Source organism: Bartonella rattimassiliensis 15908, from assembly GCF_000278215.1.
In the GTDB taxonomy this organism is placed as follows: Bacteria; Pseudomonadota; Alphaproteobacteria; order Rhizobiales; family Rhizobiaceae; genus Bartonella; species Bartonella rattimassiliensis.
This window is the reverse complement of sequence record NZ_JH725071.1, coordinates 6,450-48,180: the sequence shown is the minus strand read 5'-3', so window position 1 is coordinate 48,180 and position 41,731 is coordinate 6,450. Positions and strand designations below refer to the sequence as shown.

Genomic DNA, 41,731 nt, shown 5'->3' with positions numbered 1-41,731 from the left:
AGATATCCTCCTGGGGATTTTACAATTCCTCTAGCATATTTTTCACAAATAACTCCAATAGCGAGAGCAGTTTTTTTTAATTCCCATGTATTTTTTAGCCTTTTCGACAGCACTTTCTGAGATTTTCATCATTCTGGAGAGGGGGTACATAGAAGGTATCAAATCGCATTCTGTTTGGATCTCATAGTCAGCGAATATAGCGGTATTATGCAAAGCTTTAGCTAGCATTTCTGGTTTGATTTGAGGCCATGGATAGGCTTTTGAAGGTATTTTTTCTTCGTCTTTGCCTTTCTGGATATTTTCATAAGCTATTTTTGCGTAATTTTCGGTTGTTTCTGTGTTTTGATTGTTTTCGTAAAAGTTTGAAGGTTCCTTTTTGTTACAATTACAAATTATATTAGATGTATTATATTCTTTGTGTATCTTGTTTTCACAGCATTTGTATCTTGTTTTTGCTGTTTTATGCTTAAAAAATCTTTTCAAGATCAACTCAAAAAGACGGATTGCTTTGTGTAATTTTTCTACTGAAGCCTTGGCGGGTCTTCCAATAATATCGATAATTTTTTGCACTCTAGAAAACACCATAGTCATAAGCGGTGTAACCTCAATTAAAGCATAAGAAGATTTAATTTGCCTTACCAATCCTTTAAAGCACTTCAAAGCCTCTTCTTTCTTCTCATATGCTTCTAGTCGTGCTTCTAATATGGAATCTGCTATTTGCGTAAGTTCGTCGTATCGAGCAATCAGAATACGCAAGTCAATTCCACAAGCAGTTACGATATCTGCATCCTTATTGGAGATAGGGTAGCGTTTAAAATTGCCAGAATCCCGCATGACAATAAGCCCCTTATCATAAAGGACTGAAAGCAAAAAACTAACACGCGATTCACTTCGTCTAAGGTCATAACTCAATCGTCTATTGCCTTTGAACACGATAGGAACTCCGCCTTTTTCAAAAGATTCGTTTGAAGTTGTACTCAATAAATTAGAGAGAAGTTTTGCTTCAGTATCTTTAATCAAACCAGCCTGCCCTAATTTTTTAACCAGCCCAAATAATTGCCCCCGACTTACTGTTCCCATTTGAGCATTTTCAGCTAATTCTCTAAATTCTAGATGATGTGCACTTAATTTTCTTCCAAAAACTTTATTAACCATAATTTTTAGAACCTCTTCAATTAGAGGCAAAAAATATGAAAATCCCCCTTTTTCTACAAAATTTCTCTTGCAGAATGCATCTATATGAATTAAATTGGGAACCGATTAAACTATTCCCTCTGTGTTGTTATCGATGCAGGGGGTTTTTATTTTTTTGCCATTCTATTTCCCTCTCGTTTGAAATGAATCATGGCTTTATCCAATGAGTCAAAATTTAACTATACTGGAAAGAATAAAAATTTCAACATAGTTAAAATTAGGTTCCCGGCTTCCAGTTTTTTAATTCAATATAGCCATTTGTGGTAACCTAATTGCCATAGCTAGGATACAACAGGTTTCTACACCATATAAACAGATATCGCAGATGATCTTGTTTATCCATCCATCATCTACAGACATGATCATTATAATTTAGAATTCCTTTTGAAAAAAATACCCATTTTACAGGACTTTTACCTCATCTGACACTCGCTATTTATCCTAAATGGATTTAATAAGCTTCGTTTTGATTCTTTTGAAGAGAATTAATCAATAGCATATATTGCCATGGAGCTTACCCTTTATGTCCTACTCTCTTTGTTCTGATAATGAACACGTCTCTTTACACTCTCTGTTGGAATATTATCGGCAAAAAGCTAAATCTCCCCGTGAATTAGGAACATTATTTGAAAACCTGGTCATGGATTATTTGATGCATGATCCGCTTCAAAAGCAAGAATACGAAAAGGTTCAAACCTATTATGAATGGGCGAAAGAGCATGATGAAGATGGAACGGATATTGGCATTGATCTAGTGGCTACAATCCGTGATGAAGGGGGATATGCGGCTATTCAATGTAAATGCTATGACGCCTCTCACATAATTAAAAAAGAAGATATTGATAGTTTTATTGCTGCATCGGGCAAAAAGATCTTCACCCGTCGAATTCTGATTGATAGCACCGAAACAGACTGGAGTAATAATGTTGAACTGACTTGTGAGGGGCAAGAAATCCGACCTCAACGCATAAACCTTTTTGATTTGGAAAACAGTCAAATCGATTGGGGAGCTTATAAAGAACAAGGACAAGCCGTCCTTAAAGAGAAACCGAAAAGAAAGCTTTTAGATCATCAGAAAGAAGCCCTTGAGAAAGTCTGTGAAGGTTTAAAAGAAGCAGACCGTGGCAAGCTGATTATGGCATGTGGAACGGGCAAGACTTTCACAAGTCTTAAGATAGCAGAACGACTAGCAGGAAAAGGCAAGCGTGTGTTATTTCTGGTGCCCTCTCTTGCTCTTATCTCTCAAACAATCCGTGAATGGACAGAAGATACAAAAGTGCCTTTGCGTTCCTTTGCCGTGTGTTCCGATACACAAGTGGGTAAGCGTCGGAAGAATAATAAAAATGATGCTCTTGAATTTGATACCTCTGATCTTGCCTTGCCTGCAACAACTGATGCAAAAGAATTGGCTAGCAAAGCGGGTAAGGTTTCTCATGATCTGATGACCGTGGTCTTTTCAACTTACCATTCTATCCAAGTAATTTCGGATGCACAGAAAGAGTATGATTTACCCGAATTTGATCTGATCATCTGTGATGAAGCACACCGTACCACTGGGGTTTCATTGGGAACTGACAATAATGAATCTGATTTTATCAAGGTTCACGATAACAGCATCATTCAAGGCAAAAAACGTCTGTATATGACAGCAACCCCAAAAATCTTTACCGATGATGCCAAAAAGAAAGCCAATGAGATTAATGCCGTTCTGGCCTCTATGGATGATGAAGAGCTCTATGGAAAAGAGCTTTATATCTATACCTTCTCAAAAGCCGTTCAAAATGAATTGCTCGCACCTTATAAGATTATTGTTTTGGGTGTTAATGAAGAGGAAGTGAGTGCATCCATTCAACATCTGATGACCGATGAAAATTATGAACTTATTCTTGATGATAAAACCAAAATCATAGGTTGTTATCAAGCCCTTGCTAAAATAGATCTAAAAGTTGATTTAAGTGATGACCCCAATCCCATGCGGCGGGCTTTGGCTTTTTGCAAAGATATTAAAACTTCTGAACGTATCCGTGATACCTTCAATTCTGAAGAAATACAGGAAGAATTATTCAATCTTCATAAGGTCTATAAAGATACCCCGCCTCTTGACTGTACCTTTGATCATATTGATGGAACTCAAAGTGCTAAAACGCGTCATAAAGCCCTTGATTGGCTTAAAGAAGATGCGGGTGAAAATCACTGTCGTGTACTCACCAATGTAAGATGTCTGTCTGAAGGTGTTGATGTCCCCGCTCTTGATGCCATCATGTTTTTACACCCGCGGAAAAGTTATGTCGATGTGATACAGGCTGTAGGGCGTATCATGCGGCGTGCAAAAGGCAAGAAGAGAGGCTACATCATTTTACCCGTTGGGATCCCTGCTGGGGTTTCTGCTGAACAGGCTTTAAAATACAACAAAAGATACAGTGTTGTCTGGCAAGTGATCAATGCTTTGCTTGCTCATGATGAGAATTTTGAAATCACCCTTAACCAGATGATTTTAGGGCAAGACGTTAGTGATGTTTTGGAGATTAGCGCCTTAAAGAGCATGACCGCGGTTGAGGATAAACTTCATATCCATGAAAAATCAGAACATATGGGACTTGAGATTGGAAAAGCCGCTCATGAACCGCAGCATAGTTATAAAGGGCAAATGAGATTACCTTTTTATAAAGAGTTTCCCAATGCTCTGAAAACCCTTCTTGCGAAGAAATTTACTATTGCGGATTATTGGGAAAATTGGGCGGGTAATGTTGCTGAGATTGCTCAAAATCATATTGCTCATCTTCAAAACCTGCTTGCTGATGAAAACAGTGAAGCCTTTCATGCTTTTGATGCCTTCCATAAGGAATTAAAGAACAACTTAAACAGTGAAATCAAACAAGAGGAAGCCATTGAGATGTTAGCGCAACATCTTGTCACGCGTCCGGTGTTTGAAGCCTTGTTTGAGGGCAATGAATTTGTCCAGAACAATGCCATTTCGCAAGCCATGGAAAGGATCTTAACAGAACTTGATAAAACGAATATCGAGAAAGAATCCAAGGAATTACAAGAGTTTTATAACAGTGTAAGGCTTCGTGCCTCAGGGATTACCTCTCCTTTAGCAAGGCAAAATCTTATTATTACGCTTTATGAAAGTTTTTTTGCCAAGGCCTTTAAGAAGACCACGGATCGGCTTGGGATTGTTTATACGCCCGTTGAGGTTGTTGATTTTATCATTCATTCTGTTGATGATGTGTTGCGCAATGAATTTGGCAAAAGCTTGGGGTCACGGGGTGTTTCTATCCTTGATCCTTTCACGGGAACAGGAACTTTTATCACAAGGCTATTACAATCCAATCTCATCAAACCAGAGGATATGGAATATAAGTTCCGTTATGATATCCATGCCAATGAGATTGTCTTGCTTGCCTATTATATAGCAGCGATTAACATTGAATCGACGTATCATAGTTTGATGAAAGGAGAATATATTCCTTTCAAGCATATTGGTTTAACCGATACGTTTTTGATGCTTGAAGAGAAAAACCTGCTACAGGAATTGTTTAAAGAAAACAGTGAATATTTAGAACATCAGAAAAATTTAACTATCGAAGTTATCTTCGGCAACCCTCCTTATTCAACCGGTCAAAAAAGTGCTAATGATAATGCGAAGAATACTCCCTATCCGATATTAGATGATCGCATTCGTGAAACTTATGCTGCTAAATCTGAATCAATCAATATGCAAGCACTTTATGATAGCTATATACGAGCAATTCGCTGGGCGAGTGACCGTATAAAAGATTGTGGTGTTATTGCTTTTGTTACAAACGCAGGGTTTATTAATGCATGTTCTTTAAATGGTTTACGCAAATGCCTTGTTGAGGAATTTTCAAGCCTTTATATTTTTCATTTACGTGGTAATCAACGAACCTCTGGAGAACTTTCTCGTAAAGAAGGGGGAAAAATTTTTGGTTCTGGCTCTCGTGCCCCTATAGCTATCTCTATTCTTGTAAAAAATCCAGAATCTCAACAGCGTGGTAAGATATATTTTCGTGATATTGGAGACTATCTCAACAGAGAAAAAAAGCTTACGATAATTGAAAAACTTAGGAGTATTGATGGCATTACACGAAGCAAAAAAGGTTGGCAAATAATTATACCGGATAAGCATAATGATTGGCTTGGTCAACGTGATGACAATTTCAAGACATTCCTAGCTTTAGGTGATAAGAAACCTCATAGTAAAAAACTGTTTGAGATTTATTCTTGTGGTCTAAAAACCAATCGTGATGCTTGGGCATACAATGCAAGCAATGAAACTCTCGCGAAGAATATGAGTAATATGATTACTTTCTACAATAGTGAAGTGGAGCGTTTTAATGGTGTTTATACACATGATAACGGTAAAACACGTACTAAAACTATAGATAATTTTGTTAATGCCGATGAAAGCAAAATTAGTTGGAGTATTAATCTTAAGAAATATTTAACTAAAGGAAAGATTTTTGAATTTGAAGATACATGCCTTATTCAAAGTCTATATCGTCCTTTTACACAACAGTGGCTCTATTACAATCGTGCCTTTAATGAAATGGTTGCTCAAATTCCATGTATATTTCCGATGGGGAAAACGGTTGAAAATAAAGTGATACAAGTTACAGGTACGGGAGCAAATAAAGATTTTTCTGTACTTATGATTAAGACCGTATCTGATTTTCATGCAATAGATACTAGTCAATGTTTTCCAAGATATATCTATGAAGACATTACGGTTTCAAAAGATAAAAGTGAAAAACAATCCCATTTATTTACAGAAGCAAACACAACAGCTGGTTTACAGAAGCGTGATGCTATTACGGATGAAGGTCTAGATCATTTTAAAGCGGCTTATCCTAATGAAACTATCACGAAAGATGATTTATTCTATTACGTTTATGGGATTTTACATTCGGAAGATTATCGTGCTCGTTATGCTGATAACCTCTCTAAAGAATTGCCTCGTATTCCTTGCGTAAAGAGTGCTGATGATTTTTGGAAGTTTGTAACAGCAGGACGTGAATTGGGTCATCTGCACGTGAATTACGAAAGCATAGAACCTTATCCTGTGATCTTTAAAAAAGGTAATCCAAAACAGACTGATATCTCTAATCCTGAAAAGTTTTATTATGTGACTGAAATGAAATTTGCAAAAATTAAGAATAGTAAGGAAAAAGATAAATCTACAGTTTTTTATAACAGCAATATCACAATAACAGATATCCCTCTTGAAGCTTATGAGTATATCGTCAATGGTAAACCCGCTCTTGAATGGGTTATGGGGCGTCAATGCGTTAAGACTGATAAAAAGAGTGGTATTATCAATGATGCCAATCGCTATGCTGTTGAAACTGTTGGCAACCCTGCCTACCCTCTAGAGTTATTTCAAAGAGTTATTACCGTAAGTTTAGAAACCATGAAAATCGTGAAAAACCTTCCAAAATTAGAAATTAGAGAGACTGAATAACTTATAAAGCATGCTCACATAATGGGTATGATAATGCTTGTGTTGTAAAATCTGGTCGTGTCTATGAAAATGCAAAAATACGTAATGAAGCTTATGTTTTTAATGAAGCAAGGGTATCAGGAAATGCAGTAATTAGTGATAAAGCCAAGGTTTATGGTCGTGATACCCATGTTTATGGCAATGCTAAAGTATCAGGATCTTCTTATATATATGAGAGTGCTCATATTTTTGATAACGCTAGGGTTTATGGAAAAGCGGTATAAATAACGGGGTGGGGGCGCCTGCTTTTATGGGTATAGACGCATTATAAAATACATTGCTATAAATATATCATAAAAGGAAACCATGCCAGGCCAGGCCGTGACATGGCTCTCAATAGAGGTACAAACTATTCATACAAATGAATTTTATAATGAATACATATATACAAAGCGTATCATATTACAAGTGCTCTATTAGAGATAAACTTATCAAAAGAAACATAAATGATGCGTATTATTTTTACTCACTCATTTGATTATAGAGCCTATAAACGCTTTTGCTGCTATCAAAAACGTATCAATCATAATGTCCTCATTTTTGAGGCGGTCATTTGAAATTAAAACGCATCTTTAAAGAAAAAACCGTGTTCTTATGACACGGTTTTTCATAGCGTTTATAGTAACCCTTAATACGAAATGTATAATAATTCAACTTCTTTAAACGTATTAAAATATCAAATCCAAAATTTTTGTGAGTGAACTTCACATAATTTACATCTAAAATCAAAATGCTTGGTAGCTTTATCAAGATAATCAAAGCAAATGCTTGTTAACAAATATCTTTTAAAAAACGTTCTTTATTTTTTCCTCCTTGGAAATGGTCAGTGCTCGCTTTTTCATATCTTCTAACATTTATCTAGTCCCCTATTTCAATGAACAAATATAACAATTGCATTGATTAAGCAGAAACTATCCTCCAAAATTGTTATGGAGAAAACAGGGATTTCTCACGCTACTTATTTCAGGATTAAAAGAGCTTGCTCTAAAGAATTCGAGAAAAAAAGGATATTACACTGTTCGAATTAGAGAATGATTTTTATTGGACTATAGATCTATGCCAATAGCTTTGGCTTGCATCTTTTCATAGAGTTTTTGCATTACCTTTACATTGTTTTTACGCACGTCAATAATTGATTTTTCAATTGACGTTAAACGAGATTTATCTAAGTTTCCTAACCTTGCATAATGAGATGCCATTGCTTGGCGTGCTTCATCATAAGGCAATCCGCTTTTACGGTGCTTTGGTAGACTATGTCCTTTATTTATCACATCATATTTTTCATGATCAGAAACAATCATTACATGATATTTAATAACATCTATTTCCGCTAAAGCTGTTTTAAGGCTATTAATCATAGCTTTACTATTAGCATATCATGATAAATCATCATCAATAAAGTTGCGTTCCGTATCAAGAAGCAATAGTAAATTACTACTTTTACCAATATCACGAATATGATCACATAGATCACTTCGCACATCACGTAATTTTTTGAAAATTAGAGTTTTCTCAAAATCTTGTACGTATATATTTTGTTGTAAGAAAAGCGTTTGTAATTTATCAGAAATGATGACCTCCTATCACAATGCCTCTATCTAACCAATCTAGACCATATTCCTCATCAGCATTCTTTGTAGAAAATTCCATATCACGGATAAATTGCGCACCACGCCATTTTCTGAGACACAAAAGAGTATGTGCAGGTAGTTCAGCCATCGCTAACCATTCCCATGCTGCTTGACTGTCATTTGCTTTAGTAGCTGCTACTGATTCAGAAGCATAAATACTATTTTGAGAAAGCCCACCTGCTCGTAACTCTTCACGTTCAGCATCAGTCATATAACTCTTGGGTAATTTCTTTTTCATAAGGAAATTCCTTTCTGTAATCTGTCTTAAAATATTAATCTAACGATTAAAGCTGATCAATCAATTTCCTATCGGCTCTTTAAAAAGTATCTATTTTTATTTTTGGTAATTTTGATTATTTATATCAGAAAAAACGATCGTTTTCTATGATACAAAAATATATATTTATTTGACATTTTTTTTGAATAAATATATATCAGTTTAAATTTAAATTGACGTTTTTGCTGAACATGACAAAATTTTACGCATATTTACGAGTTTCTCGTGATGGACAAGACACAGAAAATCAAAAATTTGGATTGCTAAAATATGCTAACAAACATGGTTTTGCTCCACTTCATATTGAAGAAGAAATTGCAAGCAGAGGAAAAGATTGGCGCACGCGTAAGCTTGGTGCTTTAATTGAAAAAGCAGAACGAGGAGATGTATTATTAACTCCTGAATTTTCTCGTATAGCTGGTTCTTCTCTTGCTGTCCTAGAAATTCTCAAAGCCGCTAGTGAACGTGGTTTAATTTTTCACGTGACGAAACAAAATCTTATCATGGACGGTAGTTTACAAAGTGATATCATCGCAACTGTCTTAGGTATGGTAGCGCAGATTGAGAGACATTTAATTCAAACACGTACAAAAGAAGCGTTAAGTGTCGCTCGTCAACGAGGAATAAAACTAGGACGCCCAAAAGGAAGTACTGCTACGCAATTAAAGCTGGACAATCACATTGATGAAATTCAAGCATTTATAAATGTTGGTTTATCACAAAACCGTATTGCTAAGACATTAGGAGTTAGTGTGAACACCTTACGTTTATTTATTGAACGCAAAAACATAAAGCTTACAAAAATGAAGCCTATCATTACCATGCCAAGAACATAAGAGTATATTTTAGTACCTTACTATATAGTAAGGTATAATATTATACATTATAGTAACCCTTTTTAAGGACTTAGGCATTTAATATGCTGATACTTGTTCGCTCACGACAATTTAAACGTGACGTGCGCAAGGCGGAACAGCGCGGTAAAAATATGAATAAACTGCTAATTGAAGAAAAACCATTACCAAGACATTACTATGATCATCCACTAAAAGGCGATTGGGTAGGATGTCATGAGTCTGGTGAGTGCACAGAGAGTTTGAGAGGTAGTAGCCTCTCATTAAAAAACAAAGTTTGTAAGTAAAAAACTATGCTTATTGCCAATCTTCTGAAATTACTTTATTATGTAAAAATGTTTTAATCGTTTACGCAGCGATTAACAGGGAATGAAAGACCCAAAACTTGGAGCACATATTTATCCTGCTTTATGGATATCCCGGAATTCCGGGAGCTTTTGTTATGTCCAGGTGCTATAAGCACTAAAAGCAAAAGGCTGAGCCAAGTTTCAGCTCTTTCAACTCTCGGAATACCAATGCGAGGGCGCTCGCAACTGGAGGGGGTACAAAATGCAAACCAAAAACCCACATTTTAATGACATTTCTGTAGGTAAAAAATTCGTTTCAGAAGAAGCTTCATGGGAATTTCTCAAAAAGAATTAGGAAGACAATTAGGAATAACCTTTCAACAAATCCAAAAATATGAAAAAGGCTTAAATCGTGTGGGAGCTGGACGTTTACAAGAAATCGCTAATTTACTAGATGTTGATATCTCCTTTTTTGATACCGATATTTCCCCAAAAAGGAATATTGTATCCTCTTATAATGAAGGAATTTCCAGTAAAGAAGAATTATTCCTTTTAAAAGGTTTTAGACAACTCAAACCTAAAAAACAGAAAGCAATTTTGTGGTTGATTTCTGAATAAAATGAAAACTTTTTAAATTGTAGGACAACTGCTATCTTCTCTATTCAGAAGAAGATCATTTAATGATCTTAAATATTAATGTTTATTTTTTTATGATGTAATTTTTAATAAGACGATTTAGAAAAACACCGCCATCTTCATTGAGTTCATCTGTTAAGAACCAAAAAAGGTCTTTTACTTTTGGTTCAATTGCAAGCGTTAAACGTGCTGTTTTTAAACTACGTCGTCTACGTCCACCACCACATTTGAATTCTACACTATGACGTGTCGTAAATCCATTATTTTGACCTATCTTACCTAATGTTTGTGCATCTACTTTCTGTGCTTTTGTAAACGGTTTTAAACTTTCAAAATTTGGTAATGGAATTTTAACTCTTCCTATGCCCTCAATCCATTAAGGATTAATGGTTACTATAAGGTATAATATTATATTTTACTATAGAATATAGTACTATATAATAAAGTATAATATGGTATACACATGCCGGTATGTAAAAGCATTCAATTCATTATGTTCACAGTTGACATATAACTCTGTTGAGAGATTATTTTTAGAGTAATTGATTTTTACATTACTTTTACATATATTGGATAATTCTATAGTCAGAGGAGTTTTCTATGTCTTCATTAACTATTACAGCAAAAGGACAAATTACGTTAAAGAGAGATTTATTACAACACCTTGGTGTTAAACCAGGTCAACGGATAAGCTTTGATAAATTACCAAATGGCGAGCTTCGTATAAAAGCAGCACAACCTACAAACACAATTGAGAGCTTTATTGGACGATTTTCTGGAAAACTAAAAAAACCACTAACCATTGAAGAAATGAACGAAATTACGGCTTCTAGTTGGGCTGAAAAAAAATGAAGATTTCTGTAGATACAAATGTTCTTGCTCGTGCTGTTTTACAAGATGATAAAAAACAAGGTGAAGTAGCAAGTAAGATCTTAAGAGAAGCTTCTCTCATAGCTATTTCTTTGTCTTGTTTATGCGAACTTGTTTGGATACTTCGTCGAGGTGCAAAATTATCAAAAGAAGATGTAGCTGGAATGTTAAGAGATTTGCTAGCAACTAGTAATGTAGTGATGAATCGACCTGCTGTTGAAGCAGGGATTGCTATTCTAGAGGCTGGTGGTGATTTTGCAGATGGAATAATATCCTATGAGGGTAATTGGTTAGGTGGTGAAATCTTTGTTTCGTTTGATAAATTAGCAATTGACCTTTTAACGCAAAAAGGAAAATCGACAAAACTCCTTTCATAAAGAGTAAGTTAAGACTGTAAATATGATATTTTGCATATGTTGCGAGATTATATGCGCGATATCGTAAAAGAACAAAAAGAAAAAAGTGCACACGATTTATGATTTCGAAAACAAGTTCAATTAGGAATAAATTCTGCTAATGCAGGCGATATAATATCTTCTGAAGAAATCGAAGCAGAAGCAAAGGAATGGTACTTAAAAACAGAAAGTAAACCAGATAGATCAACTTTATGAAGCTAATTTGGACTAGAATAGCATATTTTGATCGTCAAAAGATACGTGAATATATAGCTTTATTGTTTTCAAAAGCTTTGTTTAAAAAGAGCGTTATGTATATTCATTTTCCTTATAGGTTTTGAAGGTTCCTAAAACTTTCAAAACCCTCTTAAATGTATACTATAGATTGTATTTACATGTTATATTTAACATAGGCTGTCTCTTTAAAACATTAACATATTGAAATATAATAACTTTTATTTCTAATTAAAAAAATAAAATAAGTAATAATAAAAGGAACCTTCAAAACCCTCTAAACTCATAATTATAATGATCTTGATAGCATTCCTTATGAGTTACAAACCATCTTTTGAAAGCTTTAAAGGATCATATGCTTTTCATAAAGCACGTTGTAATCATTCTCTAAATCATAAGGTTATCATTCAAAAAAACTGATAAAATTCATAAAAGGGATTTTAATAACGTCATCAGTTTTTAATTTCATACGCTTTTATTACTCACTTAAATGATCACTTTTGTCAGTTATCTTCTTGTGCTAGAATCCGTTTTATTTTCTCAGAAATGATGGCCTCCTATCACAACGCCTTTATCTAACCAATCGGGACCATATTTCTCATCAGCATTTTTAGTAGAAAATCCCATATCACGTATAAATTGCGCACCATTTTGAGATTTAAGAAATAAAAGGGTATGAGCAGGTAATTCAGCCATTGCTAACCATTCCCATGCTGCTTTGTCATCACCAGCGTGATCTGCTGCTACAGATTCAGAAGCATAAATACTATTTTGAGGGAGACCGCCTGCACGTAACTTTTCACGTTCAGCATCAGTCATATAACTTTTGGGTAATTTCTTTTGCATAGGAAATTCCTTTCTATAATCTGTCTTGAAATATTAGTCTAACGATTAAAGCTGATCAATCAATTTCCTATCGGCTCTTTAAAAAGTATCTATTTTTATTTTTGGTAATTTTGATTATTTATATCAAAAAAATGATCGTTTTACTTGATAAAAAGGAAAAATCATCATGGTTAAATACCTTACACATATTCTTTTTTTACTGCTTGTGAACTATCAAATATATCAATGATCATCATCTACTGTCGTGATAAGAGGTATTAACGTTTTATTTTTCTTAATTTTCATAACGCTAATCATTCCAGTGAAAATAATGAATGCAGACATCGTTAAAAAAGAGCTCATCAATCCCACAAGTGCAAAAAGTCCAGCAATAAAGCCAGACACTGCTTCAGCAGAATTTGCCAAAGTTGAAAAAGTTCCAAAGCTCTTACCAAAATCTTCACGACGAGAATATAATTGAATGGCTGAAACTAAACTAATATCCACAAATGCACCAATCAATCCTGAAACAAAAGCTAACCCTAAAATTAGTTTTAAATAAAATATTGAAGTTAAAGGCATAAAAAACAAAATAACTCCATAAAGAAGCCAAAATACCATAAGCTTACAAGGATGTAATATTTAATATAATTTTACTATATAATAAACCGCCTGTAATAGTTCCAACAGCCATGAGAGAAAAAATATAACTCACAAGGCTTTCCTCTCCACCCGCAGAAAGAACAAAAGCTGGAATTAAAAATCTTAAAATTGCACCCGTAAAGAGAATAGCAACTGATGAGCCAACGAGTGTAATAAATAAATTTTTATGAAATTAAATGATTTATTCTCGCTTGAATCTAAATTCACGAAATTAAATCACACGATAATAGATATAAGATAGGTAAAAAAATCAAAAATGAGGACTGCCGATTTATTAGCGAAAAGAAGCAATAGGGAACAAACTAAAGGGCAAATTACAGATGCCGTTTCGTCTATAATTTGTGAAATGCTATTTGCCTTTGTAAGATTCTTTCTTGGAAAATATTCTGGGAATAGCCGCTTGAAAACTTGGTTGGAAAATACTTCTTCCTATTGTTGTACATATTGCTGCAAAAATAAGCACAGCAATATGCGCAGTCCCTGTTATATAGGTTATCAAAACGAATAATGAGGCTAACAATCTCACCAATTCACTTAAGATCATATTTTTCTTCAGAGAAAAATTATCCGCTAACCAACTGCCTATAGGTCCAAAAAAAGAAAAGGGATAAAGCGAAAAAAATACACAAGACCTATAAAAAGGAGTTACCTGTTAATTCTAAGACAAGAAAAATAAAAACAACTTCATAAGCATAGTCGCCAACTTTAGAAATAAAGAGAGAAGAAAAAAGAGCTAATGGACTCTTTTTTAAAAATAACTTCATATCAACCATCCGATATTAAACTTTTCGACAGTTAAAGTTCTACTCCCTTTAATAAAATTGGCGATATGAACTTCAAAAAAATATATCAATGAACAGGCTATTATTATACATACATAAGCTCTTTTTTAGCTATAAATCTACCTGTTTCATCCAGTTTTTTTGCAATAAATGCCTTTAAAATATGTTGATCTTCTTCTGGCATCAACCAAAACATAATATTAATATACCAATACCAGCCTAATTTAGTGAGTTGCCAAGAGTCATTATCTTCCACTATAAGATTATTCGATAAAAGAACATCTAATTTAGAAAAAATAGTGTTAGGCACTAAATTCATTTTTATTAAAGATTTTCTCACTAAACCATGATAAGGTAGCCGTAGAATGATAGGCTTTATCTCATCTAGAATTGGAGAGTGTTTGCTGACATTTGCTGGCATTTTTTCCCCTTGTTTTAGTCTTTATAAAACTTATGGTACAAACCGCTTTGAATTTATTGGCATTTTTAAAGTTTTCAGAACTTCCTTTAGTTCTGATTTTAACGAAGAACTTTTTTCTTCTTGGTTTGTTTTGTGCTTTTTTTCTAGGTCTAAAGAATTTACTTCTTGCTGGTCTGAATGTTTGACTAAAGCGAACAAAGACCATTCTAGATAGAGTTCTCCTCGCTTTTCTTTCTCAATCATGCCGCGCAGATATCCTCCTGGGGATTTTACAATTCCTCTAGCATATTTTTCACAAATAACTCCAATAGCGAGAGCAGTTTTTTTAATTCCCATGTATTTTTTAGCCTTTTCGACAGCACTTTCTGAGATTTTCATCATTCTGGAGAGGGGGTACATAGAAGGTATCAAATCGCATTCTGTTTGGATCTCATAGTCAGCGAATATAGCGGTATTATGCAAAGCTTTAGCTAGCATTTCTGGTTTGATTTGAGGCCATGGATAGGCTTTTGAAGGTATTTTTTCTTCGTCTTTGCCTTTCTGGATATTTTCATAAGCTATTTTTGCGTAATTTTCGGTTGTTTCTGTGTTTTGATTGTTTTCGTAAAAGTTTGAAGGTTCCTTTTTGTTACAATTACAAATTATATTAGATGTATTATATTCTTTGTGTATCTTGTTTTCACAGCATTTGTATCTTGTTTTTGCTGTTTTATGCTTAAAAAATCTTTTCAAGATCAACTCAAAAAGACGGATTGCTTTGTGTAATTTTTCTACTGAAGCCTTGGCGGGTCTTCCAATAATATCGATAATTTTTTGCACTCTAGAAAACACCATAGTCATAAGCGGTGTAACCTCAATTAAAGCATAAGAAGATTTAATTTGCCTTACCAATCCTTTAAAGCACTTCAAAGCCTCTTCTTTCTTCTCATATGCTTCTAGTCGTGCTTCTAATATGGAATCTGCTATTTGCGTAAGTTCGTCGTATCGAGCAATCAGAATACGCAAGTCAATTCCACAAGCAGTTACGATATCTGCATCCTTATTGGAGATAGGGTAGCGTTTAAAATTGCCAGAATCCCGCATGACAATAAGCCCCTTATCATAAAGGACTGAAAGCAAAAAACTAACACGCGATTCACTTCGTCTAAGGTCATAACTCAATCGTCTATTGCCTTTGAACACGATAGGAACTCCGCCTTTTTCAAAAGATTCGTTTGAAGTTGTACTCAATAAATTAGAGAGAAGTTTTGCTTCAGTATCTTTAATCAAACCAGCCTGCCCTAATTTTTTAACCAGCCCAAATAATTGCCCCCGACTTACTGTTCCCATTTGAGCATTTTCAGCTAATTCTCTAAATTCTAGATGATGTGCACTTAATTTTCTTCCAAAAACTTTATTAACCATAATTTTTAGAACCTCTTCAATTAGAGGCAAAAAATATGAAAATCCCCCTTTTTCTACAAAATTTCTCTTGCAGAATACATCGATATGAATTAAATTGGGAACCGTTATACATATTCCCTCTGTAGTGATGCAGGGGGTTTTATTTTTTTGCCATTCTATTTCCCTCTCGTTTAAAATGAATCATGACTTTATCCAATGAGTCAAGATTTAACTATACTAGAAAGAATAAAAATTTCAACATAGTTAAAATTAGGTCCCCGTTTTGCTATTCTTGAAATTAATATTATTTTTAAAAATAACCGAATTACGATTCAATAAAAAATCTGGATTTATGAAGTACCAGCTTCTATGGTTTTGTTTAGCAATAATACCAGCCTTTTCTAACTCTGCTATATCACGAAAAAGGTTGTTGGTGATAATGCCAGTTTCTTATCTTGAGATGCAAAAAACATTTTTAAAACAGCTTTATCCAAAACTATTGTATTCGTGTGGATTAATTTGTTCCGAAGTATCCAAGCCAAAACTAAAAAAACTTTTATTCCTGCTGCTTTGAGATCAAAAATGAGTGCGACATTAGTAATAATCTGCCCTTCTGAATCCTTAGTAGAAAGTACAAGATCATTCACGAAAGGACACTGATCGTACCTAACTGTTTGCTTTCTTTATTTAGTTGATATACTAACGATCATTTGTGGTAACTTAATTACCATATAATGTAAACCATCTTGTATTCGTTTGAAGGTCAAGTTGATTTTTTGTTTTACGAAAAAAAAATTCTAAACTTGTAATCAATGCATAAAAATTCAATGGATAATCAAAATGGATAAAATAAACTTGCGAAAGCAAAAATTTTCACCTCGTGAAAATCCTTTTCTCAAAAAATCTGAAATTTTTGCAGATAATAAGATTGTAAAAACATCCATTACACAACAAAAATTTATCAACTCTGAGACGAATAGAACAGAGGTAATACCTACAATTCATGTGACAGGGAAAACAAATGAAGAAAACTTCATAGAAATCTTTGCCGATGGAATCCAAACAGTTTTTAATTTATCTCGTACAGGTCATCGTGCTTTGGTAATTGTTTTAGAAGAACGCCAGTCTAATAAGCTAGAAAACAAAAACAACAATAGTATTACTCTAATTTGGTTTGATGGAGGCGTTAATGGGAAAAAACGCGATATGGTCGACAGGACTTTTCACAATGGCTTAAGAGAGCTCATACAAAAAGGAATTTTAAAACCAAAATTACCTAATCAATATTGGGTTAATCCAATTCTATTATTCAAAGGAGATAAAATTATTTTTATGAAAGAATATAAAATAGAACTATCTTCTACCAAATCAGATATTTCATCTGTAGAATATCAAACAGATCTTGAAGATTTTACAAAAATATGACTTGTATCATTTATCGTTCTATGTATACGGTGAGACCGAATTAACTATAATATTAGAGGGGGGATCAATGACAACAATACAGATAGGCAAAAAGGGATTGCTCCTTTTTCTTTTATGGCTTCGTGGTCCGTTAAGATTAATACTAAGCATTATTATGCTTATGTGTTTTGCAACATTAGTCGGATTTCCTATTGCAATACAATTTTCAACGGCAAGTTGGTCACCATCATTAATATACTTTATGATTCAGTTGTTTATTGCAAGTTTTGGCTCTTTCCTTCTCATGTTTTACTATGAGAAACTTATAAGATATTTACAATAACTGTTCACATATCCTCCCATTAACAACGCTAATTAAAAAAACAAAATTATAATCACTAAACCTGTCTTCTGATACAGCAAAGAAATTACTTTGCATCTTGAGCAAAACTATCAACACATCTGATATTTAAAGAGGGATAAAATGAAAAAATTGATTTTAGTAAGCATGGCTATATTAACTATAGGATTAAGCCTTACGGGTTGTGGTAAAAGCGAAGAAGAAAAACGTCGAGCACAACAAGAAGAACAAACTAAAAAGTTTTTTGGAACAAAATCGCCAGATACAGATCGTGGACATGAATTTTAAAAAAATATCCTACGACCATAAAATATGAGTTATCAATCTTGAAATAAAGAAGCTACTGTCTACTTCTTAAAAAGAAAACCATAGTTTCTTTATTTCTTATCTATTTCAGATTCTGCTCCCGAGATTGTATTTTCAGTAATATTACTTGTTCTAGCTTCGTCAGATTGAGATTTGTCATCACTAGAAAATTGGATATCGTTATATTCTGGTGGAGTAGGTGGAGCATTAAGACTAAGGTTTGCAGCGTCTTCCATTCCAGGAACACAAATAGCAGCCATAGTTCCTGCAATTTTTAAAGCCATATCAGCAACATCAGGAACATTTCTAATTTCAGCTTTAGGTTGACTTTGGGTACCAGGTCTACCTTGAAGTTGACCAGTGCTGGTGGAGCGGTTTTCCCCTCCAGCAACACGTGGATTTCCGCCCGATTGAGATTTATTAGTACTATCTTTAAAAGAATTCCCGGTCATTTGAGAGGCGTTTGTGCTATCACTTGCTCCCATCATAGATCCACCACCACCTATTCCACCACTTGCTCCTCCTCCTAAAACACTACCTGCTCCACCAGCAGCAGATGCTTCACCAGGAACAACTGATGCTCCTGCTCCACCACTTGCAGCCGCAACAGCTGCTCCTGCAGCAGCACCAGCCATTGCTCCAATAGCTGCACCACTACCACCACTTGATCCAGAAACTAAACCAGCAATAATTTCTGGAATAGTCTTTGTTAAATACGCACATAACAAAGAAAGTCCTAGCAATGTCCAATTCGATGCAGAAGAATAAACATATGCTTCTCTCCATGTCTCCATAGCATCAACAATCAAAGTCACTAAGAGTGTAATTACGAATAATTTTGCACCAACAGAGACAGCGTAGCGAAATGTTGTTATACTTATCTCTCGTGTCCATTGAGAAGCACCAAAACCCATAAATATAACAGATGCATTGATTACAATATACGATTCAACAAGCGTAACAGCTAGTAAAACAGCAATAAAACAAAAGCAGAAAAAAACAATAACAGACTGAACAGCAATCAACACAGCAGTTATAGGATTCAAAGTTGAAACATTGACCATAGCTTCCATGATATCAGAAGCTTCGCCCAAAACATCTGCGGGAAAAAGACCCCTGGCTCTTCCACTCGCATGAGCTGCAGCTGTACGGAAACTATTAACAATGGCTTCCCCCCATTCTTGAGAGTATTCCAAAAGAGCAGCAAAAAAACCTATCACAAGAATGAACTTAACCAATTCTCCTACAAAATCAGCAATATCAGATTGTTTAAACAAAAGAGGAATAAAGCTAATAATAAATTGAAGCGTAGCTAATAACCAAAAAAGACGAAAACCATAATAATGTAGTTTTGAATACCATTGATGAGATTGCTTTTGTATCAAATCCAATAAACCACTAAACGCCCTAGTTTTGTCTAAGCCTTCTGCAAAAGAACTATCTGTAAAAAATAAATATCCTAGCACAATCAAAAAAAATATTAAAAAAGTGTGTTTGTTGTTTTTTAACACTTGGTAATTTTCCATTTTTAAAATTCATGTCCACGATCTGTATCTGGCGATTTTGTTTCAAAAAACTTTTCAGCATCAGCTTCATATTTTGCTCTGCGCTCTATCTCATTGGCTGTGTAGTTTGCTTGTAAAGTGGTATTATTAGCAACAAGCTCCCGAAGTAGCTGCAACTGTTTTACTTGTTGTGCGGCAATTTCATTTCCAGCTTGAATCGCTTGCATACGCCCTTCAGCGCTTGCCGAACGATTAACAAGTTTTTGCATCAGTTTGTCTTCGTCATCAAAGCTACTCGTGTTAATTCCTGCTGCTTCAATGGCAATACGTGAATTAGAAAGACCTCTTTCTGACCATTTTCTATAGTCTTTTGTTGGACTTATTTTTCCAGAGTTTTCTAAATAGTTTTCATAACCAGGAAACATTTGTTCAAACCTACTATTTAGATTTCCCATATTATAAGAAATGCTCTGACTATCTTGATAAACTTGTTTCAATTTTTGTAAGGTACTCTGTAAACCATCAAATTGTGGACTCGAAAATGAAAGTCCCTGTTTTATCATATCCTTGTATTGTTGAAGCTGTGTTTGAAGTTGTTTAGCAGTGTTGAGTTGTGTATTTACAGCTTCAACATATCCGTTCATTTGGTTCCAAACAGTTGCACAATTTGTGCAAAAAATTGCAAAAGCATTCGTTGAATAAACTATAGAACCGCAATTTACTAAACAAAACACACCAATAACAGAAAAAGATTTAAGTTTCTTCAAGGTATTTTTCATAATGAACTCCCCTCATTTCAAGCCATTTTAAAGACCAACTTTCTCTATTTTCATTTATAAGTTTTTTGACTTTAGCAAGATCTTCTTTGCTAGAAATTGCTACAAAGGAAAGAGCAAGATCACCCAACCCCAATTCAAAAAGACGACGTCCAAGAATAGATTTATAATAATATTGCCTTTTCTTTTTTGCTGTTTTTATAATTTTAATTTCTTTATCATTTAAACCAATCATTCTATAAAGATCTATCGCCCCAGGTGCTCCCTCGGCTCCTTTTGTTTCTGCCTCCTCATTAGGAAGTAGAATTTTGGTAGGACATTGTTCCAACAAAACATCAAGAATACCAGAACGAACTGCATCGGAGAGACTTTGCGTTGCCATAATTACAAGGCAATTCTTTTTTCTTAATTCTTTTAACCATTCGCGGATTTTTTCACGAAACACAGGGTGGCCAAGCATAATCCATGCTTCATCAAGTGAAAGAATAGAGGGTTGTCCTTTTAAGCTTCTTTCAAATCGTCTAAATAAATACAATAAGACAGGCAAGCCATTCTTATCACCTAACTTCATAAGTTCATCAATTTCATAAACAATAAAATCATTATAATCTTCACATTGTTCTTGACCATCTAACAAATGTCCCATGGCGCCAGAAATTGTATAATGTGCAAGCGCTTGACGGATTGCCTCATCCTGAACCGTCGTAACAAAATTTCCAAGTGAGCGCATACCTTTAGGTGTTTGTCTCATTTGTTTCATTGCACGATGAATTTCCATTTTTTGTTTAGGAGACGGCGCTTGTCCAGTTTGCAATTCATAGCAAATAGCAATCCATTCTTGCGCCCACAAATTATCGGCTTCTGTATCAATTTCTGCAAGAGGCATAAGAGCACCAACAGCACTATCACTTTCCCCAATATCGTAATGACGACCATTTACAGCATGACACAACGTATATAATGAACGCCCTTTATCAAAAGCAGTAATATTAGTTGGTAAATGCTTGCCATTCTCATCTGTTTCTCTTGACCAATATCGACGTGCTTGTGCTAATAAAAAAGCTAAAAGTGTTGATTTTCCTGCTCCGGTTGGACCAAATACGAGTGTGTGGCCAACATCATCAACATGTAAATTAATCCGAAATGGCGTTGCTCCTGTTGTGACAACTTGAGCTAAAGCAGGAGAATTATCAGGATAAAGTGGACAAGGATTATATTGTAGACCCGGCCATACACTTGAGAGAGGCAACATATCAGACAAACTTTGAGTATTAATTAGTGGACGTCTAATATTTGGATAAGTTTGACCAGCAATTGATCCTAACCATGCTTCCATTGTATTGACTGTTTCAATGCGTGCTGCAAAACCTTTATGTTCAATTTCGCGTCTAACCAATCGTGCATTTTCTGCCAAAACCTCACGGTCTTCATGCATCAAAACAATTGTTGGTGAATAATAACCATAAGCAACAAGACCTGAACGAGCTTCGTTCATTGCTATTTCAGCTTGTTGAGCCATCAACAAAGCATCAGTATTAATTGTCCCTTTATTGGTTTTAAAAACCTGCGAAAAAAATCCCCTCACTTTTTGTTGCCATTTCAACCTATATTTATTTAACGCTGCAACAGCTTCATGCTGGTCCATAAATATAAAACGACTTGACCATCTATAATGTAAAGGTAAACCATCAAGAATATCTAATATTCCAGGATAACTAGCCATTGGAAAGCCATCGATTGAAATACATGCTATAAATCTATCTCCAAGTCGTGGAATATCTCCAGACCATAAATCAGTATAACCAAGCCATGAATCCAAATACATTGGACAATCTGGTATGCGAAGAGCAATCGCTTCGCCATTAATCGCATAATGTAAATAATTAACAAGTTGATCACTGTCGTAGACGTCATCACCATTTTTAATAGTGATTGTTTTCATCCTCTGCATTTTAAGCAGATCACCAAGACCAATATAAAAATCATCTATTTTCTTTTTGAATTCATCAAGCAAACGTTCAGCGGGTGTAGTTGACTCAATGGTATCATCATCATAAATAATTTCCCCTAATTTTGATGATTTCCGAGTAGGTGGTAGATATTGCATTAGCAAAGCATACTCTGTCTCATAATGCACTTCACTTTTCTTAAAATAGAACCGCCTTTCTGCATCAATCAATGCTGTAATAGGATCAGGGAAATGAGATAATTCTGGATCTGAATAACTTGGTGACTCTATGCGTATGGCATCTACCCATATAGCCCACCCAGAATGAAATCGAGAAAGGTACGTATTAACCAAACTTGTTATATAATTTCGTTCTGTGTCTGTTGCTGACATGGGATCATCCCCACGAATGAAAAAACCAGCCAACAAAGAACCATCTTTTCCCAAAATAATGCCGTCATCAATTAAAGCTGCAAAATTTAAAAGATCAGGAAGTCCTGCAAGCGTAGAGCGAAAATGTTTTAACTTAAGCATCAATATACCCTTGTTGACTTTGCAACACGGAATGGACGTGAAAAAGGAGGGTAATAGCTACGATATTTCAATTGACGAATATAAATTCGAGATAAAACGGGATCAAATTTTGCCATTCTCCGTAGAACATAAAGAGAAACAAACCAAATACAAATACCAATAGTTGCTGCTACAATATTCATTGCTGAAACGATAAGAATACCAGTTAAAAGCATTGATAACAGCATCAATTCTCGTTCGCCCCCCATAATTTGTTGAGGTCTGTGAAGAGAACGAAACAGTTGTGTATACCGTTTTTCTCCCATTAAATTCCTCCAACCAAAACGCTAGCAGGAACAACAGCACCAGAAAAAAGAGCACCTGTAAGAAGACTGCGTGCAAAAACAATTACACTGATAACCAAAACAAGATAAATAATACGCTTTGTAAATTCGCTAATTTCACCACCAAAAATCAATGTAGCTCCACCAGCAACAAGCCCCAATAAAGAAACAACAAAAGCAACGGGTCCAGAAATTGATTTGTCCAACTTCTTAAGAGGTCCCTCCCATGGTAGAGATGCTCCTCCACCAGCTCCTGCATCAGAAGCATGTGCTATATCTCCTAAAATAAGACAGAGCAGAAATGCTACTCCTACAATAAGAAAAAATATCACAATATGATTATATGAGTTATTTTTTGTCTGTATTGAAGGTAATTGCATATTTTGCTCCTTTTTAATGAATGAGATTTACTATATATTTATTGGTTGCATGGTCGTACCCACAAACTTCAATAATTTCTTTAACTGTTCGACCAGATGAAGTTTTTTCAATGCTTAGTACGACATCAATTGTTTCGGCTATCAACGATTGCATAGGAGCAGCATTTGCTTCTGATATTAGTTGTTGAATTCTTGTTAATCCTGCCGTTGCATCATTAGCATGAACTGTCGCTATCCCTCCTGGGTGTCCTGTATTCCAGCTTTTTAGTAATGCTAAAGCGGCGCCATCTCTCACTTCACCAACAATAATACGATCTGGAGCCATACGCATGGTCACTTTTAACAACCGTATCATATCAATATATTCTACAACTCGAAATATCACGGTGTTAGGTGCTGCACATTGAAGTTCTGCTGTATCTTCAATAATAACAAAACGCTCTTCTGGATATGTATCTGTCATTTCCTTTAAAATTGCGTTTGTTAAGGTAGTTTTTCCTGTTCCTGTTCCCCCAACAACAAGAATATTTTTGTGATTTTTCACCGCATCACTTAAAACTAACTTTTGATGTGGAGTAATAATTTTTTTTGCTACATAATCATCCAAAGTAAAAATTTGCGTCGCTTTTTTTCGGATTGTAAATGCTGGGGCTGAAACAATAGGTGGAATAACCGCTTCAAAGCGGCTTCCATTCATGGGTAATTCGCATTCAAGAATAGGACTTTCTTTGGTAATTTGAGTTCCAAGAGCTGTAGCTACTGTCCCCATAGCGGCTTCTGCCCTATGCGCTTCCATCACGCCGACAGCTTTTTTGGGTTCTCCCAAATGTTCAACCCACAAAGTGCCATCGGGATTTAACATAATTTCTATGACTGTAGGATCGTCTAGATAATCCCATACCTGCTGTCCAAATTCAAAACGCAGCTTCTCAATGAGACGTCTATCTTGCTCTGAACTGTGCCCATCTTTAAATGCTGTGACAGTCATTCTCCCATCCCCGCTTTTAAGAATATACCCCCGTTTACTCTGAATAATGAGAAGAATGTAAAACTTAAAGCTTTGTCTAAAATAACGCCTGCATTCTAATTTAAAGATTGAATTTAAACAACAAAAATCCCCACTGCAAATACCAAGTATCCACATTTCTGTTAATTAAAGTCTACAATTTTTGAAGAGAATGCCCTTTATCACCCGCGAATAAACTGTTAAAGGTCATTTTCAATTTCGTGATTTTTTCTTTCTCTATATGACATTGTATTAGGATTTTGAGAAATTTTTTGTTCTTTACTCTGCAAAAGATGAGATCTAACACGAGAAATCATAGCTCTATCATTTGAATTAATATTATGACCATTAAGCGTATTAGCTCTTTGACGAAGTTGATTAGCAGCCTCACGTTCTTCATAAACATATTGATCATCAAGCGCTGTTGTTGGATCATCAATAGCAAATTGATCTTGCACATTTGCAAGTGTTTGAAGTCGTTCTACCATCACTCTTGCTTCTATTTCGGCTATCTTCATTTTAGACATAAAAGTCTCTCTGGCTTTATCACTACCATACACTCTTTTATAATCATCCCAATCAGAAAAGTTTTTTTCTTCTTTCTTAAATTCTGGATAAATTACTCCACCACCAACATCTACTGCTGCATTATAAGCTTTGGTAATTCCAACATTGGTTCCTTTTTTTCCATTAGAAAGTAATTTTTCTTGCGTAGCATGATCATTGTCTGCAACAATCAAAATAATACGATCTGGATATTTTTCACGCATAACGTTGGCTACATTTTTTAAATTTCCAGAGTCAAAAGCAGCAACAACAGGCATATGAGTCATCTGCACAACAGCTGATGCTGTTGCATATCCTTCCGCAATAAGGATAGGTTTTTCTAAATCATTATTAAGGGTAGATAGTCCTGCACCACTAGAACCTACAACCGTAAAACACTCATGTTTTTTTCCATCTTTCATAAAAGATTTGAAAGTAGGATTAACCATCTGAAGCGTGCTTAAATGATTATTTTTATCCCGTAACGGAATAATTAAATCTCCCGCTAAAAATGTACGTATATTAGGATTGTTTTTTCTTATTTCTTTTGCTTCCTCAAGAGATTTTGCAACCATTACACCTTGTTTCTTAATTTCCTCCGGAAAATCATTGGGAACTTCTCTTAAGTCATCTGTTTGATTTATACCTTTAAGCTTACAATATGCATTATCTGGAGTTGCTATTTTACTAGCCTCCCATATTTGAGAAGCTAATCTTGCTGCATTATTTTGTTTTTCAGCAATCTCTTTTTCTAAAATTTTCTGCCTTTCTCTAACTTCTGTGATCAATCTTTTTTTTTCTTCTAAAGATAAAGAAGAAACAACTTTTTCTGGTTTCCAGTAAATTTTTTCACCACTGCGAAAATTTTGAATATATCCTCCACCTGGTGAGAGATAACCAATATAAGCCCCACTTTTTTGACCGCGTTTATCATTTTCAACGGAAACACGGTGCAATTTTCCATCCATAAGTGGATTCTCGACAATTAAACCAACAGAATGAAGTGCCTCCTTAAATTGTTGTTCAATTGATAAAACTGTGTTTAATTTTGTATTATCATGAGAAAAGCGAGCTAAATCTTTTTCGACTAAATTTGTACCAACAGGAACATACCAGGATTCTGCATCTTTATCCCACTTAGCTCCCAATTTTTTTGCTTCTTCTTTTTGATAATAAGGAACATTCAAAAAAATCTTTTCTGTATTATCCAATTTATGATCTTTGTTAACAAATACAGATGACTCTCTCTCAACATCAATAGCTTTAATATTTTCTAACCCGATTATAAAATTTTTTATTTTTTCTGCTTCAAAAGCAGCTCTAAAGATTTCCTTTGGATTATTTTGCATAACTTCAATCCATGAAGAAACATATGAAACATTATTGACTGGATCATAACCTATACTCAATTCCTCCCCAATCAAAAAAGAAGCAATAGTTGTTCTAAGCTTTTCTTTAGCATATCCTAAAGAACCTATAGGATATATTATATCACGATTAAGCCTTGAAGAATGTCCAGTCCAATGTCCAAGTTCATGTAATGCTGCTGCGTAAAAAGAATCTTTTGAATCAAACTGTTGTCGTTTTGGCAAACAAAGGGTATCAATATCACCACCACGATAAAAAGCATGGTTTCTATCACCACTATCAATTTTTGCACCTGATGAAGCTAAAAGTGTTTCTGCTCGTGCATATCTTATTTCCTCTGACAAAATAGGACGTGGTTCCAATGGAGGTAATCCATCAATTTGTTCACCATTAAAAACTTTAGCTAAAAATAAACGAGGTTCAGAAAGCGGTTTTAGTTTTTCGTGTTTGTTGCCATTTTCATCATAAACAGAAATCTTTTCATCATGTTTCCAATAAATAATATTTGTACTTTTCATTCCCTTTTTTATTCTACAATCCATTTCATTTGCTTGCTGATATGTAAGCCAACGTGGATCAGTATATTTTTGGCTTGCAAGCCAAAGATTATTAATGCCGCTATAACTTTTACCGGTTTTGGGATTATAAGGAGATCTCACATATCCAGGAAGCAACGGTTGTTGCCATGGTGCTATCCCTTGTTGGAGTTGTGTGATAAAATGATTTGTTACCGTTTTAGCATATTCAAAACTCATTACTCCCCCCTATATACCATTAGAGTTTTCAACTTCAGATGAATCTGTAGTACATGAATCCCAAGCATCTTCTTCTGAAAAAGCTGTTTCTAAAAATATCCCATAACTTTCAGCTTCTTCTAAACTCAATGGAATCTGTACTCCAGGTATAAAAGCATCATTTAAAGTTGAAGAAAGGATAGGAACAACGTCTATTCTTGTTTGTTTCATTATTAAAATCTCAATTCTGAAAAGTTAAAATGGGTTTAGCGGAACCCATTATATTCATAACAGGAACAGCCCCAAAATAGCGGCTATCAAAACTTACAGGATCAAAACTTGAGATAAACCAAGCATATCCTTCTAAAACGCGATATTCTCCATTCGGTATACCTAATACCCCCCTCTTTTTTTTGCTATTTTTCAATAAATGACCATTAACACTGATACCTTTTTCCGTTACGTGAACAATATCACCAGAAATAGCTACCAATGGTTTCAAAAAAGGTATAGCTCCACTAGAACAAGCTCCTGATTGAAGATACCCTTTTTCAATAAACATTTTAACGATAGGTACCTCCGGAGGACAAACTTCCATAAATTTTCCCCTTCGCATTTCTTTCTGAAAGTAATTTACTTTCCAAATTCCTATAGGAGCAGAGTGCGAATAATTAATTCTAAATCCTTGAGAGAAAGCAAACAAAACAAAACAGCCAATAGTAATAGAACATAAAGATATTATCACCATAACTCGCTTCATGAGACAACAAAGCCTTCTTTGTCTTGTTTGATTTCATTTCTCTGATGCAAGCGATCAGGAATAGGAGGAGAAATTTTTGATCTTTCTGAAAAAGTTTGATCTAAGAAATAAAGAATTTGAGTTCCCCGAATTACACTATTTCCAGCTACAAAAATAAGCATTTCTCCAGCTTCAACAATATTTCCTGAATTATCTTTTTTTGCTCCAGGCAAGCGCATAATTTCATCAGTCGTCATCAATGGACGACGTGTTTCTTCATAAGACGTTGAAACTTGTTCGAGCGCCATACCAAAGCGTTTTCCAGAAGTTGAAATCTTTTCACGAACAACCGTTGTTTCCCCCGCCATTTTACTCATCCACTCAGCTGTTTCGACTTTGTTAGGCGCATAAGCAATGCGAATATGACAATTCGAAATAATACTTTCATTTGTTGTGTAAGCTTTGTAGAGCTGCTGCACATCTTGTGTAATGATATAAGCTTTAAGACCATATCCAGCAATATAAGCAAGAGCTTTTTCAAAGATATCCAATTTTCCCAACGTTGGAAATTCGTCAAGCATTAAAAGTAAACGGTGTTTGTGTGCTGTTTTCGATCTCCCATCATCAAATTCCATACGATCTGAAAGAGAAAGCACCATCTGCGTTAATAATAATCGTGCTAAGGGTCTCATTCTATCTAAATTGCGGGGTGTTGTAATAAAATATAATGAAACCGGCGTTTCAGTATCCATCAAATCACTGATATAAAAATCACAATACTTTGTATTTTCACCCACAATAGGATCTCTATAAAGAGACAAAGCATTATTTGCTGTTGAAATAATAGACCCTAATTCACGAGCTGGTGTTCCAGCCATACGACGACCAACACCATTAATAACAAGTTTTGCTTCTTTATCTGCCTCTTTAAACAGAAGATCATCACTTTTTATGTCAAGATTTTCCATTTCGTGAAACAAAGCAGAAAGCGCTTTGGGATCATTATCTTCATCAAAGTCATCATTATCTTTAACGACAGAAGCAAAATCTCCCACTCCCGTTAACATGTGTGCACAATCCTGCAAACAAGGTATCCGTCCAATTTTCTCTGTTTTGTAGAGAGCATGAAGAATAACACCATTTAAAAGTTCAAAAGCAGCGGATCTGAAATGATCGCCTGCAATTCCTTTTCCGTCATCATCAATAACCATTAAAGCTATGTTTTGTGCATCTGCCACTTGATAACGTGTTCTGAAACGAATTTCCCCTAATGGGTTCCATGAACATCCAACGTTTGGTTCTGCTGGATCAAATCTTAAAATTTTATTTCCGGCATGTTTTTTACGCCATCCCGCAGTCATGGCATAATTTTCACCTTTTGTATCAAGAACAAAGAGACTATGTGGCCAACTTAAAAGAGTAGGAACAACTAAACCAACACCTTTACCAGAACGCGTAGGTGCTAAAGCGGCTATATGTTCTGGTCCATCATGACGTAAATAATGCAAAACTCCCGTTTTGGGATCAGAAAAGGCTCCACAATATACACCTTCTCCTTTTTGGTTATATGGTATAAGTCCCATTTCTTGAATTTCATTAAAAGTCGCAAAATGCGCTGTTCCATGAAGATCATCAGTACTTTTATTACTCCTTGACGCAAAACCCGCCCAAAGAGTAAAACCAATCAAACCAATTAATATGCCAATACAAAATAGAACAAATATTATGTTACACTGGCTAGGGGCATAATCATAAAATCTAAAAACCCAAGAAAACCAAGAAAATGATGAATAAATTCCCTTAAAATTAGACCCAAGAGAGGAACTATAATGCAAAATATGCGCTAAATACTGTGTGCAAAACTGATTAAGAACAACAAAATAAATCCCGAAAAAAAAGATATATCTTAATCGAGATGTTCTTTTGGGTATATGTGTAGAATGATTTTCCAATTTCCCCCCATTTAATTACAGCATTCGCTATACACATACAAAAAACAAATGTACAAGACTTATTCTTGTTTTATTAAAGAGAATGCCCTTTATCACGCGCAAGATCTATACCAATAGCTTTAGCTTGCATTTTTTCGTAAAGCTTACGCATTATCTTCATATTATTCATCCGCATATCAATGATTGATTTTTCAACTGATGTTAAACGAGCTTTGTCGAGATTTCTCAAACGCGTATAGTGAGATGCTATTGCTTGTCGTGCCTCGTCATAAGGCAAACCACCTTTCCGATTTTTGGATAAACTATAAGCCTCGTTTATCACCTCATATTGGACAGGATCACAAACAAGCACAACATGCTTTTTAACAACATCTATTTCAACCAATGCCGTTTTAAGGCTATTAGACATTGCCTTACTATTGGAATACCGCAACAAATCATTTTTTATTATGCCACGCTCTGTATCAAGAAGCGATGATAAATCCCCGCTCTTTCCAACGTTACGAATATGACTACACAAATCATTTCGTACATCACATAATTTCTTAGCGGCTAATGTATCATTGATTTTTTTCACATAGCCTTCTTCACGAGACAAAATCCGTTCTAATTCTTTAAAAATAATGACCTCCTATCATAACACCTTTGTCTAACCAGTCTGGACCATATTCCTCATCCGCATTCTTTGTAGAAAATCCCATATCACGAATAAATTGTGCTCCATTTTGAGATCTAAGAAATAAGAGCGTATGAGCTGGTAGATCAGCCATTGCTAACCATTCCCATGCTGCGTTGCCATCACCAGCATGATCTGCTGCTTCTGATTCAGCAAGGTAGATACAGTCTTGATCTAAACCGCCTACTCGCAATTCCTCGCGTTCAGCATCAGTCATATAACTCCTTGGTAATTCTTTTTTCATGGAAAACTCCTTTTTGTAGCGCTTATTCATGTTAATTTAATACTTGAATCTGATCAATCAAAGTGTCTCTAATTTTTTATAGAAAGCCGTTTTTTAATCCTAAAATAGGTAGCATGAGAAATCCCTGTTTTTTCCTTAACAATTTTGGAGGATAGGCTCTTCTTAATCAGTGCAATTGCCATCTCTGTCTTTGGATGAAACTTTCGACCAAATTTTATACCTGCTGCCATCGCAGCAGTCCGTCCATCATTGGTTCGTTCTAAAATACGTGCACGTTCAGCTTCTGCTACAGCAGCTAAAATTTGAATAACCATTTTCCCCATCGTTCCTTCAGTACTAAAACCATTTTCCAGAAAACGAATAAACACACCCTTCTTGTAACAACTATCAACAATAGAGATCATATCAGCAGTATTACGCCCAAGTCTGTCCATTTTTGTACAGAGAATAGTATCATCTCTTTCTGCTCGATAAAGCAACCGTTGCAACCCTTCACGTTTATCTGTAGAACCTGTACTTATATCAGTAAATACACGATCTTCGCGTACCCCAGCATTTTTAAGTTCAGTAATTTGAAGAGCTAATTTTTGTTGATTAGTTGATACTCTCGCATAACCTAGAAGTGCCATTTTTGTCTCATAAATCTTTTTAGATACAATTTTTATATCATAATATAAATATATGATTTATGATACATATTTTTTGCTATTTTGGAATATATCATATATTATAAGTTTTGAGACGTACTAACTTACTATTTGTCCTAAAATACAAACTTCTACCACAAGACGGATAAAAACAACTATTCTTAATGAGTTGAAATTGACAACATAACTAAGAGTAATTACATTTAATAGAGAGAGTGAAAAGGAAAGTCTACCATGAAGACTGTTCTTTCTCCGCTAATTTCAGAATTTGAGACCATGGAACAGGAAACGAGTTATACCACCTGGTTGCGTGAAAAGGTAAGAGTTAGCCTTGCAAATCCTCATCCTGCTATCTCACACGACGAAGTTATGGCTGAAATGGATAATATAATAGACCAAATCGAAGCAGAAAAAAAGAAGTCTTAATGTTATCTATTATTTGGTTAGCTTCTGCTCACAGTGATTTACATAAAATTTTAACTTACATTGCTTACGAAAGTCCACCTGCCGCACGACGAATGAAGAAACTTTTAGAAGATTCTGTAGTACATGCTCGCCGTGAATTTCCCATCTCAACCTGATTTAATAAAAAGTTCTTGCTTCTCAAAGGAAAGCCTTTAAAAAATTAATAAGGAAATGCAGCCATTGGATGTCCTCGCCAAGCAGGTAAAATGATATCTTTTGTCACCATTATATTGAAATTATAACCAGGACGAATAGTAATTGTTGGCTGAATATCTAGATTTTTACGAGTCATTTCAATACCAACTTCACCCCATTGTCTACCAAGCTCTGCCGCCAACGTTTCTTTTGCTGTTGCTAATTTACTTTCATCATTGTCTATCTTAGCTGTTTTTTGAGACATTTGTGAAGCTCCTGAAATAATAGAAAGCAGAAAAGCGTTCCCAAAAATTTTCAAATAATGATTATTCACCTTATCCTTAAATCCCGCATAACCAGATTGATCTGACCCCGGCATATTTCCAAGAGATAATGAAGAACCATCGGGATAAATAACTCTTGACCAAGCAATAAGTACGCGTTTTTGACCAGTAGACACCCTACTATCGTATGTTCCAATAAGTCTTGAACCTATAGGAATTAAAACATTTTGACCAGTAGCTGAATCGTAAACACTTTCTCTTACCTGAGCTATAATTTGCCCAGGTAAATCACTATTCACACCACTAATCATAACACCAGGAATAATTGTACCAGCCTTAATCTCAAGATTTGCCTTGATTGCTTCTTGACGCGTATTTTTTAAATAAACTGCTGCTTCTGGCGATTGTGATAAAAAAGCAATTTTTTGTGTTTGCATATTAGGGTCACGTCCTCCATTACCATTGTACAATGATGCATTAGACGCTACTCCACGACCAAATAAACTTTCAAGAGTTGCTTTTTGAGGATTATTATCCTGTATTTGAGATTGCGTTTTTGTTTTTGAATCCATTGTGAAAGAAATCATAGGTTCAGAATCCAAAGCAGCTTCCATTTTAGCAAAACGTCTTTCTTTAATACGCTTTAATAATCTTTTCTGTACTTCATCTTCTTCATCTACAACTTTGTCAATTGGGCTTTGTTCTAGTTTGCTTTCTTCTAATTGTTTGGTCTTAATTGGAATACCTACATTAGTTGATTTTGGTGGTAAAACCTCTGGTAATTTAGGTTCAACATAATCATTTCCTTCTGGACGTATCGGCAAAGGTGTTTCATCCACAAATAAGCGTTTTTGGTCTTCTAAATCAACACTGTTAGATTGCTGACGCAATATAAAAGTATAAGTAATACCAATAAGTGCGAATGAAAAAACACCTATCGCCCCTATCAAAGGTAGATTGTTTAATCGTCGTATATTACGTCCTTTGGATTTTATGGTAAAAAAATCCGGTGAATCAGAAGGATCAAGTTTTGGATTTTTTGTCACCCTTTTCCTCCATCATCTACACGAGCAGTAAAAGGAGCAGCCGGTACAGTTTTTCCAGTTGTTAAACGTACATAATAACGTGTTACTTCAGTTGAACCATATCGCGCTACCAATACTATGCCTTTATCCATTGGCATAACTTTGTAAGTTAAAATTATACCTGTGTTTTTATGTTTTTCTGGTTCATCTGTATAATTAACACCATAACCATTCCGTTGTAATAGATTGATCAACGGAGACGTAAATTTATCTTCTGTATCACTTGTTTTTACAATCAGTGTTGTTGTTGCGGGTGGTAAAGAATCTCTGAGATAATTAACAAAGTCGCTAGTAATTAAATTTGCATCATTCTCAGTAACATTTTGATCAACGTAATTTAAAGATGAACGATAGTTCACAGATGTGCAACCAACTGTCAACAAAAGAGGTAATAGCAATAAATATTTTAACATCTTAATTACCTCTAATAATTGTTACTCTCTGTTGAGAGCTTCCTACACCGGAAATAAGAGCAACTTTGCTAATAACTGTATCAACAACATACCTATTACCAATCATGCGATAGTTTATTAATCTCTCGCTAGGTTTTTTTAAAAAACCACCATCATCACCAATAGCAATTAAAGCTGGGGCTGTTCCTCTAATACCATCTCCAGGCAGTTCAATGTAAGTTTTAAAGCCGTCTGTATAAACGCGTCTTGGGTACCATTTAATTTTTGGATCACTAATCGTAATACGAAAGTTAAAATCAAGAGCCGCTAAGTTTTGTCCTGTTGGCAGCGTAGTACGGCTCCTATCTGTAGCCGCTTTATAGGCAGCCCAATCTTGATCTGTATCATCCGGATAAATAAAAGAAAGAATAGGAATTGAAGAACTTTGCGTGCTAGCTAGTTTAATCATGTAAGTTCTTCTATCAGTCGTAATAAAGAGATTTGTCGTTAAACCAGCATCCGTAGGCTTTACAACAATATAAGTTGTTTCTTCTGCTCCTGTTCCACTTACGCTAGGACTAATTTTCCACCGTACCGTATCACCGGCATGTAAAGAATTTACAGTTTCACCAACTTGCAATTGAATCGTACAGATTTCTAATGGTGTACAAACCAATGTAGGCAAAGTAGCCCCATAAAGATATTTAACACTACCATCCCCAGAATATATAGGTCTTTTGGGATTATTCTTCCATTGATTTGCTAATTTAATTCCCCATGCCTCCTTATCAGTAAGAGGTATTTTTTGAGGAGAAACAAATTTAACGTTGGGTGATACATCTGTTGCCATAGCTGCTGACATCTTTAAAACAACTAAACTCAAAAAAATAATTTTTTTAAACATAAAAACCCCGCTTTACTCATTTACTATGGTTGTTTTTAAAGTCTTGATGTCCAAGCAAATTGCTTAACATACAGTCCTATTGGATTTACCATTATTTGCTGTTCAGTTTTGGGTATTGCTAAAACAATTGTAGCTGTAGCTTGCCAAAGTTTAGTATCAATAAGGGCACCCGTCCGCGCTCTTCTGTTTTCAGTCCATTCGATTTGCCAAGTATCGCTAGAAACGGGAACAATTGCATTAACTTGAACTTCTACCGTCTCATCCGCAGCACGAGAATAAGGATCATTTTGTTTATGGTATTCAACAAGCATAGCATAAGCTGGTGATTGTGGTAAAGTCATTGAATATGTTTGATTTATAAGACTTTCTTCCGCTCTCATATCAACGTAAACTGTACGCGCTCCAATTAACCAATTGCGTAATGCAGCCCGAATATGCGTTGCGTTCGGTTGAGCTGCAACATTTGCTTTCGATAAGTGTGTTACCTCACCTACTGAATTGGTTTGTATAATATAAGGAATGATAGTTTGTTCATTTGTTTTCCAAATAAACGCTCCTATTGCTATGGCAGTAATGATAATCATTCCAAAAGTTGCTAAGCGCCAATTATTGGCAGCATGAACATATTCGCCATACCTTTCCATCCATTCTTTGCGCGCTCTAATATATGGATTAGAGGGTTTATCCTTTGTGGAATCTTCAGTTTTCTTCACACTTACCCCCCCAATTTTAAAACTAATTACTATTCTTTAAAGATAAATTAACTTTCTTATGAAATATCTTTTGCCTTTTGTGAAGAAACCAATTTTCATTTATCCATAAAATAATTATCTCAAACAAAAAAAATATGGTTTTGTGGGAAAAATACACTAGCTTTAAATCTCTTTATTTTTGTCTGAAAGATTTTGGATCTTGTTTTTTGTAATTTTAACTCTTTCCCCTTTTTTCCAATATCCAGCTTGAATAAAGCTTCTTTTTGAAATTTCTTTAACAAAAATTTTATTGTTTAATTCAAAAAGAAGAATGTTTTTTCCCCCAACTCTCCTACGCCCTGTATAATTAAATACAGCCTCCTCACCTTTCCACATAACATGAAAAAAATTTTTAGCATATTGATTGCGCTCTTTTATCCATTCTTGAATTGGATCATTAATGTTATTTTTTTTCTGTCGACTTACTTCATTTTTAAGGTCATTAAGAATAGGATCAGAAAATAAAACGTTCATATCATGAATACCAGCCAATCGTGCAACTTCTTTTTTAAAGTCCTCTGTACCATTTAATATGAGAGGCTGATCTTTAAATTTTTCAACAGCGAGACTTAACGCAATATAAGCAGACCCTGTAGTGAATTTTTGCGCGTGAATTTTTTCACCGGTATCAATAATGGTTCCACCATCAATGCTTTTATACAAAATATTTCCATTCTTCAAAAAAGAAGGTTTTAAATTATTACGTAAAAATATCCCTGTTTTTCTAGCCGTTTTGGCAGTTAATAAATTATCAGACAAAGCAATACGACGTTTATTCATTGAATACAAAACATCCATAGCATCTTTATCACCAATATTTGCTTGTTGATGTAACCAATCAAACCAATTTGGAAATCTGGTTTCTGCTAATTTTCTTTTAGCTATCGCCTGCTTTTTTCTTAATTCTTGTTGACGTAATGATTTTTGTAATTTTAACGTATTTCGTAGTCCAGTGCGTGAACCTTTAGGCATAAGTCTCAATAAGGAACTTTGTTGTTTATACCAAATAAACAGCTGATTATAAAAAGCAGCCTTTTGCATCCGTAATATTTGATATTTCTCTCGCCTTTCTAAATCGTTTGCACTTTTTTGTTCCATATATCGAGAGTACAAAAGTGTCTCAGCCTTACTATTTTTTCCATGTAAAGTTGGTACATATCGCTTTTGTACAGTTGTCTTAGAATCTTCATAAGGACCAAGTCTTTTTTCAATAGCTCTTAAAGATAATGTTCTACTACAACTGCTAGCCTTAACCCATAAATTAAGATCAGGAGCTCCTATGACTAATCCATTTCCTTGTTTTTTTATAACAAGACCATGATCGGCAAAATTTTTGTGCAATGCTAACCAATCTGTATAATTAAGTTCCTTAGCTATCCTTCCAACATAAGTTGAAAGAGATTCAACACCATTCCTATACTCAAAATCCTTTGTCTTTGGTTGTTTTATATTCTCAATATCATATTCAAGTCCATGTGGTGTTTTGATCAAGTTATATTCTTGTTCAATTCTTTGACAGGTTTTCATAAGTGTACGTTTGTCAAAAAAAGGTTCGTGATTACGAAAATTTTCAGGATTAATTTTATTGATAGCAATATGAATATGCATATTATCTGTATCTTTATGAATAGCTGAAATACGTTGATGATTTTCGTAACCTAACGCAGCACAAAATTTATCTTCAATTTCATAAAGTGTGTGTTGTTCTGGAATTTCTCCATCTGGAAAAGATAAAACCAAATGATATGTCTTATCAGACTTTGATTTTTTATTTTGATATTGAGTTTTTAAAATGAATTCTGTTGCCATAACCGGATCGTCCGTATGACAATTTGTAACTCTTACTGATGATACCTTTTTACTATTTTGTATATTGCTATCAAGTATGTAATCAGATGTAAGTTTCCAATCTCTTGGCAAAACTCCACCATCTAAATCCATAATATAACGAGCCAATCGTGCTATATTTGATGTTGATTTTTTTCTTTCAATACGTTTAGCAATCATAAAGTGGATATTTTTTCAAAAATTTGTTTTTGGAGTGCACGAAAATCCACCATCATTTGATTTATATCTTTTGGCGCTCCACCCTTTCCATTATTTGTAACTAACCATAATTTTAATAAGCCTGCTACTCTTCCTAAATCACCCTGCAACTTAGTTAAATATTTTACTGCCTCATAATCTATATTAGCTTTTACAGGTTCAAGATGTCCAGTAGTACGTAGATAAGTGGAAATCGATAAACCCGTCTGTTTGGCATTTTCTTCTATGCTTTCCTTTTCTTCAAATGTGCACCAAACACTTAATCTGTATTTTCGTGGTCGTGTCATTTTTATCCTCCTAAATTGCGGTAGCAATCAGACCTCGTAGAGCAAGATACGTTGAGCATTTATGCGAATAAGTTGAGTAATGTTAGTTGCGTAGCGCTACATTACACATCTTGCCATTTTTTAAAATAAAAAATCTTTCTAAAACTTACCAAAATATTTCTTTGATTGACAATAATAACTATTTTTTTGTAAAGTTTTAATAAATTTTGTAAAGTTTTTGAAAATTCTATAAAAATATGGAAAGTTAATGAAACAAAAAACTAAATGGGGGAAAATGCGAATAGTCTTTATAGCCAACAAAGATTTAATTCTAAAATCTATTGAAGAAGGGTATTCCCTAAAAGAAATTTTAAGAAAAAATCCAAATTTAAATATTTCATATGATGCCCTAGCATCATATGTGCGGAAGTATTTTAGAAAAAATCTTGAGAGGGCTTCATCAGATTTATCAGTAAAAACTGAATCCAAAGAAGCTGCTTCTGCTAATCCTATCACAACAAAACAAAAATCACGTACATTTATACACGATACAAACAAAAAATTAGAGGATATGATATGACAAATATTCACATGACCTTACAAGGTAAAGGAGGAGTAGGAAAATCCTTTGTAGCTAGTCTTGTGATGCAATATTTACTAGAAAACAAAATAGACGTAAAAGGTATAGACACTGATCCTGTTAATCAAACTTTTGCTAACTACAAAAATTTTAATGTAAAACATTTAAAACTTCTCGAGCAAAGTGTAATTATTCCACGTAATTTTGATGCTCTTATGGAAGAATTGCTTAATTCTAATTGCCAATATGTTATTGATAATGGAGCGACAACATTTTTACCCCTAGCCTATTATTTAAAAGAAAACGAAGCTTTTGATATATTAGCCACTGCTAAAAAAAATGTAATTATTCATACAATTATCACTGGTGGACAAGCATTAGCCGATACATTATCTGGATTATTTTCTATATGTACCCAAATTCCACAAACAGCAAATATTGTGGTGTGGAAAAATGAATTTTTTGGACCCATAACAGCCAATGGAAAAAACTTTGAAGAAATGAAAATATTTGAAGAAACTAAAGAAAGAATTTCAGCTATTATTACAATTCCACAGCAGACATCTAGCACTTTTGGTGAAGATATCAAAACAATGCTTGATAAAAAACTAACCTTTAATGAAATTACAAATTCAAATGAATTCAGTATTATGGCTAAAAGCCGATTAGCACGTGTAAAAAATATGTTATTTAATCAAATAGCTATTATTCCAGGAATATAAAATGTCCATTGATATTGATGCCATTAGACAAAAAATAGCTCTAGAATTTAATCAATTTATTCCACCAAATGATCCAATTCTCATGACTGTTTTTTTGTCTGATACAGTACTAAATTCAGCTTTAAAAACACTTCGTGAACATCAAAATCAAATGGTTAATTACATTTTAACTGCACGTAATGATATGGTAGAGGAGGAAAAAAAAGCAGCTGGTAAATTAATAACTGAAGCAGCCATATATATACAAAAAGAAATAAACGAAGAAGTGCAGAAAAACTTAAATTCCATTTCTGAACAAATGAAATCATATGAACTATCATTATCCAAAATATCTATCATAAAATCGAATGTAGATGAAAAAATGGAAATATTTTTAAAAAAAATCAGAAATTACATGGTATTCATAGGAGCTAGTTTGTTAGCAAATATTCTCGTCTTTTTTACTCTTATAATCCATTATTATCTACATTAATAAATTTAAAAACAGGCGCCCCCCGCGCCCATATCTTTATTTAAACAACAGCATTTTCATACTCTCTGTTATTATATCAAACTCATCATAATACTCGTCACGAAAATAATCGTCTTCACTCCCAAATTCAGGATAAGCTCTCCTTCTAATCATGATTTCGGAGCCGCGTGAGAAGGATAAAACAATCCGTTAGGTTTTGGGTCAAGATCGCCGTTAGGGGCCCCAAAGGAGTTGCCTTGATCTTAAGAACCTAGGATTGTTATTCCTTCGATAAACACGGGTCTGACGTCATGATTTTGGTGAGTGCACAGAGAAGTTGAGAGGTAGTAGCCTCTCATTAAAAAACAAAGTTTGTAAGTAAAAAACTATGCTTATTGCCAATCTTCTGAAATTATTTTATTATGTAAAAATGCAAACCAAAAACCCACATTTTAATGACATTTCTGTAGGTAAAAAATTCGCTTCAGAAGAAGCTTCATGGGAATTTCTCAAAAAGAATTAGGAAGACAATTAGGAATAACCTTCCAACAAATCCAAAAATATGAAAAAGGCTTAAATCGTGTGGGAGCTGGACATTTACAAGAAATCGCTAATTTACTAGATGTTGATATCTCCTTTTTTGATACCGATATTTCCCCAAAAAGGAATATTGTATCCTCTTATGATGAAGGAATTTCCAGTAAAGAAGAATTATTCCTTTTAAAAGGTTTTAGACAACTCAAACCTAAAAAACAGAAAGCAATTTTGTGGTTGATTGATCAGCTTTAATCATTCGATTAATGTTTCAAGACAAATTACAGACAAGGAATTTCCTATGAATGTGCAAATAAACGTCAAGGGTACGGGTCATAATTTTTCATTTTCAATTGTAATATCGAGACCTAACATCGCAAGCACATGCATGGTTTTTCCAACTTGACAAGATTCTTTACCTCTTTCTAAGTCACGGACAAATCGCACCCCAACCCCTGATGTAGCTGCTAACTATTCTTGTGTTAATCCTTGTTTTTTGCGTGTATTTCTAACAATCAAACCCAATATTTTTACTCTGGTTTTAATCATGATAATCCCTTTCGGGATGATTTTATCATTTTCCGGTTTGATTACAATAAAATAAACCCGTACGGGATGTTTTTAGTCTATGTTTTCCAAAACTTTGTCCTTTAGGGTGAGGAGAAGGTTAAACGTGCAAGAAAACTTTCTAATCTCACGAATAAATTATGCTCCACGCCGCTTTTAAAAGACGCATGGTATAATGGTAGATGTGCTTTTTTGAAGAAAAATTTACCTGTTTAGCTTGCGTTGTATTTTTAAGCACCATCTACTTTGCTTCTAACTTAATTTCTTTAAAGGACATTACACTGTTCGAAAAGGATAGACTTTTCAATATCTGGTAAACGCGCTTTGTCTGAATTTCCCAAACGCGTATAATGAGATGCCATTACTTGGCATGCTTCATCAAGACCTTTTACACAATTATTTTCGCGAACAAAAATACGTTCTAAATCCTCAAATCCTTTAGAAATGATAACCTCCTATGATAACATCCTTATCTAACCAATCGGGACCATATTCTTCATCAGCATCTTTAGTAGAAAATCCCATATCACGTATAAATTGTGCTCCATGTCTCTTTTTAAGAAACAGAAGTGTATGCGCTGGAAGTTCGGTCATTGCTAACCATTCCCATGCTGCTTTGTCATCACCAGCATGATCTGCTGCTTCTGACTCAGCGGTATAAATACCATCTTGAGAAAGTCCCCCTGCTCGCAATTCCTCGCGTTCAGCATCAGTCATATAACTTTTGGGTAATTTCTTTTGCATAGGAAATTCCTTTCTATAATTTTGTCTTGAAACATTAATTTAATGATTAAAGCTGAATGCCATAAGATAAAGGTATAATTTAAATATGGATATGTCAGCTGTGAACATAATGAATTGTAAATGAATGCTTTTACATACCGGCATGTGTATACCCTATTATACTTTATTATATGGTACTCTATTCTATAGTAGGATATAATATTATATCTTATAGTAACCATTAATCCTTAATGGATTGAGGGTATAGGAAGAGTGAAAAATCAACTAAATTTTGAATTATAAGTTATATTAACGTATAATTTAGTATCTTATTATAGCATAAGATACAATAACGTATGGTATCATACCTTATAATATCCTATTACCGAGGAATTACCTGCTC

At 34.5% G+C, this 41,731-nt stretch carries 40 protein-coding genes and 2 pseudogenes; 14 read left to right on the top strand and 28 right to left on the bottom strand.

Annotated features, from left to right (window positions below):
• Window positions 1-42: 42 nt before the first annotated feature.
• Entirely contained in the window at window positions 43-1,155 is a 1,113-nt protein-coding gene (locus MCY_RS08740) for a helix-turn-helix domain-containing protein (RefSeq protein WP_007348015.1), read from the bottom strand.
• Between the two features lie 562 nt (window positions 1,156-1,717).
• Between MCY_RS08740 and MCY_RS08735 the strand changes: the two genes are divergently transcribed.
• Window positions 1,718-6,676: a DEAD/DEAH box helicase gene (locus MCY_RS08735; protein WP_007348014.1), complete on the top strand. Its 4,959-nt coding sequence runs from the start codon at window positions 1,718-1,720 to the stop codon at window positions 6,674-6,676.
• Between the two features lie 1,085 nt (window positions 6,677-7,761).
• Here MCY_RS08735 and MCY_RS08730 read toward each other — a convergent pair.
• Together MCY_RS08730 and MCY_RS08725 are read right to left on the bottom strand one after the other, a co-directional pair.
• The gene (locus MCY_RS08730; protein ID WP_007348012.1) at window positions 7,762-8,073 is read right to left on the bottom strand and encodes a hypothetical protein; all 312 of its coding nucleotides are present in this window, start codon (window positions 8,071-8,073) and stop codon (window positions 7,762-7,764) included.
• 205 nt (window positions 8,074-8,278) lie between these two features.
• Window positions 8,279-8,584 (bottom strand): hypothetical protein, encoded by a 306-nt coding sequence (locus MCY_RS08725; protein WP_007348011.1) that lies wholly within the window; start codon window positions 8,582-8,584, stop codon window positions 8,279-8,281.
• Window positions 8,585-8,814: 230 nt separating this feature from the next.
• Between MCY_RS08725 and MCY_RS08720 the strand changes: the two genes are divergently transcribed.
• The 6 genes and pseudogenes from MCY_RS08720 to MCY_RS10260 form a co-directional block, all read left to right on the top strand.
• The gene (locus MCY_RS08720) at window positions 8,815-9,459 is read left to right on the top strand and encodes a recombinase family protein (protein ID WP_007348010.1); all 645 of its coding nucleotides are present in this window, start codon (window positions 8,815-8,817) and stop codon (window positions 9,457-9,459) included.
• 83 nt (window positions 9,460-9,542) lie between these two features.
• Complete coding sequence (locus tag MCY_RS08715; RefSeq protein WP_007348009.1) at window positions 9,543-9,764, top strand: type II toxin-antitoxin system RelE/ParE family toxin; 222 nt, start codon at window positions 9,543-9,545, stop codon at window positions 9,762-9,764.
• A gap of 330 nt (window positions 9,765-10,094) precedes the next feature.
• On the top strand, window positions 10,095-10,382 hold the full coding sequence (locus MCY_RS08710; RefSeq protein WP_007348008.1) for a helix-turn-helix domain-containing protein: 288 nt from the start codon (window positions 10,095-10,097) through the stop codon (window positions 10,380-10,382).
• 618 nt (window positions 10,383-11,000) lie between these two features.
• Entirely contained in the window at window positions 11,001-11,252 is a 252-nt protein-coding gene (locus tag MCY_RS08705) for an AbrB/MazE/SpoVT family DNA-binding domain-containing protein (protein WP_007348007.1), read from the top strand.
• Window positions 11,249-11,647: a type II toxin-antitoxin system VapC family toxin gene (locus MCY_RS08700; RefSeq protein ID WP_007348006.1), complete on the top strand. Its 399-nt coding sequence runs from the start codon at window positions 11,249-11,251 to the stop codon at window positions 11,645-11,647. The genes MCY_RS08705 and MCY_RS08700 overlap by 4 nt, the downstream gene beginning before the upstream one ends.
• Window positions 11,648-11,683: 36 nt before the next feature.
• A pseudogene (locus MCY_RS10260) lies at window positions 11,684-11,881 on the top strand (hypothetical protein); the annotation flags it as partial.
• 558 nt (window positions 11,882-12,439) lie between these two features.
• On the opposite strand, the gene MCY_RS08695 reads toward MCY_RS10260, so the two are convergent.
• From MCY_RS08695 to MCY_RS08675, 5 genes and pseudogenes are all read right to left on the bottom strand, one after another.
• Window positions 12,440-12,745, bottom strand: a complete 306-nt coding sequence (locus MCY_RS08695) for a hypothetical protein (protein WP_007348005.1) — start codon at window positions 12,743-12,745, stop codon at window positions 12,440-12,442.
• Between the two features lie 222 nt (window positions 12,746-12,967).
• Window positions 12,968-14,151 (bottom strand): annotated as a pseudogene (locus MCY_RS08690) (MFS transporter).
• 103 nt (window positions 14,152-14,254) lie between these two features.
• Window positions 14,255-14,590 (bottom strand): hypothetical protein, encoded by a 336-nt coding sequence (locus MCY_RS08685; protein WP_007348002.1) that lies wholly within the window; start codon window positions 14,588-14,590, stop codon window positions 14,255-14,257.
• A 30-nt stretch (window positions 14,591-14,620) separates the two neighbouring features.
• Window positions 14,621-15,994, bottom strand: coding sequence for a plasmid replication protein RepC (repC, locus tag MCY_RS08680; protein WP_007348001.1), 1,374 nt, complete (start codon window positions 15,992-15,994; stop codon window positions 14,621-14,623).
• Between the two features lie 389 nt (window positions 15,995-16,383).
• Complete coding sequence (locus tag MCY_RS08675; protein WP_007348000.1) at window positions 16,384-16,620, bottom strand: hypothetical protein; 237 nt, start codon at window positions 16,618-16,620, stop codon at window positions 16,384-16,386.
• Between the two features lie 193 nt (window positions 16,621-16,813).
• Here MCY_RS08675 and MCY_RS08670 point away from each other — a divergent pair, with 193 nt between their 5' ends.
• Window positions 16,814-17,398 carry a hypothetical protein gene (locus tag MCY_RS08670; protein ID WP_007347999.1) on the top strand — a complete coding sequence of 195 codons (585 nt, stop codon included), beginning with the start codon at window positions 16,814-16,816 and terminating at the stop codon, window positions 17,396-17,398.
• A gap of 463 nt (window positions 17,399-17,861) precedes the next feature.
• On the top strand, window positions 17,862-18,026 hold the full coding sequence (locus tag MCY_RS09720) for a hypothetical protein (protein WP_007347997.1): 165 nt from the start codon (window positions 17,862-17,864) through the stop codon (window positions 18,024-18,026).
• An 89-nt stretch (window positions 18,027-18,115) separates the two neighbouring features.
• Here MCY_RS09720 and trbL read toward each other — a convergent pair whose 3' ends face one another.
• The 13 genes from trbL to MCY_RS08600 all read right to left on the bottom strand — a co-directional run bounded on the left by trbL (window position 18,116) and on the right by MCY_RS08600 (window position 31,404).
• A complete protein-coding gene (gene trbL / locus MCY_RS08660) occupies window positions 18,116-19,555 on the bottom strand; it encodes a P-type conjugative transfer protein TrbL (RefSeq protein WP_019224573.1) in 1,440 nt (479 codons plus the stop codon).
• 17 nt (window positions 19,556-19,572) lie between these two features.
• Complete coding sequence (gene trbJ / locus MCY_RS08655) at window positions 19,573-20,328, bottom strand: P-type conjugative transfer protein TrbJ (RefSeq protein ID WP_007347995.1); 756 nt, start codon at window positions 20,326-20,328, stop codon at window positions 19,573-19,575.
• On the bottom strand, window positions 20,303-22,807 hold the full coding sequence (locus tag MCY_RS08650; protein ID WP_007347994.1) for a VirB4 family type IV secretion/conjugal transfer ATPase: 2,505 nt from the start codon (window positions 22,805-22,807) through the stop codon (window positions 20,303-20,305). Before MCY_RS08650 ends, trbJ begins: the two co-directional genes overlap by 26 nt.
• On the bottom strand, window positions 22,807-23,112 hold the full coding sequence (locus tag MCY_RS08645) for a conjugal transfer protein TrbD (RefSeq protein WP_007347993.1): 306 nt from the start codon (window positions 23,110-23,112) through the stop codon (window positions 22,807-22,809). Before MCY_RS08645 ends, MCY_RS08650 begins: the two co-directional genes overlap by 1 nt.
• On the bottom strand, window positions 23,112-23,510 hold the full coding sequence (locus MCY_RS08640; protein ID WP_007347992.1) for a TrbC/VirB2 family protein: 399 nt from the start codon (window positions 23,508-23,510) through the stop codon (window positions 23,112-23,114). The genes MCY_RS08645 and MCY_RS08640 overlap by 1 nt, the downstream gene beginning before the upstream one ends.
• Window positions 23,511-23,523: 13 nt before the next feature.
• A complete protein-coding gene (gene trbB, locus MCY_RS08635; RefSeq protein ID WP_007347991.1) occupies window positions 23,524-24,498 on the bottom strand; it encodes a P-type conjugative transfer ATPase TrbB in 975 nt (324 codons plus the stop codon).
• 218 nt (window positions 24,499-24,716) lie between these two features.
• Window positions 24,717-27,185: a zincin-like metallopeptidase domain-containing protein gene (locus tag MCY_RS08630; protein WP_007347990.1), complete on the bottom strand. Its 2,469-nt coding sequence runs from the start codon at window positions 27,183-27,185 to the stop codon at window positions 24,717-24,719.
• Window positions 27,186-27,194: 9 nt separating this feature from the next.
• Window positions 27,195-27,395 carry a hypothetical protein gene (locus tag MCY_RS08625; protein ID WP_007347989.1) on the bottom strand — a complete coding sequence of 67 codons (201 nt, stop codon included), beginning with the start codon at window positions 27,393-27,395 and terminating at the stop codon, window positions 27,195-27,197.
• Between the two features lie 10 nt (window positions 27,396-27,405).
• Window positions 27,406-27,912 carry a conjugative transfer signal peptidase TraF gene (traF, locus tag MCY_RS08620; RefSeq protein ID WP_244427372.1) on the bottom strand — a complete coding sequence of 169 codons (507 nt, stop codon included), beginning with the start codon at window positions 27,910-27,912 and terminating at the stop codon, window positions 27,406-27,408.
• 8 nt (window positions 27,913-27,920) lie between these two features.
• The gene (locus tag MCY_RS08615; RefSeq protein WP_007347987.1) at window positions 27,921-29,855 is read right to left on the bottom strand and encodes a type IV secretory system conjugative DNA transfer family protein; all 1,935 of its coding nucleotides are present in this window, start codon (window positions 29,853-29,855) and stop codon (window positions 27,921-27,923) included.
• A gap of 73 nt (window positions 29,856-29,928) precedes the next feature.
• Window positions 29,929-30,453: a hypothetical protein gene (locus tag MCY_RS08610; protein ID WP_007347986.1), complete on the bottom strand. Its 525-nt coding sequence runs from the start codon at window positions 30,451-30,453 to the stop codon at window positions 29,929-29,931.
• Window positions 30,454-30,469: 16 nt separating this feature from the next.
• Window positions 30,470-30,775, bottom strand: coding sequence for a hypothetical protein (locus MCY_RS08605; protein ID WP_007347985.1), 306 nt, complete (start codon window positions 30,773-30,775; stop codon window positions 30,470-30,472).
• A 68-nt stretch (window positions 30,776-30,843) separates the two neighbouring features.
• Window positions 30,844-31,404, bottom strand: a complete 561-nt coding sequence (locus MCY_RS08600) for a recombinase family protein (RefSeq protein WP_007347984.1) — start codon at window positions 31,402-31,404, stop codon at window positions 30,844-30,846.
• Between the two features lie 252 nt (window positions 31,405-31,656).
• Between MCY_RS08600 and relB the strand changes: the two genes are divergently transcribed.
• Window positions 31,657-31,848, top strand: a complete 192-nt coding sequence (gene relB, locus MCY_RS08595) for a type II toxin-antitoxin system RelB family antitoxin (protein ID WP_007347983.1) — start codon at window positions 31,657-31,659, stop codon at window positions 31,846-31,848.
• Window positions 31,849-32,047: 199 nt separating this feature from the next.
• Here relB and MCY_RS08590 read toward each other — a convergent pair whose 3' ends face one another.
• The 6 genes from MCY_RS08590 to MCY_RS08565 form a co-directional block, all read right to left on the bottom strand.
• Window positions 32,048-33,352 (bottom strand): TrbI/VirB10 family protein, encoded by a 1,305-nt coding sequence (locus MCY_RS08590; RefSeq protein ID WP_007347981.1) that lies wholly within the window; start codon window positions 33,350-33,352, stop codon window positions 32,048-32,050.
• Window positions 33,349-33,804: a hypothetical protein gene (locus MCY_RS08585; RefSeq protein ID WP_007347980.1), complete on the bottom strand. Its 456-nt coding sequence runs from the start codon at window positions 33,802-33,804 to the stop codon at window positions 33,349-33,351. Before MCY_RS08585 ends, MCY_RS08590 begins: the two co-directional genes overlap by 4 nt.
• A 1-nt stretch (window position 33,805) precedes the next feature.
• Window positions 33,806-34,687: a P-type conjugative transfer protein TrbG gene (gene trbG, locus MCY_RS08580; protein ID WP_007347979.1), complete on the bottom strand. Its 882-nt coding sequence runs from the start codon at window positions 34,685-34,687 to the stop codon at window positions 33,806-33,808.
• Window positions 34,688-34,722: 35 nt separating this feature from the next.
• On the bottom strand, window positions 34,723-35,400 hold the full coding sequence (locus MCY_RS08575) for a VirB8 family type IV secretion system protein (RefSeq protein WP_007347978.1): 678 nt from the start codon (window positions 35,398-35,400) through the stop codon (window positions 34,723-34,725).
• Window positions 35,401-35,562: 162 nt separating this feature from the next.
• Window positions 35,563-37,446 carry a TraI/MobA(P) family conjugative relaxase gene (traI, locus tag MCY_RS08570; RefSeq protein WP_007347977.1) on the bottom strand — a complete coding sequence of 628 codons (1,884 nt, stop codon included), beginning with the start codon at window positions 37,444-37,446 and terminating at the stop codon, window positions 35,563-35,565.
• Window positions 37,443-37,772, bottom strand: coding sequence for a plasmid mobilization protein (locus MCY_RS08565; protein WP_007347976.1), 330 nt, complete (start codon window positions 37,770-37,772; stop codon window positions 37,443-37,445). Before MCY_RS08565 ends, traI begins: the two co-directional genes overlap by 4 nt.
• Before the next feature lie 247 nt (window positions 37,773-38,019).
• On the opposite strand from MCY_RS08565, the gene MCY_RS08560 reads away from it, so the two are divergent.
• The 4 genes from MCY_RS08560 (at window position 38,020) to MCY_RS08545 (ending at window position 40,293) form a co-directional block, all read left to right on the top strand.
• On the top strand, window positions 38,020-38,331 hold the full coding sequence (locus tag MCY_RS08560; RefSeq protein ID WP_007347975.1) for a TraK family protein: 312 nt from the start codon (window positions 38,020-38,022) through the stop codon (window positions 38,329-38,331).
• Complete coding sequence (locus MCY_RS08555) at window positions 38,328-39,053, top strand: nucleotide-binding protein (RefSeq protein WP_007347974.1); 726 nt, start codon at window positions 38,328-38,330, stop codon at window positions 39,051-39,053. Before MCY_RS08560 ends, MCY_RS08555 begins: the two co-directional genes overlap by 4 nt.
• A 1-nt stretch (window position 39,054) precedes the next feature.
• Window positions 39,055-39,525: a hypothetical protein gene (locus MCY_RS08550; RefSeq protein WP_007347973.1), complete on the top strand. Its 471-nt coding sequence runs from the start codon at window positions 39,055-39,057 to the stop codon at window positions 39,523-39,525.
• Window positions 39,526-40,002: 477 nt separating this feature from the next.
• Window positions 40,003-40,293 (top strand): helix-turn-helix domain-containing protein, encoded by a 291-nt coding sequence (locus MCY_RS08545; protein ID WP_007347972.1) that lies wholly within the window; start codon window positions 40,003-40,005, stop codon window positions 40,291-40,293.
• Window positions 40,294-41,043: 750 nt separating this feature from the next.
• Here the strand turns inward: MCY_RS08545 and MCY_RS08540 are convergent.
• Window positions 41,044-41,349: a hypothetical protein gene (locus tag MCY_RS08540; protein ID WP_007347971.1), complete on the bottom strand. Its 306-nt coding sequence runs from the start codon at window positions 41,347-41,349 to the stop codon at window positions 41,044-41,046.
• Window positions 41,350-41,731: the final 382 nt, after the last annotated feature.

What these genes read in the sequence shown, in the direction of transcription:
- MCY_RS08630 (WP_007347990.1), bottom strand. Translation starts at nt 27,185, where the DNA reads ATGAGTTTTGAATATGCTAAAACGGTAACAAATCATTTTATCACACAA.
- MCY_RS08705 (WP_007348007.1), top strand. Translation starts at nt 11,001, where the DNA reads ATGTCTTCATTAACTATTACAGCAAAAGGACAAATTACGTTAAAGAGA.
- trbB (WP_007347991.1), bottom strand. Translation starts at nt 24,498, where the DNA reads ATGACTGTCACAGCATTTAAAGATGGGCACAGTTCAGAGCAAGATAGA.
- MCY_RS08685 (WP_007348002.1), bottom strand. Translation starts at nt 14,590, where the DNA reads ATGCCAGCAAATGTCAGCAAACACTCTCCAATTCTAGATGAGATAAAG.
- MCY_RS08700 (WP_007348006.1), top strand. Translation starts at nt 11,249, where the DNA reads ATGAAGATTTCTGTAGATACAAATGTTCTTGCTCGTGCTGTTTTACAA.
- MCY_RS09720 (WP_007347997.1), top strand. Translation starts at nt 17,862, where the DNA reads ATGAAAAAATTGATTTTAGTAAGCATGGCTATATTAACTATAGGATTA.
- repC (WP_007348001.1), bottom strand. Translation starts at nt 15,994, where the DNA reads ATGGTTAATAAAGTTTTTGGAAGAAAATTAAGTGCACATCATCTAGAA.
- MCY_RS08555 (WP_007347974.1), top strand. Translation starts at nt 38,328, where the DNA reads ATGACAAATATTCACATGACCTTACAAGGTAAAGGAGGAGTAGGAAAA.
- MCY_RS08710 (WP_007348008.1), top strand. Translation starts at nt 10,095, where the DNA reads ATGGGAATTTCTCAAAAAGAATTAGGAAGACAATTAGGAATAACCTTT.
- MCY_RS08585 (WP_007347980.1), bottom strand. Translation starts at nt 33,804, where the DNA reads ATGTTAAAATATTTATTGCTATTACCTCTTTTGTTGACAGTTGGTTGC.
- trbJ (WP_007347995.1), bottom strand. Translation starts at nt 20,328, where the DNA reads ATGAAAAATACCTTGAAGAAACTTAAATCTTTTTCTGTTATTGGTGTG.
- MCY_RS08560 (WP_007347975.1), top strand. Translation starts at nt 38,020, where the DNA reads ATGAAACAAAAAACTAAATGGGGGAAAATGCGAATAGTCTTTATAGCC.
- MCY_RS08670 (WP_007347999.1), top strand. Translation starts at nt 16,814, where the DNA reads ATGGATAAAATAAACTTGCGAAAGCAAAAATTTTCACCTCGTGAAAAT.
- MCY_RS08640 (WP_007347992.1), bottom strand. Translation starts at nt 23,510, where the DNA reads ATGCAATTACCTTCAATACAGACAAAAAATAACTCATATAATCATATT.
- traI (WP_007347977.1), bottom strand. Translation starts at nt 37,446, where the DNA reads ATGATTGCTAAACGTATTGAAAGAAAAAAATCAACATCAAATATAGCA.
- MCY_RS08645 (WP_007347993.1), bottom strand. Translation starts at nt 23,112, where the DNA reads ATGGGAGAAAAACGGTATACACAACTGTTTCGTTCTCTTCACAGACCT.
- MCY_RS08625 (WP_007347989.1), bottom strand. Translation starts at nt 27,395, where the DNA reads ATGAAACAAACAAGAATAGACGTTGTTCCTATCCTTTCTTCAACTTTA.
- MCY_RS08720 (WP_007348010.1), top strand. Translation starts at nt 8,815, where the DNA reads ATGACAAAATTTTACGCATATTTACGAGTTTCTCGTGATGGACAAGAC.
- MCY_RS08605 (WP_007347985.1), bottom strand. Translation starts at nt 30,775, where the DNA reads ATGAAAAAAGAATTACCAAGGAGTTATATGACTGATGCTGAACGCGAG.
- MCY_RS08540 (WP_007347971.1), bottom strand. Translation starts at nt 41,349, where the DNA reads ATGCAAAAGAAATTACCCAAAAGTTATATGACTGATGCTGAACGCGAG.
- MCY_RS08600 (WP_007347984.1), bottom strand. Translation starts at nt 31,404, where the DNA reads ATGGCACTTCTAGGTTATGCGAGAGTATCAACTAATCAACAAAAATTA.
- relB (WP_007347983.1), top strand. Translation starts at nt 31,657, where the DNA reads ATGAAGACTGTTCTTTCTCCGCTAATTTCAGAATTTGAGACCATGGAA.
- MCY_RS08650 (WP_007347994.1), bottom strand. Translation starts at nt 22,807, where the DNA reads ATGCTTAAGTTAAAACATTTTCGCTCTACGCTTGCAGGACTTCCTGAT.
- trbG (WP_007347979.1), bottom strand. Translation starts at nt 34,687, where the DNA reads ATGTTTAAAAAAATTATTTTTTTGAGTTTAGTTGTTTTAAAGATGTCA.
- MCY_RS08740 (WP_007348015.1), bottom strand. Translation starts at nt 1,155, where the DNA reads ATGGTTAATAAAGTTTTTGGAAGAAAATTAAGTGCACATCATCTAGAA.
- MCY_RS08715 (WP_007348009.1), top strand. Translation starts at nt 9,543, where the DNA reads ATGCTGATACTTGTTCGCTCACGACAATTTAAACGTGACGTGCGCAAG.
- MCY_RS08550 (WP_007347973.1), top strand. Translation starts at nt 39,055, where the DNA reads ATGTCCATTGATATTGATGCCATTAGACAAAAAATAGCTCTAGAATTT.
- MCY_RS08725 (WP_007348011.1), bottom strand. Translation starts at nt 8,584, where the DNA reads ATGAAAAAGAAATTACCCAAGAGTTATATGACTGATGCTGAACGTGAA.
- MCY_RS08735 (WP_007348014.1), top strand. Translation starts at nt 1,718, where the DNA reads ATGTCCTACTCTCTTTGTTCTGATAATGAACACGTCTCTTTACACTCT.
- MCY_RS08565 (WP_007347976.1), bottom strand. Translation starts at nt 37,772, where the DNA reads ATGACACGACCACGAAAATACAGATTAAGTGTTTGGTGCACATTTGAA.
- traF (WP_244427372.1), bottom strand. Translation starts at nt 27,912, where the DNA reads ATGGTGATAATATCTTTATGTTCTATTACTATTGGCTGTTTTGTTTTG.
- MCY_RS08695 (WP_007348005.1), bottom strand. Translation starts at nt 12,745, where the DNA reads ATGCAAAAGAAATTACCCAAAAGTTATATGACTGATGCTGAACGTGAA.
- MCY_RS08730 (WP_007348012.1), bottom strand. Translation starts at nt 8,073, where the DNA reads ATGATTAATAGCCTTAAAACAGCTTTAGCGGAAATAGATGTTATTAAA.
- MCY_RS08545 (WP_007347972.1), top strand. Translation starts at nt 40,003, where the DNA reads ATGGGAATTTCTCAAAAAGAATTAGGAAGACAATTAGGAATAACCTTC.